48 protein-coding genes (2 of these 48 only partly in view) are annotated in these 57,671 nt (G+C 69.0%); 16 read left to right on the forward strand and 32 right to left on the reverse strand.

What is annotated here, in order from left to right:
- Both FIU83_RS08465 and FIU83_RS08470 read right to left on the reverse strand, forming a co-directional pair.
- A protein-coding gene (locus FIU83_RS08465) for an autotransporter assembly complex family protein (RefSeq protein WP_152483646.1) crosses the window boundary here: on the reverse strand, positions 1-1,566 show its 5' portion. 291 nt of this gene lie to the left of the window's left edge; the window shows 1,566 of its 1,857 coding nt (coding positions 1-1,566); the start codon lies at positions 1,564-1,566; its stop codon lies beyond the left edge, outside the window.
- 23 nt (positions 1,567-1,589) lie between these two features.
- Positions 1,590-2,435 (reverse strand): hypothetical protein, encoded by an 846-nt coding sequence (locus FIU83_RS08470; protein WP_152483647.1) that lies wholly within the window; start codon positions 2,433-2,435, stop codon positions 1,590-1,592.
- A gap of 242 nt (positions 2,436-2,677) precedes the next feature.
- On the opposite strand from FIU83_RS08470, the gene FIU83_RS08475 reads away from it, so the two are divergent.
- Complete coding sequence (locus tag FIU83_RS08475) at positions 2,678-3,256, forward strand: superoxide dismutase (protein ID WP_152483648.1); 579 nt, start codon at positions 2,678-2,680, stop codon at positions 3,254-3,256.
- Positions 3,257-3,336: 80 nt separating this feature from the next.
- Here the strand turns inward: FIU83_RS08475 and FIU83_RS08480 are convergent, their stop codons facing one another.
- Together FIU83_RS08480 and galU are read right to left on the reverse strand one after the other, a co-directional pair.
- Entirely contained in the window at positions 3,337-4,626 is a 1,290-nt protein-coding gene (locus FIU83_RS08480; RefSeq protein WP_152483649.1) for a nucleotide sugar dehydrogenase, read from the reverse strand.
- A 4-nt stretch (positions 4,627-4,630) separates the two neighbouring features.
- A complete protein-coding gene (gene galU / locus FIU83_RS08485; RefSeq protein ID WP_152483650.1) occupies positions 4,631-5,521 on the reverse strand; it encodes a UTP--glucose-1-phosphate uridylyltransferase GalU in 891 nt (296 codons plus the stop codon).
- Between the two features lie 138 nt (positions 5,522-5,659).
- Between galU and ubiG the strand changes: the two genes are divergently transcribed.
- Both ubiG and FIU83_RS08495 read left to right on the forward strand, forming a co-directional pair.
- Positions 5,660-6,385: a bifunctional 2-polyprenyl-6-hydroxyphenol methylase/3-demethylubiquinol 3-O-methyltransferase UbiG gene (gene ubiG / locus FIU83_RS08490; protein ID WP_152483651.1), complete on the forward strand. Its 726-nt coding sequence runs from the start codon at positions 5,660-5,662 to the stop codon at positions 6,383-6,385.
- Entirely contained in the window at positions 6,385-7,065 is a 681-nt protein-coding gene (locus tag FIU83_RS08495) for an HAD-IA family hydrolase (protein ID WP_152485303.1), read from the forward strand. The genes ubiG and FIU83_RS08495 overlap by 1 nt, the downstream gene beginning before the upstream one ends.
- Before the next feature lie 109 nt (positions 7,066-7,174).
- On the opposite strand, the gene FIU83_RS08500 is transcribed toward FIU83_RS08495, so the two are convergent.
- The 13 genes from FIU83_RS08500 to FIU83_RS08560 form a co-directional block, all read right to left on the reverse strand.
- Positions 7,175-7,939: a YciK family oxidoreductase gene (locus FIU83_RS08500; RefSeq protein ID WP_152483652.1), complete on the reverse strand. Its 765-nt coding sequence runs from the start codon at positions 7,937-7,939 to the stop codon at positions 7,175-7,177.
- Between the two features lie 9 nt (positions 7,940-7,948).
- The gene (gene ybgF / locus FIU83_RS08505; protein WP_152483653.1) at positions 7,949-8,716 is read right to left on the reverse strand and encodes a tol-pal system protein YbgF; all 768 of its coding nucleotides are present in this window, start codon (positions 8,714-8,716) and stop codon (positions 7,949-7,951) included.
- A 29-nt stretch (positions 8,717-8,745) separates the two neighbouring features.
- Positions 8,746-9,279, reverse strand: coding sequence for a peptidoglycan-associated lipoprotein Pal (pal, locus tag FIU83_RS08510; protein ID WP_152483654.1), 534 nt, complete (start codon positions 9,277-9,279; stop codon positions 8,746-8,748).
- A 23-nt stretch (positions 9,280-9,302) separates the two neighbouring features.
- The gene (gene tolB / locus FIU83_RS08515) at positions 9,303-10,592 is read right to left on the reverse strand and encodes a Tol-Pal system beta propeller repeat protein TolB (protein ID WP_152483655.1); all 1,290 of its coding nucleotides are present in this window, start codon (positions 10,590-10,592) and stop codon (positions 9,303-9,305) included.
- Entirely contained in the window at positions 10,592-11,728 is a 1,137-nt protein-coding gene (tolA, locus tag FIU83_RS08520; RefSeq protein WP_152483656.1) for a cell envelope integrity protein TolA, read from the reverse strand. Before tolA ends, tolB begins: the two co-directional genes overlap by 1 nt.
- A gap of 9 nt (positions 11,729-11,737) precedes the next feature.
- Complete coding sequence (gene tolR, locus FIU83_RS08525; protein WP_152483657.1) at positions 11,738-12,178, reverse strand: protein TolR; 441 nt, start codon at positions 12,176-12,178, stop codon at positions 11,738-11,740.
- Between the two features lie 13 nt (positions 12,179-12,191).
- Positions 12,192-12,881, reverse strand: a complete 690-nt coding sequence (gene tolQ, locus FIU83_RS08530) for a protein TolQ (protein ID WP_108445295.1) — start codon at positions 12,879-12,881, stop codon at positions 12,192-12,194.
- 47 nt (positions 12,882-12,928) lie between these two features.
- Complete coding sequence (ruvB, locus tag FIU83_RS08535) at positions 12,929-13,951, reverse strand: Holliday junction branch migration DNA helicase RuvB (protein ID WP_152483658.1); 1,023 nt, start codon at positions 13,949-13,951, stop codon at positions 12,929-12,931.
- Between the two features lie 44 nt (positions 13,952-13,995).
- Entirely contained in the window at positions 13,996-14,610 is a 615-nt protein-coding gene (gene ruvA / locus FIU83_RS08540) for a Holliday junction branch migration protein RuvA (RefSeq protein WP_152483659.1), read from the reverse strand.
- A 141-nt stretch (positions 14,611-14,751) separates the two neighbouring features.
- Entirely contained in the window at positions 14,752-15,291 is a 540-nt protein-coding gene (gene ruvC, locus FIU83_RS08545; protein WP_152483660.1) for a crossover junction endodeoxyribonuclease RuvC, read from the reverse strand.
- A gap of 245 nt (positions 15,292-15,536) precedes the next feature.
- A complete protein-coding gene (locus FIU83_RS08550) occupies positions 15,537-16,289 on the reverse strand; it encodes a YebC/PmpR family DNA-binding transcriptional regulator (RefSeq protein WP_152483661.1) in 753 nt (250 codons plus the stop codon).
- Positions 16,290-16,548: 259 nt separating this feature from the next.
- Entirely contained in the window at positions 16,549-18,330 is a 1,782-nt protein-coding gene (aspS, locus tag FIU83_RS08555) for an aspartate--tRNA ligase (protein WP_152483662.1), read from the reverse strand.
- Positions 18,331-18,380: 50 nt separating this feature from the next.
- Positions 18,381-18,641 carry an FmdB family zinc ribbon protein gene (locus tag FIU83_RS08560; protein ID WP_108444256.1) on the reverse strand — a complete coding sequence of 87 codons (261 nt, stop codon included), beginning with the start codon at positions 18,639-18,641 and terminating at the stop codon, positions 18,381-18,383.
- Positions 18,642-18,852: 211 nt separating this feature from the next.
- On the opposite strand from FIU83_RS08560, the gene FIU83_RS08565 reads away from it, so the two are divergent.
- From FIU83_RS08565 to FIU83_RS08575, 3 genes are read left to right on the forward strand one after another with little or no spacing between them, the layout of a single operon-like run.
- The gene (locus FIU83_RS08565) at positions 18,853-19,788 is read left to right on the forward strand and encodes a D-2-hydroxyacid dehydrogenase (RefSeq protein ID WP_152483663.1); all 936 of its coding nucleotides are present in this window, start codon (positions 18,853-18,855) and stop codon (positions 19,786-19,788) included.
- A 15-nt stretch (positions 19,789-19,803) separates the two neighbouring features.
- A complete protein-coding gene (locus FIU83_RS08570; protein WP_152483664.1) occupies positions 19,804-20,712 on the forward strand; it encodes a ribokinase in 909 nt (302 codons plus the stop codon).
- A 32-nt stretch (positions 20,713-20,744) separates the two neighbouring features.
- On the forward strand, positions 20,745-21,686 hold the full coding sequence (locus tag FIU83_RS08575) for a nucleoside hydrolase (RefSeq protein WP_152483665.1): 942 nt from the start codon (positions 20,745-20,747) through the stop codon (positions 21,684-21,686).
- Positions 21,687-21,770: 84 nt separating this feature from the next.
- Here FIU83_RS08575 and yccX read toward each other — a convergent pair whose 3' ends face one another.
- Positions 21,771-22,043, reverse strand: coding sequence for an acylphosphatase (yccX, locus tag FIU83_RS08580; protein WP_152483666.1), 273 nt, complete (start codon positions 22,041-22,043; stop codon positions 21,771-21,773).
- A gap of 224 nt (positions 22,044-22,267) precedes the next feature.
- Here yccX and FIU83_RS08585 point away from each other — a divergent pair, with 224 nt between their 5' ends.
- On the forward strand, positions 22,268-23,314 hold the full coding sequence (locus tag FIU83_RS08585; RefSeq protein WP_152483667.1) for a Glu/Leu/Phe/Val dehydrogenase: 1,047 nt from the start codon (positions 22,268-22,270) through the stop codon (positions 23,312-23,314).
- A 105-nt stretch (positions 23,315-23,419) separates the two neighbouring features.
- Here FIU83_RS08585 and FIU83_RS08590 read toward each other — a convergent pair whose 3' ends face one another.
- Positions 23,420-24,364, reverse strand: coding sequence for a YihY/virulence factor BrkB family protein (locus tag FIU83_RS08590; protein WP_152483668.1), 945 nt, complete (start codon positions 24,362-24,364; stop codon positions 23,420-23,422).
- Positions 24,365-24,506: 142 nt separating this feature from the next.
- Here FIU83_RS08590 and FIU83_RS08595 point away from each other — a divergent pair, with 142 nt between their 5' ends.
- Positions 24,507-25,595: a bifunctional nicotinamide-nucleotide adenylyltransferase/Nudix hydroxylase gene (locus tag FIU83_RS08595; RefSeq protein WP_152483669.1), complete on the forward strand. Its 1,089-nt coding sequence runs from the start codon at positions 24,507-24,509 to the stop codon at positions 25,593-25,595.
- A 13-nt stretch (positions 25,596-25,608) separates the two neighbouring features.
- Here the strand turns inward: FIU83_RS08595 and FIU83_RS08600 are convergent, their stop codons facing one another.
- The 7 genes from FIU83_RS08600 to FIU83_RS08630 form a co-directional block, all read right to left on the reverse strand.
- Entirely contained in the window at positions 25,609-26,526 is a 918-nt protein-coding gene (locus FIU83_RS08600; protein WP_152483670.1) for a LysR substrate-binding domain-containing protein, read from the reverse strand.
- A gap of 93 nt (positions 26,527-26,619) precedes the next feature.
- A complete protein-coding gene (cls, locus tag FIU83_RS08605; protein ID WP_152483671.1) occupies positions 26,620-28,062 on the reverse strand; it encodes a cardiolipin synthase in 1,443 nt (480 codons plus the stop codon).
- 345 nt (positions 28,063-28,407) lie between these two features.
- A complete protein-coding gene (locus tag FIU83_RS08610) occupies positions 28,408-29,913 on the reverse strand; it encodes a fumarate hydratase (protein WP_152483672.1) in 1,506 nt (501 codons plus the stop codon).
- A 169-nt stretch (positions 29,914-30,082) separates the two neighbouring features.
- Complete coding sequence (gene nei / locus FIU83_RS08615) at positions 30,083-30,910, reverse strand: endonuclease VIII (protein ID WP_152483673.1); 828 nt, start codon at positions 30,908-30,910, stop codon at positions 30,083-30,085.
- A 176-nt stretch (positions 30,911-31,086) separates the two neighbouring features.
- Complete coding sequence (uvrB, locus tag FIU83_RS08620) at positions 31,087-33,108, reverse strand: excinuclease ABC subunit UvrB (protein ID WP_152483674.1); 2,022 nt, start codon at positions 33,106-33,108, stop codon at positions 31,087-31,089.
- 66 nt (positions 33,109-33,174) lie between these two features.
- Entirely contained in the window at positions 33,175-33,600 is a 426-nt protein-coding gene (locus tag FIU83_RS08625; protein WP_152483675.1) for an OsmC family protein, read from the reverse strand.
- A gap of 44 nt (positions 33,601-33,644) precedes the next feature.
- Positions 33,645-33,842 (reverse strand): hypothetical protein, encoded by a 198-nt coding sequence (locus FIU83_RS08630; RefSeq protein WP_152483676.1) that lies wholly within the window; start codon positions 33,840-33,842, stop codon positions 33,645-33,647.
- Between the two features lie 147 nt (positions 33,843-33,989).
- On the opposite strand from FIU83_RS08630, the gene FIU83_RS08635 reads away from it, so the two are divergent.
- Positions 33,990-35,024, forward strand: a complete 1,035-nt coding sequence (locus tag FIU83_RS08635) for a folate-binding protein YgfZ (RefSeq protein WP_152483677.1) — start codon at positions 33,990-33,992, stop codon at positions 35,022-35,024.
- Here FIU83_RS08635 and FIU83_RS08640 read toward each other — a convergent pair.
- Complete coding sequence (locus FIU83_RS08640) at positions 35,017-35,781, reverse strand: TatD family hydrolase (protein ID WP_152483678.1); 765 nt, start codon at positions 35,779-35,781, stop codon at positions 35,017-35,019. The two genes, FIU83_RS08635 and FIU83_RS08640, sit on opposite strands and share 8 nt — an antisense overlap.
- A 209-nt stretch (positions 35,782-35,990) precedes the next feature.
- Positions 35,991-37,580 (reverse strand): peptide chain release factor 3, encoded by a 1,590-nt coding sequence (gene prfC, locus FIU83_RS08645; protein ID WP_152483679.1) that lies wholly within the window; start codon positions 37,578-37,580, stop codon positions 35,991-35,993.
- Between the two features lie 248 nt (positions 37,581-37,828).
- Between prfC and FIU83_RS08650 the strand changes: the two genes are divergently transcribed.
- The 7 genes from FIU83_RS08650 (at position 37,829) to FIU83_RS08680 (ending at position 53,319) form a co-directional block, all read left to right on the forward strand.
- Positions 37,829-39,874: a capsular polysaccharide biosynthesis protein gene (locus FIU83_RS08650; RefSeq protein ID WP_253939574.1), complete on the forward strand. Its 2,046-nt coding sequence runs from the start codon at positions 37,829-37,831 to the stop codon at positions 39,872-39,874.
- A gap of 1 nt (position 39,875) precedes the next feature.
- Positions 39,876-41,114, forward strand: coding sequence for a capsule biosynthesis protein (locus tag FIU83_RS08655; RefSeq protein ID WP_253939575.1), 1,239 nt, complete (start codon positions 39,876-39,878; stop codon positions 41,112-41,114).
- On the forward strand, positions 41,111-41,887 hold the full coding sequence (locus FIU83_RS08660; protein ID WP_152483682.1) for an SDR family oxidoreductase: 777 nt from the start codon (positions 41,111-41,113) through the stop codon (positions 41,885-41,887). The genes FIU83_RS08655 and FIU83_RS08660 overlap by 4 nt, the downstream gene beginning before the upstream one ends.
- Positions 41,884-43,467 carry an LTA synthase family protein gene (locus tag FIU83_RS08665; RefSeq protein ID WP_152483683.1) on the forward strand — a complete coding sequence of 528 codons (1,584 nt, stop codon included), beginning with the start codon at positions 41,884-41,886 and terminating at the stop codon, positions 43,465-43,467. Before FIU83_RS08660 ends, FIU83_RS08665 begins: the two co-directional genes overlap by 4 nt.
- A complete protein-coding gene (locus tag FIU83_RS08670) occupies positions 43,464-50,966 on the forward strand; it encodes a type I polyketide synthase (protein WP_152483684.1) in 7,503 nt (2,500 codons plus the stop codon). The genes FIU83_RS08665 and FIU83_RS08670 overlap by 4 nt, the downstream gene beginning before the upstream one ends.
- Entirely contained in the window at positions 50,966-52,309 is a 1,344-nt protein-coding gene (locus tag FIU83_RS08675; protein ID WP_152483685.1) for an aminotransferase class I/II-fold pyridoxal phosphate-dependent enzyme, read from the forward strand. Before FIU83_RS08670 ends, FIU83_RS08675 begins: the two co-directional genes overlap by 1 nt.
- Positions 52,310-52,623: 314 nt before the next feature.
- Positions 52,624-53,319 (forward strand): outer membrane beta-barrel protein, encoded by a 696-nt coding sequence (locus tag FIU83_RS08680; RefSeq protein WP_152483686.1) that lies wholly within the window; start codon positions 52,624-52,626, stop codon positions 53,317-53,319.
- A 99-nt stretch (positions 53,320-53,418) separates the two neighbouring features.
- Here the strand turns inward: FIU83_RS08680 and FIU83_RS08685 are convergent, their stop codons facing one another.
- The 4 genes from FIU83_RS08685 to FIU83_RS08700 all read right to left on the reverse strand — a co-directional run.
- Positions 53,419-53,634: a hypothetical protein gene (locus FIU83_RS08685; protein ID WP_152483687.1), complete on the reverse strand. Its 216-nt coding sequence runs from the start codon at positions 53,632-53,634 to the stop codon at positions 53,419-53,421.
- 153 nt (positions 53,635-53,787) lie between these two features.
- Positions 53,788-54,564, reverse strand: coding sequence for a 3'(2'),5'-bisphosphate nucleotidase CysQ (cysQ, locus tag FIU83_RS08690; protein WP_253939411.1), 777 nt, complete (start codon positions 54,562-54,564; stop codon positions 53,788-53,790).
- Positions 54,565-54,835: 271 nt separating this feature from the next.
- Complete coding sequence (locus tag FIU83_RS08695) at positions 54,836-55,870, reverse strand: glycosyltransferase (protein WP_152483688.1); 1,035 nt, start codon at positions 55,868-55,870, stop codon at positions 54,836-54,838.
- A 58-nt stretch (positions 55,871-55,928) separates the two neighbouring features.
- On the reverse strand, positions 55,929-57,671 hold the 3' portion of the coding sequence (locus FIU83_RS08700; RefSeq protein ID WP_152483689.1) for a glycosyltransferase. 543 nt of this gene lie beyond the right edge of the window; 1,743 of the gene's 2,286 nt are visible here — the last part of the coding sequence; the start codon falls outside the window, past its right edge — the gene reads right to left on this strand; it ends in the stop codon at positions 55,929-55,931.

The raw sequence follows: 57,671 nt of genomic DNA on the forward strand, positions 1-57,671 counted from the left end.
GTAGCCGCGCACGCTGGTGTCGCCGCCGGTGAAGAAGCGCAGCGACGGCGGGATGTTCTCGAAGTCGTCGGTGACGATGCTGCCCGCGCCGACGCGACCCACGAAGCGATAGTCGTCGCCGAGGCTGCGTATCCACTGGGAATCGGCGTTCAGGCGCAGGAACTCGGCGTCGGAGCCCCAGGCCTCGCTGGAGTACTGCACCGAGATCTGCTGGCGATCTCCCCAGCGCGGAAAGGTCGGATTGCGCGAGCGAGTGCGGGTCCAGCGCACGCCGGGATAGAGCAGCAGCACCTGGTTGTCGAGATCGGCCTGGGTGAAGTCCTCGTAGGTGGCGCGCAGGTAGACGATCTGCTCCCAGGCGTTATCGAACTGCCAGCGGCGGCCGAATTCCACGCTGGCCTCGAGGGTTTCGGTGTCCTCGTTGTCCTCGTTGCGCAGGCCGTACTGCAGGCGATAGCTGTCGCGCCTCGGATCGTCGAGCGGCATGTCGTAGACGCCGCTGAACTCCTGGGCGGGCCCGGAGAGGTAGAGGTCGTGCTCGAGGCTGTGGCCGTAGCGGTTGACCCAGGGCTGGTCCCAGGAGAAGCGCATCCGGGGGCCGACGTCGGTGGCAAAGCCGATACCGACCTCGAACTGGTGACGGTCGGCCGGCGTGACATTGACCTCGATGGGCACCTCGGGCACCGGCGGTGCCTGGAGCGACTCGGCCGCGGCGAGCGCCTCCGCGCTCAGGCGGGGCTCGGGCGGCGGCGCCTCTGGCAGGCCCTCCACGTCGAGGGCGTTGAGAAAGCCGATGGGCACCGGCGGCAGTGCCAGTTGGCCGATGCCGGCATCCAGCAGCGGACGCACGCTGACCGAGCCGAACCACTCGGTCTGGCCGAGGCGCTGGTTGAAGGTGGCGATATCGCTGGCGAGATAGGGCTTGCCCTCGTGGAAGGGCACCAGGGCCTGCAGGCGTTCGGTCTCGATATGCTGGCCCTGGAAGCGCACCGGGCCGAAGCGATAGCGCGGGCCGCTGTCCAGGGCCAGCGACAGCCGGGCGCTGTTGGCCCAGGGGCGGATCTCCATGCGTCGTTCGGTGAAGCGCCAGTCGAAGTAGCCGCGCTCGAGGGCCAGGCCGGAGAGCCGGCTGCGCAGCGCATCGAAGGGCGCATGGAGCAGCACATCCCCTTCTTCCTGGGGATAGGCGTCGATGGCGTCCTGGAAGGGTTCGTCGTCGGCGGCACCGCCGGCCAGCTCGAAGGCGAGGCGCTCGATTCGCACCGGCTCGCCGGGATCGATGACGAGGGTCACCTCCTCCGGCGCCTCGGGGTCGTCGAAGCGCGTGCGGATGCTGGGCGAGTAGTAGCCGAAGACCCGCAGGGCCTCGCTGCTGCGTCGCAGCACCTCGCTCTTGAGGCGTTCGGGGCTGTACTGGTCGGCCTCGAGCTCGTCGAGGTAGAGGCGCACGTTCTCGGCCAGTTCGTCATCGACGCCCTCGATCGTCGCGTCGAGGGCCTGGACGCCGGGCGCCAGGCCGAGACTCAGCGTGGCGGCCGCGAGGCGCCTCAATACGCGATGCTCCATGGGTATCGGTCCCTGTCGGGGGGTCACTGGCGAAGGGCCTCGAGCTGGGCGCTCAGGGCGAGCTGGGTCTGGCGCAGCTCGCGCAGCCCGGACCCCATCTCGGTCAGGCCGCCGTCCAGCGCTTCCATTCGTTGGCGGATATCATCGCGTGCTCCCGCCGCGGCTTCAACCTGGCCATCGAGCGTCGTCAGCCGATCCTCCAGGCGCTCCAGGCGTTCCCGGAGCGTCGCCATTCCCTCGGTCAACGCCCCGCGGCGCTCGGCCAGCCGCTCGCGGGCCTCTTCGAGGGTCGCCAGCCGCTCGCCTAGGGCCGCACGTCCCTCCCGGCCGGCCCGCTCCAGGGCGTCCAGGGACCTGCGGGTCGCCGCCAGGGTGGCGTCCCGGGTCTCGGCCTCCTCCATGAGCGACGCGAGGCGCTCCTGCTGTTGTGCCAGGCGCTCCTCGAGGGGGGCGAGCCCCTGAGCCCGGGCGGCCTCGAGGTCGTCGGCGCGCTGGGCGTCGAGTTCACTCCGGAAGGCCGCCAGGCGGCGGTCGAGCACCGCGTCGACCTCGGCCTCGAGGTTGGAAAGCTCGTCGAGTCGCGACCGCAGGGCCTCGAGGGCCTCTCCCCTGCCCTCCTCGGCATCGAAGCGCGCGTGGACGTTGGAGAGCTCGCCGCTGACCCGGGAGAGTTCGGCCTGCAGGCGGGTCCGCTCCTGCCAGCCGGCCCAGGCCAGCGCCCCGCCGGCAGCCACCAGCAGCAGGATGAGCCCCCACAGCGGCCAGACCCGCGGGGGGGCGGGATGACGGGGGCGCGGCGCCGAGAGGCTGGCATCCGGGTCCGGCACGATCGGTCGGTGGGGCCGGTGGTCATCCGGGTGCTCTGCCATGACGAACTCCTTACTCTCGGGGGATTGGCCGGGCCGCCGGCGCGGTGGCGCGCAATTGGCGACCCCCGGGCCGAGTGCTATGATGCCGCGGCAGCACCGACACATCGTCCTGATAGTGTAAGGTTTTTTGTGATCGGAACGCACGGCTTCCGGTCAACCCGAACGGGACGCCTTGAATCCCGACGCCCCGATCCCCACCATGGGGTGTGGTAACGACACCGCTGACGACAAGGAGAGACTCGATGGCATTTGAACTGCCCGCACTGCCGTACGACAAGAACGCCCTGGAACCGCACATCTCGGCCGAGACCCTCGAGTATCACTACGGCAAGCACCACCAGACCTACGTGAACAAGCTCAACGAGCTGACCGAAGGTACCGCCGAGGCGGACAAGTCCCTGGAAGAGATCATCCAGTCCTCCTCCGGCGGCCTGTTCAACCAGGCGGCGCAGGTCTGGAACCACACTTTCTACTGGCACTGCCTCTCCCCCAACGGCGGCGGCGAGCCGACTGGCGCGCTGGCCGAGGCCATCAACGCCAAGTTCGGCTCCTTCGAGAAGTTCAAGGAGACCTTCAACGCCCAGGCGGCCGCCAACTTCGGCTCCGGCTGGACCTGGCTGATCAAGACCGATGACGGCGGCGTCGACATCGTCAACACCAGCAACGCCGACACCCCCATCGCCCACGGCCAGACCCCGCTGCTGACCATCGACGTGTGGGAGCACGCCTACTACATCGACTACCGCAACGCGCGTCCGAAGTACCTCGAGAACGTCTGGAACGTGCTCAACTGGGACTTCGTCGCCCAGAACTTCGCCTGATCCCCTGCGGACTCGCGAACGACAACGGCCCCGCCATCTGGCGGGGCCGTTTTGTTTCTACTGCTTATGAGAAAGTCGACTCAAGGATCGGCGCGGCGCCCGATGCCCCGGTAGTGCAGCCCCATGTCGGCGACATGGGCCGGGTCGTAGATGTTGCGGCCATCGAGCAGCAGCTTCTCGCCCAGCAGCGCGCTGAGCCTCGGCCAGTCGGGGTTCCAGTAGGCCTTCCACTCGGTGACCAGCATCAGTGCATCGGCGCCCTCGCAGGCCGCCAGCGGGTCGGCGTCGAACACCTGGAGCAGCGGATGCTCGCCGACCTCGGCCAGCACCGCGGGGATGGCCGCGGGGTCGTGGAGGTGCACCGTCACGCCCTGGGCCCAGAGGGCGCGCAGCAGCGTCAGCACCGGCGCCTGGTCGATGCGCGCCGTGCCGGGCTTGAAGGCCGCGCCCCACACCGCCACCGTGCGTCCGCCCAGGCGGCCGTGGAAGTGGGACCAGAGCTTGCGGAACAGCGTCTCCTTCTTGTGCTCGTTGATGTCGAGCACTTGGTCGAGCAGCGCCGAGTGGCGACCGCTCGCCGACTGCACGTGGGCCAGGCGCATCAGGTCGCGGGAGAAGTTGGGACCGCCGAAGCCGCAGCCGGGATAGAGGTACTCGTAGCCGATGCGCGAATCGGCGCCCATGCCCTGGCGCACATGCTCCACGTCGACGCCGAGGCTGTCGGCGAGCCCGGCGATCTCGTTCATGTAGCTGATGCGGGTCGCCAGCATGCCGTTGATGGCGAGCTTGGTGAGCTCCGCGGCGCGGCGCGGCATGCGCTGGATCACCTCACGGCGACGGTTGAAGGCGCGCAGCAGTTCGCGCACCAGGCGTGCGGCGCGGTCGTCGTCGCAGCCGAGCAGCCAGCGCGAGGGCCGGGTGAAGGTCTCCCAGGCCCGCCCCTCCTCGAGCAGGTCGGCCAGCGCCACCGCCCGGCAGCCGTCCAGCCGCGCCTCCAGCTGCTCGGTCTCGCCGACCGGGAAGGTGGAGTTGTTGATGAGCACGGCCCCGGGGCAGAGGCTCGCCATGCGCGTCTCCACGCAGGCGGCGGCGTCCAGGCGCTGGTCGGGCGAGACGGCGAGCCACATCACGTCGAAGGGGTCATCGCCGAGGGCATCGTCGTCCTGGGACAGTATCCGCAGGCTGCCCTGGGCCAGTCCCTCCTCGAGCCGGCCCATCAGTTCCGGCTCGCTCAGAAGCCAGCGGCTCTGGGCGAGGGCCGGCCAGTCGGCCGAGGCGTGGGGCAGCCAGGCCACGCGGTGGCCCACCCAGGAGAGCGCGGCCGCGGCGGTGGCCGCGGCCAGCTCGCTGCCATGGATCAGTACCCGCATCGCCTCACTCCTCGTCCGCGTAGCGCGCGAGCAGCTCGCGGAAGCCCTGCCCGTAGCGGGCGTGGCGACGGCCGTAGGCGAGGATCGCCTCCAGGTAGCCGAGCTGGTGGCCGCAGTCGTAGGTCTTGCCCTGCATGCGGAAGGCATCGACGCCCTCCTCGCGGCGCAGGGTCTCGATGGCATCGGTGAGCTGGATCTCGTTGCCGGCCCCCGGCGGCGTCTCGGCGAGCAGCGGGAAGATGCGCCCGGGCAGCACGTAGCGGCCGATCACGGCGAGATCCGAAGGCGCCTCGTCCACCGGCGGCTTCTCGACCACGCCGGCGATGGGGCGGGACTCGCCCGGGCCCGGCAGCTCGCCGCCGGTATCGACGATGCCGTACTTGTGGACCATGGCGTGGGGCACCTCCTCCACCATCAGCTGGCTGTGGCCGGTCGACTCGAAGGAGGCGATCATGCCGGCCAGGTCATTACGCGCCAGGCCCGCATCATCGACCAGCACGTCCGGCAGCAGCACGGCGAAGGGCTCGTCGTCGCCGATCACCGGGCGGGCACAGAGCACGGCGTGGCCGAGGCCCAGCGGTTCGGGCTGGCGCACGCTGATGATGTTGACGTCGGCCGGCACGATGGAGCGCAGCTCCTCGAGCAGGTCGGTCTTGCCCTTGGCCTCGAGACTCGCCTCGAGCTCGAAGTGCTTGTCGAAGTGGTTCTCGATGGCGCTCTTGGTGCCGTGGGTCACCAGCACGATGTCGCGGATCCCCGCGGCCACGGCCTCCTGGACGACATACTGGATCACCGGTCGGTCGACGATGGTGATCATCTCCTTGGGGATGGCCTTAGAGGCCGGGAGACAGCGCGTGCCGAAGCCGGCAACGGGAAGAACGGCCTTGTGGATCATGGTGAGGTCCCTGTCACGGTGGAGGTGGCTCGCCGGAAAGCGTGGGAATGCCCTCCGGGGAGCGGGTACAATGGCCATGATACCGAACCCAGACCGGCCTGACAGCGTGTCGGGTAGGCGACATCAGGGAGAGAGCAGATGAGCGCAAGCCACGCGCAAGCAGGCAACGTCGACCAGGCGGAGATCGCCAAGTTCGAGGCCCTGGCCGACCGCTGGTGGGATCCGCACGGGGAGTTCAAGCCACTTCACGACATCAACCCCCTGCGGCTGGAATTCATCGATGCGCGCTCGGGCCTCGCCGGGCGGCGCGTGCTGGACGTCGGCTGTGGCGGCGGCATCCTCGCCGAGGCCATGGCACAGCGTGGCGCCGAGGTCACCGGCATCGACCTGGGCGAGGCGCCGCTGGCCGTGGCCCGACTGCATGCCCGGGAGCAGGATGTCGACGTCGACTATCGCCACATCGGCGCCGAGGCGATGGCCGAGGCGCATCCCGGCGAGTTCGACGTGGTCACCTGCCTGGAGATGCTCGAGCACGTGCCCGATCCCGCCTCGGTGGTGCGCGCCTGCGCGGCCCTGGTGAAGCCCGGCGGGCAGGTGTTCTTCTCGACCCTCAACCGCACGCCCAAGGCCTATGCGCTGGCGGTGGTCGGCGCCGAGTACGTCATGCGCCTGCTGCCCCGCGGCACCCACGACTATAGCCGCTTCATCCGGCCCTCGGAGCTGGCCGGCTGGTGTCGCGAGGCGGGCCTCGCCGTGCGCGAACAGAACGGCCTGGTGTATCACCCGATCACCCGCCAATTTTCGCTCTCGACGCGGGATGTCTCGGTCAACTACCTGATGCACTGTCGCCGGGAGACGACATGATGGTCACGCGGCGCCCCGAGGCCCTGCTCTTCGACCTGGACGGCACCCTGGTGGACACCGCACCGGACCTGGCCCGGGCGACCAACGCCCTGCGCGAGCACCACGGCCTGCCCGCCCTGCCCTATGCGCCGATTCGCGCCCAGGTCTCCAACGGCGGCAGCGCCCTGGTGACCCTGGCGCTGGGCCTCGAGAAGCAGGCCCCGGGCCACGATGCGGCACGCACCTTCCTGCTCGAGGCCTACGGCCAGTCGGTGGCCGAGGAGAGCCGCGTCTTCCCCCCGCTGGACCGCCTGCTGGACGCCTGGGAGGCCCGCCAGGGTCCCTGGGGCATCGTCACCAACAAGCCCCGCGCCTACGCCGAGCCCCTGGTCGAGGCGCTGGGGCTGACCCCCGGGGTGTTGCTCTGCGCCGACGACCTGCCGGTCAAGAAACCCGACCCCGCCCCGCTTGTCGAGGCGGCCCGTCGCCTGGCGGCCATGCCCGGGCGCTGCTGGTACATCGGCGATCACCTGCGCGACATGCAGGCGGCCCGGGCGGCCGGCATGGCCGCCGTGGCGGTGGGCTATGGCTATATCGGGGCGGAGGACGACTACCGGCGCTGGCCGGCCGATCTCTGGTTCGAGACCGCCGAGGCGCTGACCGCGGCCCTGCTGGAGGAGGCGGGCGCGTGCCCCGCCTGAGCCCTGACGGGCTCCCGCCCCGATACGACGAAGCCCTCGCGCCTTGCCGGCACGAGGGCTTCTTGCTCATGGCCTCGCCGTGTCGTTCGGCCCTTGAGTGCGCGGTGCGTCAGGTCCCCTTGGGCGGCTGGGCGTCGAACTGCTCGCCGTTGTGGCCCTGGCTCTCCGGACCCATCAGCCACAGGTAGGTCGGCATGATCGCCTCGGGGGAGCGCAGGGCCTGGGCGTCCTCGCCCGGGTAGGCGGTCTTGCGCATGGCGGTGCGCGTCGCCCCTGGGTTGAGGCTGTTGACGCGCAGCGTACCCAGGTGGTCGACCTCGTCGGCCAGCACCTGGACGAAGCCCTCGGTGGCGAACTTGGAGACCGAGTAGGCGCCCCAGTAGGCGCGGCCGCGGCGCCCCACGCTCGACGAGGTGAACACCACCGAGGCATCCGGGGAGCTCTTGAGCAGCGGCAGCAGCGCCTGGGTCATCCAGATCGGGCCGTTGATATTGACCTGCATCACCTGCTCCCAGAGCTCGGGATTGTACTGCTCGAAGGGCGTGAGGCGGCCCAGCATGCCGGCGTTGTGCAGGATGCCGTCGAGGCGGCCGAACTCCTTGTCGAGGGTCTCGGCCATGTCGTGGTAGTCCTTGAGCGCGGCGCCCTCGAGGTTGAGCGGGAAGATCGCCGGCTGGGGGCCGCCGGCGGCCTCTATCTCGTCGTAGACCTTCTCCAGCTTGGCGATGGTCCGCCCGAGCAGGATCACGGTGGCGCCATGCCGGGCGAAGCTGAGCGCCGCGGCCCGACCGATGCCGTCGCCGGCACCGGTGACCAGGATGATGCGGCCGTCGAGCAGGTCGGCCGCGGGTTGATAGTCGATCTTGCAGGTCATCTCGCGTCCTCAGTTGCCCGTCTGGCGAAGGAAGTCGTCGGCCAGTCCGGCGGCGCTGCTGTCGGGGTGCTCCTCGCGCACCCGCTCGAGCAGGGCGCGGCTCTCTTCCGGGCGCCCGCGGCGCGCCTCGAGCAGGCCCAGCTTGTAGAGGGCGTCCGGCACCTTGCTGCTCTCGGGGAAGTCCTCGAGCACCCGGCGGAAGGCCGCCTCGGCCGGCTCCAGGTTGGACTCGGCCGAGTGCAGCTCGCCCAGCCAGTAGTAGGCGTTGGCGGTGAGCCGGGTGTCCGGGTACTGGTCGACGAAGGCCTCGAAGGCGCGGATCGCCTCGCCGAACTCGCGGGCCTGGACGTGAGCGAAGGCGGCCTGGTAGGCCTGCTGGGTGCCGGCCGCGTCGCCGCTCGGCGAAGGCGTCTCGGCCACCTCGCGGGCGCTCTGCTCGTCCACGGGCGGGGTGGCCTGATCGACGCCGCCGCCCGCCGCCATCAGGCGATCCTCGATGTCCAGGTACTGCTGTCGGGTCTGGCGACGCAGCTGCTCGAGCTGGTGGCGAAGCTCCTCCACCTGCCCGCGCAGCTGGCGGATCTCCTCCTGGTGCTGCTGCACCTGGTTGAAGATCACCAGGCTGCCGCCGGCCTCCTCGCGGGTCGCCGTCTGGCTGTAGAAGCCCCCGCCCCGCTGGCTCTCGGTGAGGTCCTCGATCACTGGCTGCTGTGCCGCAACGGTCAGCGGGAGCACCAGGGCTCCCGCGCCGCACAGTCTCTTCAGACCGTGTCTCATGACGTTCTCCCTCGTCGTGTGGGCCCGGCTCAGTAGGCGAAGACCACCCGACGGTTCTGGGCGTAGGCCTGCTCGTTCGCGCCGCGCGCCGCGGGCCGCTCCTCGCCGTAGCTCACCACCTCGACCTGGGAGGGGGAGACGCCCTGGACGTTGAGATAGCGCTCCACGGAGCCGGCACGACGCTCGCCCAGCGCCAGGTTGTACTCGCGGGTGCCACGCTCGTCGGTGTGGCCCTGCAGGATCACCGTGGCACTGGGGTTGGCGCGCAGGAACCGGGCATGCGCGGTGAGCACCGGCTCGAACTCGCTGCGGATGGCGTCGCTGTCGTATTCGAAGTAGATGGTGCGGGTCGCCGGGATACGACCGTCGGCGTCGGCCATCTGGCCGGCGCGGTCGCCGCTGACGCCGCTGCCACCGGCGGTACCGGTGGAGACGCCACCATTCGCGCCGCCGAGGCCACCCTCCAGGTCGCCCTCCTGGCTGCCACCCGTGCTGGAACAACCGGCCACGACGGCCAGGGAAAGGGCGATGGCCAGGGTTCTGGCGTGGGACTTGAGCTGCATCGTGTAACTCCTTTTGGGGGACATCAGTTCAGAAACGGGGACCACGCGGGTTCGCGAACATCACCCTGTGCCGCCGGTAGCCGGAAGGAGGCGCGCCCGTCGGCGGACACGCCACCCAGCACGCCGTTGCCGCCCTGCTGGGTGGCGAAGATTACCATGGTGCCGTTGGGGGCGACACTGGGGGATTCGTCCTGACGCGAGTCGGTCAGGGCCACCAGGCGGCCGCTCTCCAGATCCTGGCGAGCGACCTGGTAGCCGCCGTTCCCGCGGTGGATCAAGAAGATTGACTCGCCGTCCGGCGCGAAGCGGGCCCGGGCGTTGTAGTTGCCGGTGAAGGTGATGCGCTCGGCCTGGCCGCTGCCGAGATCGACGCGGTAGATCTGGGGACCGCCGCTGCGGTCGGAGGTGAACACCAGGCTCCGGCCATCCGGCGCCCAGGCGGGCTCCGTCTCGATGCTGGACCCCGTGGTGACGCGCTCGATATTGCGCGAGCCGATGTCCATCACGTAGATGTCCGGCTGGCCGTCCTTGGAGAGCGACATCGCCAGGCGACGGCCGTCCGGCGACCAGGTGGGGGCGCTGTTCAGGCCCTCGAAGGAGGTGGCGCGCACGCGACGGCCCGAGGCGATCTCCTGGATGTAGATCGCCGGACGCCCCGTCTCGAAGGAGACGTAGGCCAGCTTGCCGCCGTCCGGCGACCAGGAGGGCGACATGATCGGCTCGTCAGAGGCCAGGACCTGTTGGCTGTTGCGCCCGTCGGCGTCGGCGACGTGCAGCGCGTACTGGGTCTGATCGCCCAGGCCCGTGGAGGTCACGTAGGCGATGCGGGTCGAGAAGGCGCCGCGGATGTCGGTGATCTCCTCGAAGATCTGGTCGCTCATGTAGTGGGCGGCGTCGCGCAGCCCCTGGCGTCCGGCGGTCACGCTCTCGGCGAGCATCCGGCTACCGCCGCTGACGTCCATCAGCTCGTAGTCGATCCGGAACCTTTCGCCCTCGCGGCTGACCCGGCCTACCACCAGGTAGCGCACGTCCAGGGCGCGCCACTCGCCGTAGCTCACCTCGTCGCTCGAGGCGGGACGCGCGAACATCGCCTCGCGCCCGAGGGGCTCGAAGTAGCCGCTGCGCTCCAGGTCGTCGGCGACGATCTGGGCGATGTCCTGGGGCAGGTTGTCGCCCTCGGCCAGGGGCACCACGGCGATGGGCGTCGCCCGGTCGCTGCCCCGGGTGATCTCGATGGTCAGGTCGGCCTGGGCCAGGCCGGTGACCAGCATCAGCATGGCGGCCAGCCAGGTACTCTTCAGTATCTTCGTCATCAGCGAATATCCCCCGGTCTGAATCGCAGATTGAATTGACGGTAGTCGCGTTGCACCGCTCCCGGCAACTGGCGAAGCTCGGCGAAGGGCGCGGCGGCCTCCACGGCCTGCACCGCGGAGCGATCGAAGGCCGCGTTGCCACTGCTCTGACCGATGGAGGCGGCAAACAGCTCCCCGGACGGGCCCAGTCGCACCGAGACCTGGGCCGCGGCGCCGTCCGGCACGTTGGGCGGAATCACCCAGGCCTGCTCCACCGCGCGGCGCACCAGGTTGATGAAGCCGTTGGCGGCCTCGTTCGCCTGGCGGGCATTGGCAACGCTCTCGCTCTCGCCCTCGATGGCGCGATCCAGCCCCTGGCTCGCCGCCTCGGCGGCGCGACGCGCGGCCTCCTCGGCCTGACGCTGTCGTTCGGCTTCCGCCTCGGCCTGGCGCTTGCGCTCGGCTTCCGCCTCGGCCTGGCGCTGTCGTTCGGCTTCCGCCTCGGCCTGGCGCTGTCGCTCGGCTTCTGCCTCGGCCTGGCGCTGGCGTTCTGCCTCCGCCTCGGCCTGGCGCTGTCGTTCTGCCTCCGCCTCGGCCTGGCGCTGGCGTTCTGCCTCCGCCTCGGCCTGGCGCTGGCGTTCTGCCTCCGCCTCGGCCTGGCGCTTCCGTTCGGCTTCCGCCTCGGCCTGGCGCTTCCGTTCGGCTTCCGCCTCGCGGCGGCGCTCCGCCTGGGCCTCGGCCTCGGCGGCGCGGCGGGCGGCCTCCTCTTCCGCCTCCTGGCGGGCGGCCTCGCGGGCCGCTTCCTCGGCCTGGCGTTGCGCTTCGGCTTCGGCCTGCTGCTCTGCCTCTGCCTCTGCTTGGCGGGCGGCCTCCTCCTGCTCGGCCTGGCGCTGTGCCTCGGCTTCCGCCTCGGCCTGGCGCGCCGCTTCCTCTTCGGCCTGGCGCGCGGCCGCTCGAGCCCGCGCCTCTTCGGCGCGCTGGGCCTGGTCGGTGGTGGTCTCGGTGCTCACCAGGGTCGCCTGGACGATGTTGGAGCTCGGCGGCGTGACCTCCTCCTCGGGAAAGCGCAGCACGCTGGCCACGAGGATCGCCAGGTGCAGCCCGATGGCAAGCAGCAGCGGCAGGCCGTAGCCCACGCGTCGGTCATGTCTGGCCATGGACGCTCCTCAACGCTCCCCGGGGGGCGGTTCCGAGATCAGCCCGACGTTGCTCACCCCGGCGGTCTGCAGGGTGCTCATCAGGGTGACCACCTGGCCGTAGGCGACATGGCGATCGCCGCGCACCATCACCGGGGTGCCCGGCTGGCGATCGAGCAGGATGATCACCCGCTCGCTGATCTCGTCCAGGCTGACCGCCGAGGTGTCGCCGCCCAGGGTGATGTGGTACTGGCCGTCCTTGTCCACCGAGACGACGATGGGGTCGCGATCCTCGGTCTCCTCGATGGGCTCGGAGGTGACCTGGGGCAGGTCGACCTGCACGCCCTGGGTGAGCATGGGCGCGGTGATCATGAAGATCACCAGCAGCACCAGCATCACGTCGATGAACGGCACGACGTTGATCTCGCCCATGGGCCGGCGGCGACCGGCGCGATTGAAGGGTCCCAGCATGATGGCCTCTCCCTCAGTCGGCGCCGGCGTCGGTCCGGCCCTGCAGGTTGCGGTGCAGGATGGAGTGGAACTCCTCGGCGAAGTCCTCGTACTTGCCCAGCAGGCGGCCGGATTCGGCCGAGAGCCGGTTGTAGAAGATCACCGCGGGAATGGCGGCGAACAGGCCCATGGCGGTAGCGATCAGCGCCTCGGCGATCCAGGGCGCCACGGTGGCGAGCGTCGCCTGCTGGGCCAGGGAGAGCGACTGGAAGGAGCCCATGATGCCCCAGACGGTGCCGAACAGCCCGATGTAGGGGCTCGCCGAGGCGACGGTGGCCAGGAACACCAGGTGCAGGTTGAGGCGGTCTTCCTCCCGGGACCAGGCCACGCGCATGCTGCGCTGGACGCCCTCGAGGATAGCCTGGGGGCTGCGGGTCTTGGCCAGCAGCCGGTTGAACTCGCGAAAGCCCGAGCGGAACACGTGCTCGGCGCCCTGGGTCTCCTGCTCGGCCGGGGTCTCCCGGTAGAGCTCGTTCAGGTCGACGCCGGACCAGAAGCGGTCCTCGAAGCGGCGGTGCGCCTTGCGGGCGCGGCGCATCACGAAGGTGCGCTGGAAGATCACCACCCAGGAGAGCAGCGAGCCGATCATCAGGATCAGCATCACCGCCTGCACCACGCCGCTGGCGTTCATGATCAGGTGGGGAATGGACAGGGAGTCGTTCACGGGCATCCTCGTCGGTCTTGGTCGGTCATGAGTGGGGAAAGCGTGGACTACTCGGGCGCCCGCTCGTGGGGCGCCATCTCGAAATGGGCCCAGGCCTGGCGCGTCACCACCCGCCCCCGGGCGGTGCGCATCATCAGACCCTGCTGGATCAGGTAGGGTTCGATCACGTCCTCGATGGTATCGCGCTCCTCGCCGATGGCCGCGGCCAGGGAGTCGATGCCCACCGGGCCGCCGTCGAACTTCTCGATCATCGCCAGCAGCAGGCGGCGGTCCATGTGGTCCAGGCCGTGGTGGTCGACATGCAGCATGTTGAGCGCCAGGTCGGCGATCTCGGCATCGACCCGCCCCTCGGCGCGTACCTGGGCGAAGTCGCGCACCCGGCGCAGCAGCCGGTTGGCGATGCGCGGCGTGCCCCGGGAGCGTCGCGCGATCTCCCGGGCGCCCTCGCGGTCGCTCGCGACGCCCAGCAGGCCCGCCGATCGGGCGACGATCTCGGTCAGCTCATCGATGCCGTAGAACTCCAGGCGCTGCACGATGCCGAAGCGGTCGCGCAGCGGCGAGGTCAGCAGGCCCGCCCGGGTGGTCGCCCCCACCAGGGTGAAGGGCGGCAGGTCGAGCTTGATCGAGCGCGCCGCCGGCCCCTCGCCGATGACGATGTCGAGCTGGAAGTCCTCCATGGCGGGATAGAGGATCTCCTCGACCACCGGCGACAGGCGATGGATCTCGTCGATGAAGAGCACGTCGCCGGGCTGCAGGTTGGTGAGCATGGCGGCGAGGTCACCGGCTCGCTCGAGCACCGGCCCCGAGGTGGACTTGAGGCCGACCCCCATCTCGGCGGCGATGATGTTGGCCAGCGTGGTCTTGCCGAGCCCCGGCGGGCCGAAGACCAGGGTGTGGTCGAGGCACTCGTCGCGGCCGCGGGCGGCGCTGATGAAGATCTCGAGCTGCTCGCGCACTCGGGGCTGGCCGATGTAGTCGGCCAGGCGCTTGGGGCGGATGGCGTGGTCGACGCCGCCCTCGCCTTCGCCCTCCCGGGCGTCGGCGGCGATCAGGCGGTCATTCTCGAGCATGGCGGCGATCCGGGGTCGGGTGGAGGAAGGGCGTCGTCATCGGCTCACCCCGCCAGGCGGCGGCTCAGCGCCGCCTTGATCATGGCCTCGGTGGAGTCGGCCTCCTCGAGGCCAACCAGCATGCGCGCGGCCTCGGCGGGCTTGTAGCCCAGGCTGACCAGCGCGGCCTCGGCATCGGCGACGGGATCCGCCGCGGCAACCGGCGCCGCACCGGCGCTGCCCTCCATGCCCACGGCCAGCTCGCCGGGCTGCTGCCAGTGGGGGAAGCGGTCGCGCATCTCGATGATCAGCCGCTCGGCGGTCTTCTTGCCGACGCCGGGCAGGCGGGTCAGCGCCTTGGCGTCGTCATCCATCACGCAGCGGATGAAGGCCTCTTCGTCCATGCCGGAGAGGATGCCGAGGGCGAGCTTGGGGCCGATGCCGTTCACCTTGATCAGGGCGCGGAACAGGGCGCGCTCCTGCTCGCGGGCGAAACCGTAGAGCAGGTGGGCATCGTCGCGGATGGTCAGGTGGGTATAGAGCGATACCGGCTCGCCGGTGCCGGGCATGGCCACCAGGGTGGTCATGGAGGCTTCCAGTTCGTAGCCGACGCCGGCCACGTCCACCACCATCCAGGGGGGCTGTTTCTCGAGCAGGGTGCCTCGCAGGCGTCCGATCATGGAAATGGTCTGTCCCTTGGGGTTGGAGTCCTGGACGGCCCGGGAGCCGTCACCGGGCCACTATACTGTTCGCCCGGGTGGCTTGCCAGTCCGCGAGAACAGCGTTCGACAAGCCTCTGGCGTCGCTGGGTGGCGACGCTTTCAGGGGCGAAAATCCCGCCAGCCGCCGCCCTTGCGGCGACTGCGATGGCCGCCGAAGCTGCCCGTGCTGAGCAGCCCCAGCCGCGCGTGGGCATGGGTCAGCGCGATGGCCAGGGCGTCGGCGGCATCGGCCTGGGGCGTCGCCGAGAGCCCCAGGATCGCCGTTACCATGTGCTGCACCTGGGCCTTGTCGGCGGCGCCACCGCCGGTCACCGCCTGCTTGATCTGACGCGGACCATACTCGCTGACCGGCAGGCCATGGTTGGCGGCGCAGACGATCGCCGAGCCCCGGGCCTGGCCGAGCTTGAGGGCGGAGTCGGCATTCTTCGACATGAACACCTGCTCGATGGCGAACTCGCCCGGGGCGTGCACGGCGATCAGTTCGCTGATCCCGGCGTAGACCTGGGCCAGTCGCTGGGCCAGGTCATCGGCCTGGATGCGGATGCAGCCGCTGGCCACGTAGCGTGGCGTGGTCGTGGCGACGTCGAGCACGCCGTAGCCGGTGATCCGCGAGCCGGGATCGATGCCGAGGATCAGCATGACGCGCCCGCTGCACGAGCTCGGTGCGCCATAGCTGTGAGGGCGAGCGTCGGGGGCAAGGCGAAGCGAGGGTCTTTTGCCCATGGATGGCAAAAGTAGCGCCCATGGATGGGTTCACAGCGCCCTCGCGAAGGCTTGTCGCCGAAAAAGCTCATCATTTTCCTCGATCTCTCAATAGCGTGCCGCTCGTCTGTGATGGCCTCGTCGCCGGAGTTGCCGGATCAAGAGCGCGCTGGTGCCCTTCCCTACTCCTGCAGCTCGTCCATGATGGCATCACTGAAGTCCGCGTTGGTGTAAACATTCTGCACATCGTCCAGGTCCTCGAGCCGGTCGACCAGCGCGAGGATGCGTCGCCCGAGATCGACATCGTCGATGCGGGTGTAGGTGTCGGGAAAGAGCCCGACGTCGCTGGCCTCGGGGGCGATATCCGCCTCGAGCAGGGCATCCTTGACCGCGCCGAAGCGCTCCGGGGTGGTCACCACCTCGAGCCGGCCGTCCTCGAGAGTCTCGATCTCCTCGGGCTCGGCGGCGAGGGTGGCCTCCATGGCGGCCTCCTCCTCGACCCCTTCCGGCAGCGTCAGGCGTCCCTGCTTGTGGAACAGGAAGGCCACCGAGCCGGAGGTGCCGAGGTTGCCGCCGTGCTTGTTGAAGGCGTGTCGCACCTCGGAGACAGTCCGGTTGCGATTATCGGTCATCGCCTCGACCAGCACCGCGACGCCCTCGGGGCCGTAGCCCTCGTAGACGACCTCCTCCATGGCGTCGCCGTCGGTGTTGCCGGCGCCGCGATCCACCGCCCGCTGGACGGTATCCTTGGGCATGTTGCTGGCCAGCGCCTTGTCGATGGCGGCGCGCAGGCGCGGGTTGTCCTCGGGCTCGCCTCCGCCCTGGCGGGCGGCGACCGTGAGCTCGCGGATCAGCTTGTTGAAGATCTTGCCCCGCTTGGCGTCCTGTGCCGCCTTGCGGTGCTTGATGTTGGACCATTTGCTATGGCCGGCCATGTTACCTCCAGTTTATCCAGAAAGCGCTGACAGGCATGGTTGCCACCGTGGCGCGGGGCGCCGGGGCAGGCCAAAGAGGAGGTCCTACGCCAGGGATGGCGTCGGTAGCGCCCAGGGATGGGTTCACAGCGCCTCCTCGCCGGCCTGCCGCAGGTCAGCCCCGCGGGAAGAGCCACAACACCAGCGCTTAAGTGACAACAGGATACGCCACCGGCGCCCTGGGGCGCCGGTGGGAGGATGCTGGATGTGGCGATGCGGCTTACTCGCCGGCGCCCTCGGCCTTGGCCTTCTGGCGCAGGCGGATGTTGAGCTCCTTGAGCTGCTCGCCGCTCACCTCGCCCGGCGCCTCGGTCAGCAGGCAGGACGCGCTCTGGGTCTTCGGGAAGGCGATCACCTCGCGGATGGTCCTGGCGCCGCTCATCAGCATCACCAGGCGGTCGAGGCCGAAGGCCAGGCCGCCGTGGGGCGGTGCGCCGTACTGCAGGGCGTCGAGCAGGAAGCCGAACTTCTCGCGGGCCTCCTCCTGGTCGATGCCGAGCACCTCGAGCACGGTCTGCTGCATCGCCTGGTCGTGGATACGGATCGAGCCGCCACCGAGCTCGGTACCGTTGAGCACCATGTCGTAGGCACGCGAGAGCGCCCCGGCCGGGTGAGACTTCAGGGTCTCGACGTCGCAGGACGGCGCGGTGAACGGGTGGTGCAGCGCCTGCAGGCGCGCATTGCCGTCCTCCTCGAACATCGGGAAGTCGACCACCCACAGCGGTGACCACTCGGCGGTGTAGAGGTCCAGGTCCTCGCCGAGGCGAACGCGCAGCGCACCCAGGGCCTCGTTGACGATGCGCGCCTTGTCCGCGCCGAAGAAGATGATGTCGCCATCCTCGGCGCCGACACGATCGAGCAGCGTCTCGACCACGCCTTCCATGAACTTGACGATCGGCGACTGCAGGCCCTCGATGCCCTTGGCGCGCTCGTTGACCTTGATCCAGGCCAGGCCGCGGGCGCCGTAGATGCCGACGAACTTGGTGTACTCGTCGATCTCCTTGCGCGACAGCTTGGCGCCGCCGGTCACCTTGAGGGCGGCGACGCGGCCGTCATCGGCGTTGGCCGGGCCGGAGAAGACCTTGAAGTCCACGTCCTTCATCAGGTCGTCGACGTCGGTGAGCTCCAGCGGGATGCGCAGGTCCGGCTTGTCGGAACCGAAGCGGCTCATCGCCTCGGCGTAGGGCATGCGCGGGAACGCGGGCAGCTCGACGTCCAGCACCTCCTGGAACAGGTTGCGCACCATGTTCTCGGTGATCCCCATGATGTCCTCCTCCTCGACGAAGGAGGCCTCGATGTCGATCTGGGTGAACTCCGGCTGACGGTCGGCGCGCAGGTCCTCGTCGCGGAAGCACTTGGCGATCTGGTAGTAGCGATCGAAGCCGGACACCATCAGCAGCTGCTTGAAGAGCTGCGGCGACTGCGGCAGGGCGAAGAAGCTGCCCGGGTGGGTGCGGCTCGGGACCAGGTAGTCGCGGGCGCCCTCGGGGGTGGCGCGGGTCAGGATCGGGGTCTCGATGTCGAGGAAGCCCTGCTCCTCGAGGAAGGCGCGCACGCTGTGAGAGATCCGCGAGCGCAGGCGCAGTTTGTCGATCATCTCCGGACGGCGCAGGTCGATGTAGCGGTGCTTGAGGCGTACCTCCTCGCCGACCTTGCCGTGCTCGTCGAGCTGGAACGGCGGCGTGGCGGCGGTGTTGAGGACCTCGACCTCCTTGGCCAGCACCTCGATCAGCCCGGTGGGCATGTTCGGGTTCTGGGTCCCTTCCGGGCGCAGCCGGATCCGGCCCTGGATGCGCAGCACGTACTCGCTGCGGGCGCGGTCGGCATTGGCGAAGGCCTCGGCGGTATCGGGGTCGACCACGACCTGAGCGATGCCGTCGCGATCGCGCATGTCGAGGAAGATGACGCCCCCGTGGTCACGGCGGCGATGGACCCAGCCGCACAGGGTGACCGTCTGGTCCACCAGGGTCTCGTTCAGCTGGCCGCAATAATGGCTGCGCATGTCGTATCCTGTTCCGTTGCGTGAAGTGGTGAAAAGGCAGCGCGGGCGGGTCAGGCGACCGCTCCGTCCTTGCCGGTTGCCGCGGCGGTCTGTCCGCCCTCGCTGCCGCCGGCCAGGTTCTTCTTGCTGCCGGTCTTGAAATCGGTCTCGTACCAGCCGCCGCCGGCCAGGCGGAAGCCCGCCGCGGAGATCAGGCGGTTGAGCTCGGCTGCCTCGCAGGCCGGGCAGTCCGTCAGCGGCGCGGCGCTGATCTTCTGCAGCTTCTCCAGGCGGTGGCCGCAGGCCTTGCACTCGTATTCGTAGATGGGCATGGTTTGCTCACTCCCGATATCTGTCATGTCCCATGGGGCAAGCGCTTGCCGGGCATTCGCCGAGCCGCGCTGGCGCGGTACGATATAGGGCCGGCCCGCGAATATTCCAAGCCTGCCTCGAAAGCCAGGTATTATAGCCTGCCGCGCCCTGCCAGGCCCAGCCCCGGCGGGACGCCACCACACAAGCGGCCGACTCGACAAGGAACCTGCCATGAAAGCCGTGATTCTCGACGCCGCGAGCCTCGGGCCAGGCATCGACCTGGCCCCGATCCGCGAGCAGCTCGACGCCCTGGACGTCCACCAGCACACCTCCCACGAGCAGATCGCCTCGCGTCTCGCCGACGCCGAGGTCGCCATCGTCAACAAGGTGGTGCTCGACGCCGAGACCCTGGCCGCGCTGCCGGGACTGAAGCTCATCTGCGTGCTGGCCACCGGCACCAACAACATCGACACGGCCGCCGCCGAGCGCCTGGACATCGCCGTGCGCAACGTCACCGCCTACGGCACCGCCAGCGTGGCCCAGCACACCCTGATGCTGATGCTTGCCCTGGCCACCCGCCTGCCCCGCTACCAGCGCGACGTGGCCGAGGGGCGCTGGGGCGAGAGCCCCTTCTTCTGCCTCATGGACCACACCACCCTGCAACTCGAGGGCAAGCGCCTGGTGATCGTCGGCCAGGGGGAGCTGGGCTCCAAGGTGGCCCGCCTCGCCCAGGCCTTCGGCATGCACGTCGACTTCGCGGCCCGGCCCGGCAACGAGGCCCACGACCGCCGCCCGGGGCTTCGCGAGCTCGCCCCCGCGGCGGACGTGATCAGCCTGCACTGCCCGCTCAACGAGGCCACCCGCCACCTGGTCGACGCCGACCTGCTGGCGAGCCTCAAGCCCGGGGCGCTGCTGATCAACTGCGCCCGGGGCGGCATCATCGACGAGGAGGCCGCCCTCGCGGCCCTGCGCGAGGCGCGACTCGGCGGACTGGCGGTCGACGTGCTGCCCGCCGAGCCGCCCCGCGACGGCCACCCGCTGCTCGACGCCCTGGATGAGCCGCTCAACCTGATCGTGACCCCCCACAATGCCTGGATCACCCCCGAGGCTCGCCAGCGCATCGTGACCCTGACCGCCGATAACCTGCGCCACTGGCAGGCCGATTGATAGCAAGAGGACGACATGCTGCACAACTTCGGGTCCATCAACCTGGATCACTTCTATCGCGTCACCCACCTGGTGAGACCCGGCGAAACCCTGGCCAGCCGCGACTACCGCGTCGGCCTCGGCGGCAAGGGGGCCAACCAGTCCCTGGCCATGGCCCGCGCCGGCGGTCGGGTCAGCCACTGGGGGCGCCTGAACCACCGCGATGCCTGGGCCCGCGAACGGCTCGGCGAGTCCGGCGTGGAGGTCGCCGGCATCGCGCTGGTCGACGCCCCGAGCGGCCATGCCGTCATCCAGGTGGATGACCGGGGCGAGAACGCCATCCTCCTCTTCCCCGGCGCCAACCACGGCTTCGACCCCGCCGACCTCGAGCGCCGCCTTGGCGCCGCGCAGCCCGGTGACTGGCTGCTGGCCCAGAACGAGACCAACGCCCTGCCCCAGGTGCTCGAGCAGGCCGCCGAGCGTGGCCTGCGGGTCGCCTTCAACCCCGCGCCCATGGCCGCCGAGGTGCTGTCGCTGCCGCTTGAGCGCTGCGCCCTGCTGTTCGTCAACCGCGGTGAGGCCGCCTGGCTCGCCGGGGTCGACGAGGACGCCGCCCCCGAGGCGCTACTCGATGGCCTGGCGCGCCGCCTGCCGGAGACCGACACCGTGCTGACCCTGGGCGGCGACGGCGCCTGGTTCCAGAGCGGCAGCGAGCGCCACTTCCAGCCGGCGCTGCCGGTGTCCCCGCGCGACACCACCGCGGCCGGCGACACCTTCATCGGCTACTACATGACGGCGCTGCAGGAGGGCCAGGCCGTCACCGACTGCCTGCGGCTCGCCGCCACCGCTGCCGCCCTGGGCGTGCAGGTCGAGGGCGCCGCCGAGAGCATTCCCGCCCGTGACGCGGTCGAGCGCGCCCTGCGCGACGGTCCCGCGGCCCGCTGATCCGCCCCAATGCGAAGGAAAGGAACCCACCCGTGACGCACCCGATCATCTTCGACACCGACCCGGGCATCGACGACGCCCAGGCCATCGCCCTCGCCCTGCGCCATCCCGAGATCGAGCTGCTGGGCATGACCACCACCTACGGCAACGTCGACGTGGAAACGGCCACCCACAACGCCCTGCTGCTGGCCGAGCTGGCCGGACGCGAGATCCCCGTGGCCCAGGGGGCGGCGCAGCCGATGGTCAAGGAGCGCCATCCGCCGCCTGCGCATATCCACGGAGCCAACGGCCTGGGCGACATCGCCCTGCCGTCGGTCCGGGGCCAGGCCGAGGAGGTGAGCGCCGCGCAGTTCATCGTCGACACCGTGAACGCCCGCCCCGGGGAGGTCACCCTGGTGGCCGTCGGGCCGCTGGGCAACCTGGCCGCGGCCCTGCAGCTCGACCCGGGCCTCATCGATCGGGTCAAGCGCGTGGTCATCATGGGCGGCTCGATTCGCGAGGGTGGCAACGTCAGCCCCGTGGCGGAGGCCAACATGTTCAACGACCCGGACGCCGCCGCCCGGGTACTGACGGCCGGCTGGCCGCTGACGCTGGTCGGCCTGGACGTCACCCATCGCTGCGTGCTGACCGATGCTCACATGGCGCGCATCGAGGCGGGCCAGGGGGCGCTCGGCCGAGTGCTGGCGGGCAGCTTCGCCTTCTATCGCGACTTCTACCGCGAGGCACTGGGCATCGACGGCTGCTGCCCCCACGACAGCTGCGCCCTGGCCTGGCTGCTGCGCCCGGAGCTCTTCACCACGGCGCGCGGCCACCTGACCGTGGCGACCGAGGGCGTCGCCGAGGGCCAGACCCTCTTCGCCCCCGAGGGGCGCGCCTTCATCGAGGAGCGCTGGTCGCGCACATCCCTGGCGGAGGTCTGCCTGGGCGTCGACGGCGCCGCCGTCAGCGACTGGATCGCCGACACCCTGGCCTGAGCATCGCGCCCCGGTCATCGCCGGGGCGCCTGCCGGGCCCGCCCCTACACGGCACCGACGCGTGTGTCGCGGGAGCGGGTCGGCCTAGCCGGTGTGGAAATCGTCCGGGGCATGGGCCTCGATCACCTCGAACTCCACGTGAGTGACTCGAGCCGCGCCCGGCCCCGTCCGGAGCCATTCGGCGAGGCGCTTGACCGCCGTGCGTTCCCCGCACATCAGCACCTCGACCCGGCCGTCCGCCAGGTTGATGGCATGGCCGGTGATGCCGGCCTTGAGGGCCTGTTCCTGGGCCGCCCGGCGAAACCCCACTCCCTGCACCTTGCCGGTCACCAGCGCCTTCGCGCAGCACGTATCCATGGTCGTCTCCTGATGATCGCGATGGGATCGTCTTCTTTCTACCAGCCCGGCCACCGTCGCGGCCAGTCCTCGGTGGGCGCGATGGCCACTTCCCGTCGCGAGGGCGATGCCCTAGGCTTAGCGGTATCCCCGGACGCCTTTCGGCCACAAGCCGACCGCGGCCGAGGATCGCCCTACCCGGGTCGACATCACCACAACAATCATCCTCACGAGGGAGACACGTCATGCCGGTCTTCGACCATCCCGAGTTCGATCACCATCAGCAGATCGTCTTCGGCAGCGACGAGGCGAGCGGCCTGCGCGCCATCATCGCCATCCACGACACCACCCGCGGCCCCGCCCTGGGCGGCCTGCGCATCTTTCCCTATGAAAGCGACGCCGAGGCCCTCACCGACGTGCTGCGCCTCTCCCGCGGCATGACCTACAAGTCGGCGCTGGCCGACCTGCCGCTGGGCGGCGGCAAGGCGGTGATCATCGCCGACCCCCGCCGCGACAAGACCCCCGAGCTGCTGCGCGCCATGGGGCGCCTGGTCGACTCCCTGGGCGGCGCCTATATCACCGCCGAGGACTCGGGGTCCGGCGAGGACGACATGCGCCGGATCGCCGAGGCCACCGAGCACGTGGGCGGCCTGCCCCGCCACGGTCAGGCCTCCGGCGACCCCTCGCCCTTCACGGCCTGGGGCGTGTTCTGCGCGCTGAAGAGCGCCGTGCGCCATCGCCTGGGGCGTGACGACCTCAGCGGCCTGCGCGTCGCCGTGCAGGGGGTCGGCCACGTCGGCGCCCACCTGGCGCGCCATCTGCACGCCGCGGGCGCGCGGCTGGTATTGACTGACGTCGACCGCGAGGCGCTGAGTCACCTCGCCGAGGAGCTCGGCGCCGAGGCGGTGGCGCCGGAGGCGATCGTCGATGCCGAGGTCGATGTCTTCGCCCCCTGCGCCCTGGGCGCCGCCCTGTCGGCCGAGGTGGTCGAGCGTCTGACGGCCAGGGTGGTCTGCGGCGCCGCCAACAACCAGCTCGCCACCCCCGAGATGGCCGAGCGCCTGCGGGCGCGCGGCATCCTCTACACCCCGGACTACGTGGCCAACGCCGGCGGGGTGATCGAGATCGCCTGGCAGCGACGCGACGACTATGCCCGCGAGGCCGTCATGGCGCATATCGAGGGCATCGGGGCGACCCTGGACGAGATCTTCGCGCGGGCCGAGCGCGAGGGGCAGAGCCCGGCCATCGTCGCCGACGACCTGGCCCGGGAGCGTTTTCGCCCCGCCGGCTGAGGGACCAAGAGGGTCAGCGGTCCTTGGCGGCCAGAACGCAGAAGGCCGGCCAGGGGCCGGCCTTCTGCGTTCGCTACGGCGCGCCGATGGGGATGCCGACCGCCCTCAGGAGTTCGCGATCTCGTGGCGGTCGAGCAGCTCATGGCGCACCAGCACCGCGGAATTGCGCGGCACCACCGCCCGCCCCCGGGCCAGCAGGTGGCACTTGGTGAAGGCGGCCCCGAACAGCAGGATCAGCGAGCTGTAGTAGACCCACAGCAGGATCATCACCACCGAGCCCGCGGCGCCGTAGGTCGAGGCGGTGGCCGTGTAGGCCAGGTAGACGGCGATGCCCGAGCGACCGAGGGCGAACAGCACCGCGGTGACCGCAGCGCCGACCACCACGTCCTGCCAGCGCAGCACCACGTCGGGCAAGACCTTGAAGATGGTGGCGAAGAGCGCGGCGATCACCGCCAGTGAGACCAGGAACTCGACGGCGGTGGTCAACAGGCCGACGAACGGCAGCAGTCCGTCCCCTGCCTGGAGCGCGGCGCGCACCGCGACCCCGACCACCAGCGAGACCAGCAGGATGAAGCCGATGGCCAGCACCACGGCCAGCGACAGCAGGCGGTTCTGGAGGAACTTGAGGGCGCTGTTGCCGCTGGGGCGTGCCGTGACCCCCCAGAGGGTGTTCAGCGAGAACTGCATCTGGGCGAAGACGGTGGTCGCACCGACCAGCAGCGCCCCGACCCCGAGCAGCGTCGGCCAGAGCCCCGACTCCTGGATGCGCGACTGAGCGACCGCCTGCTCGATGGCGGCGGCGGCGTCATGGCCCATGGTCGCCTGCAGCTGGGCGACGATCTGGCCCTGGGCAGCCTCCTCGCCGAGCACCACCCCGATCACCGTGACCGCGATGATCATGGTCGGCGCCAGGGAAAAGAGCGTGTAGAAGGCCAGTGACCCGGCGTAGCTGAAGGCATTGCGCTCCAGCCAGAGCCTGACGGCGTCCTGCACCACGTTCCACCAGAACCCCACCGCCTGGCGGAACTTCATTACCTTTGACTTGATCATGCGCTCCCCGTGCTGGTCGCTTTTGTTTCAGCATACCCGAATGGACACCGCCGCGCCGAGGGCTGGGGCGATTGCAGGGGCAGGCGGGGCTGACCATAATGGCCCCGGCCCAGACCATCCGCCTCGCTCGCCAGGAGCCTCCATGACCGCACGACCGGACGACAGCGCCCCCGACTTCGACTGCCTGGTGTTCATCGGCCGCTTCCAGCCGCCGCACCTGGGCCACCTGGCGGTGATTCGCGAGGCGCTGCGCCAGGCGCGCCAGGTCATCGTGCTGGTGGGGTCCGCCTGGCAGGCGCGCTCGCTGCGCAATCCCTGGCGCTACGAGGAGCGGCTTCGCATGCTGAGAAGCGCCTTCGAGGAGGAGGAGAACGCGCGACTCAAGGTCGTGCCGCTGCTCGACGCCCTCTACAACAACGATGTCTGGGTGCGCGACGTGCAGCGCAAGGTGCGCGATATCGCGAGCCCCGCCGATGCGCGACTGCCGCGCATCGGCCTGATCGGGGCCAGTCGCGGCCAGTCCAGCTACTACCTGGCGCTGTTCCCCCAGTGGGAGTCGGTCAGCGTGCCGCTGGTGGAGGGCATCTCGGCGAGCCGGATCCGCGAGCGGCTCTTTCGCTCGGCCGGCTCGGCGGAGGACTACCTGAGCACCCATGCCGCCCACGACCTGCCCCCCGGCGTGGTGGCGCGGATCCGCACCTTCCTCGAGGAGGCGACCTACGACCAGCTTACCGAGGAGCAGCACCTGCTCGATCAGTATCGACAGGCCTGGGCCCAGGCGCCCTACCCGCCCATCTTCGTCACCGTCAATGCCGTGGTGGTACAGTCCGGTCATGTGCTGCTGGTCAAGCGGACCGCCGCGCCGGGCAAGGGGCTCTATGCCCTGCCCGGCGGCTTCATCAGCCCCCATGAACGGCTGATGGATGCCTGCCTGCGGGAGCTGCGCGAGCGGGTACGCCTCAAGGTGCCCGAGGCGGTGCTCAAGGGCTCGCTGCGCGGCCAGCGCCTCTTCGACGAACCCCATCGCAGCTGGCGCGGCCGCACCCTGGCCGAGGCCTTTTACTTCGCCCTGCGCCCCGAGCAGCAGCTGCCTCAGCTCAAGCCGGTCAAGGGCGGCGACCACGCCCGCTGGGTACCGCTCGCCGACCTCGACCCCGAGAGCCTGTTCGAGGATCACTTCTTCATCATCCAGGACTTCCTCGGCCTACCCGCCGACTTCGGCGGACGCTAGGGCAAGCCCTCGATTACGCCTGCAGGAAGTCCCTGGGCAACTTCATCATCTGCCGCCACAGCTTCTCGACGCCGGGCTTGTGCACCAGCGAGCAACGGTAGAGGCGAATCTCCAGCGGCACGTCCCACTGCGCATCGCCGGCCCGCACCAGGCGCCCGTCCTTGAGCTCCTGACGGATGCAGAAGTCGGGAATCCAGGCCATGCCCATGCCCTGCATCACCATCCCCTTGAGCCCCTCGGCCATGGCGGTCTCGTAGACGGTGCGCAGGCGCATGCGCACCGGGTCATTCTTGAGCAGCATGCGCACGCTGCGGCCCAGGAAGGCGCCCTGGGTATAGGCGAGGTAGGGAATCGAGGCCTGGCCCGCCAGGGGGAAACGAGGCTGGCCCTGGTCGTCGGGCAGGCAGACGGGCAGCATCTGCACCTGACCGATGGAAAACGAGGGGAAGACCTCGGCATCCAGCTGCATGCTGGCGTAGGGATCGTAGTAGGCGAGCATCAGGTCGCAGTTGCCCTCGCGCAGCACGTGGATGGCGTCGCCGACGTTCATGGCCACCAGCCGCGTGGGCAGCTCGCCGAGGCCCTGCTGCAGGCGGGAGATCCACTGCGGGTAGAAGCTCAGGGCCAGGGAGTGGGCGGCGACGATGTCCAGCGCCTCGTTGGCCATGGCCAGGCCGCGCAGGTGACCGAGGCTCTCGTTGAGCTGCTCGACGATATTGCGCGCGGTGACCAGGAACAGCTGCCCCTGCGGGGTGAGGTCCACCGGCGTGGTGGAGCGGTCGACCAGGGTCACGCCGACCGCCTGCTCCAGGGAGCGAATGCGCCGGCTGAAGGCCGGCTGGGTGACATGGCGCTGGCGGGCGGAGGCCGAGAAGCTGCGCGTGCTGGCCAGGGCGACGAAGTCTTCCAGCCATTTGGTCTCGAGGTTCACCAGGATTCCCCAGGATAGCGTGATGACGGCCCCCCGGCGGGGAGCGGGTAAAGCTCGCTAATGTACCCCAGCGGGCAGCCCGACCCAAGCCGGCTACTGGATCGGCGAGAGCAGATAGGCCGCCCGGGAGAGCAGCTTGCGCCACAGCGGGCGACGAGTGAGCTCTTCCAGGCTGACGCGGCGGCAGTCGGCGAAATCGCGCTCCAGCATCTGGTGCACCTCGGCGGCGAAGCGCCGGTCGGGCACCACGGCGGTGATCTCGAAGTTGAGCCGGAAGGAGCGGTTGTCGAGGTTGACCGTGCCGACGCTGGCGGCGACGTCGTCGATCAGCATCACCTTCTGGTGCAGGAAGCCTGGCTGGTAGCGGTAGACCTTGACCCCGGCGCGCAGCATGTCCGGCAGGAAGGAGAACGCCGAGAGGAAGACCAGCAGGTGGTCGGGGCGCTCCGGCATCATGATCCGCACGTCGACCCCGCGCATCGCCGCCAGGCGCAGGGCGTCCTGCACGCCCTGGTCGGGCACGAAGTAGGGACTGGTCACCCAGAGCCGCTCGTGGGCGCTGTGGATGGCGTGCTGCACCAGCAGGCTCGCCGTCTCCATATGATCCGCTGGCCCCGAGGGCACGATCACCACGCTCTGACTCTCGGCGCCGTTCGCGTCCCGGGCGCCGTCCTCATGGGGCACGGGCGTCCAGGTGAGCGAGATCATCTCGCCGGTGGCCCAGTGCCAGTCCTCCCAGAAGGCCTCCTGCAGGCCCAGCACGCTGGGGCCGCTGAGCTTCAGGTGGGTGTCGCGCCAGTGGCCGAGGCGCGGGTTCTCGCCCAGGTACTCCGTGCCGACGTTGAAGCCGCCGATCCAGCCCTCGCGCCCGTCCACCACCAGCACCTTGCGGTGGTTGCGGAAGTTGAGCTGGAAGCGGTGCTTCAGCCCCCGGGAGGAGCGGAAGGCGCTCACCTCGACCCCGGCCAGGCGCAGGTCGCGCAGGTAGCGTTCGGGGAGGCCGTGGGAGCCGATCTCGTCGAAGAGGAAGCAGACCCGCACGCCCCGCTCGGCGGCGCGCTGCAGGCGCTGCTTGAGGTCCACGCCCAGGGCGTCATCGCGGACGATGAAGAACTGGATGAGGATGTACTCCTCGGCGGCGTCGATGCCGGCGAACAGGCTCGCGAAGGTGGCCTCGCCGTCGATCAGCAGCTCGGCGCGGTTGCCGCGGGTGAGCGGCATCAGGGCCAGCTGCTCCACCGCGCGGATGTCGGCATTGCTGGCGGAAGAGAGATAGGGTTCGAAGCGATCCCGGTAGCGATGCAGCTGGCGGCGCAGCACGCTGTCCCGCTCGCCCCGGGCCAGCACGTAGCCGTAGAAGCGCGGCCGGCCGAAGATCCAGTAGGCCGGCACGGCCAGGTAGGGCATGGTCAGGAGCGAGATGATCCAGGCGATGGCGCCCTGAGAGGTTCGCGACGACATCAGGGCCAGCACGGCCGAGACGATGCCCAGCACGTACACCAGAAAGATCGCCAGGCCGATCAGCCAAGAGGTCATGGTGGACTCCCCGTTCCGTGGGACGACGGCGCGGCCGTCCGAAAACACCGTGTCGTGTTGCCCTGCCCTCCCAGCATACCGTCAACGACGACGGCCCCACCAGATGGCGGGGCCGCAGCAAGGGTGCCGGCGACAGGTCGTAGCGGGGGTCCTACGCCAGGGGTGAGGAGCAATGCTCAGAACGGGCGGGCCATGGATGACCCGCACCGGCCCTGCAAGCGGCGCAGGATGCGAGAGCGCCGCAGGGCGTCGGTAGCGCCCAGGGAAGGGTCTACAGCGCCCCCGCGCAGACCTGTGGCCGGCATTTCGCCATTCGAGATGCTTGCCTCGAACGTCGCTAGCGCATCAGGCGCGCTCGGCGATGATCTCCTTCCACTTCGCCGGGCCGGTCTGGTGCACCGAGGTGCCGGCGCTGTCGACCGCCACGGTCACCGGCATGTCCTCGACCTCGAACTCATAGATCGCCTCCATGCCGAGGTCCTCGAAGCCGACCACGCGAGCCTGCTTGATCGCCTGGGCGACCAGGTAGGCGGAGCCGCCCACGGCCATCAGGTAGACGGCCTCGTTGTCGCGGATCGCCTCGATGGCCGCCTCGCCCCGCTCGGCCTTGCCGACCATGCCCAGCAGGCCGGTCTCCTCGAGCATGGTGCGAGTGAACTTATCCATGCGCGTGGCGGTGGTGGGACCGGCCGGACCGACCACCTCGTCGCGTACCGGATCCACCGGGCCCACGTAGTAGATGAAGCGGCCACGCATGTCCACGGGCAGCGGCTCGCCCTTGGCGATCATGTCGACCATGCGCTTGTGGGCGGCGTCGCGGCCGGTGAGCAACTTGCCGTTGAGCAGCAGGGTGTCGCCGGGCTGCCAGGTCTTGACCTCATCCGGCGTCACGCTGTCGAGGTCGACGCGCTTGACGTTGTCCCCCGCCTCGCGGGTGATCTCCGGCCAGTCCTCGAGCTTGGGTGCCGGCAGCGCCGCGGGGCCGGAGCCGTCGAGGGTGAAGTGGGCGTGGCGGGTGGCGGCGCAGTTGGGAATGATCGCCACTGGCTTGTTGGCGGCGTGGGTCGGGTAGTCCTTGACCTTGATATCGAGCACCGTTGTCAGCCCGCCCAGCCCCTGGGCACCGATGCCGCTCTGGTTGACCTTGTCGAACAGCTCCAGGCGGAGTTCCTCGGCGCGATTGGCCGGCCCGCGGGCCTGCAGGTCCTGGATGTCGATGGGATCGAGCAGCGCCTCCTTGGCGATCTCCATGGCCTTCTCGGCGGTGCCGCCGATGCCGATGCCGAGCATGCCCGGCGGGCACCAGCCGGCGCCCATCTTGGGCAGCTGCTCCATGACCCAGTCGACCACGCTGTCCGAGGGATTGAGCATGGCGAACTTGGACTTGGCCTCGCTGCCGCCGCCCTTGGCCGCCACGTGCACCTCGACGGTGTCGCCGGGCACCAGCTTGTGGTGGATCACCGCCGGGGTGTTGTCCTTGGTATTGGCGCGCCTGCCGTCCGGGTCGGCCAGCACCGAGGCGCGCAGCACGTTGTCCGGCAGCTGGTAGGCGCGGCGCACGCCCTCGTTGATCATGTCATCGAGGCTCATGTCGGCCTCGAAACGCACGTTCATGCCGACGTGAACGAACACCGTGACGATGCCGGTGTCCTGGCAGATCGGGCGCTTGCCGAAGGCACACATCCGCGAGTTGATCAGGATCTGGGCGATCGCGTCCTTGGCCGCCGGGTTCTCCTCCCGCTCGTAGGCCGCGGCCATGGCGTCGATGAAGTCCTTCGGGTGGTAGTAGGAGATGTATTGCAGGGCATCGGCGACGCTCTGGATCAGATCGTCCTGGCGAATCACGGTCATGGTCAAGCAGCTCCTTGGCGTTGTCGGCGTGCCCGTCCGCGCCGGGAAGCGGTGTCACGGCGGGCCTGAACGGCGGGCATTATACCCCACCCTCGACCCTGTCGACATTCTCACCAAAGGTCTGAACTGTCAGAAGTCGCGAAACTAGATAACGGTATAAACCCGATATCTAAGAGGGAGCCGACTGACACACCGGGCAGTAATAGAGCCGTCGCGAGGCCACCGCGGTGCGCACGATCGAGGCCCCGCAAGCGTGGCATGGCAGGCCGTCGCGCTCGAAGACGGCGAAGCGCCAGCGCCGCCGAGCGGCGCCCCGTGCCCGATCGGCCGCCGCCCAGTCGGGACGATTGGTGACCCCGGCCTCCTCGTAGGCCTGGCGCGTCACCGCGAGGATGGACTCGGCCAGGCGCGACAGCCCCTCCTCGTCCAGGGACTGAGGCCGGCGGCGATGATGAAGCCCGGCGAAGAAGAGGATCTCGGAGCGCAGGTAGTTGCCGATGCCAGCGAACAGCGACTGGTCGAGCAGCAGCCCGCCCAGGCCACGGCGGCGAAAGCGCGGCTCGCGCAGCCGCGCCGCGGCCTGCTCCACCGTCACCCCGTGGGTCAGCAGGTCCGGGCCGAGGCGCGAGAGAAAGGGATGCTCGTCGAGCCGCTCGGCGTCCCACAGCGAGACGTCCGAGGCGCTGTAGAGGCTCGCCGCCCTCCCCTCCGCCACCAGGCGCACCCGCAGCGAGCGGCCTGTATCGGGCTCGCGCTCGGCGTCGTGGAGCCTCCAGACGCCGTATAGCTGGTTGTGGGAGTAGAGCACCCGGCCGTCGTCGAAGCGTGTCAGCAGCGCCTTGCCCCAGCTATCCACGGCGCTCACTTCGCGTCCGATCAGCGAGGCGGCCTGCCCGGCGAGCTCGGGAAAGGCGAACCAGGCGTCCTCCAGCCGCCGTCCGGCGAGCTGGCGATGCACGCGGTCGGCGGCGCGACGGATCTCGGGGCCTTCAGGCATGCGGAAACCTCAATCAGGCTCGGCGATAGTTGCCGGGGAAACGTGGGCTGATTCGGAGGCAAACCTGCGGAGAGGCGCAGTCCCCCCTCCCTGGACGCTACCGATGCCATTCCTGGCATAGGACCTCGCCTTCGGCTTGCCTCCGGCACGCCCCGTGTTTGCGGAGCCGCCCGGAGCTACCCCAGCGCCAGCTGGCGCTCCTTGAGGGCGTGCAGGCGGTCGCGCAGGCGCGCGGCCTCCTCGAACTCCAGGTTCTGCGCCGCCTCGTGCATGCCGTCCTCGACCTTGCTGATCTCCTTGAGCAGCGCCTGGGGCGACAGCTCGGCGGGGTCGTAGACCGCCTCCGGCTCGGCGACCTTGCGCTCGCCGCGGCGCCCCTTGCCCTTCTTGCCGGGGGCCTGGGCCGCCTCCATGATGTCGGCCACCGAGCGGGTCACGGTGGTCGGCGTGATGCCGTGGGCCTCGTTGTGGGCGATCTGCTTGGTGCGACGCCGCTCGGTCTCGTCCATGGCGCGGCGCATGGAGTCGGTGATCCGGTCACCGTAGAGGATCGCCTTGCCGTGGGCGTTGCGGGCCGCGCGGCCGATGGTCTGGATCAGCGAGCGCTCGTTGCGCAGGAAGCCCTCCTTGTCGGCGTCGAGGATCGCCACCAGCGAGACCTCGGGGATATCGAGGCCCTCGCGCAGCAGGTTGATCCCCACCAGGACGTCGAACTTGCCGAGGCGCAGGTCGCGGATGATCTCCACACGCTCCACGGTGTCGATGTCGGAGTGCAGGTAGCGCACCCGGACGTCGTGCTCGTCCAGGTACTCGGTGAGGTCCTCGGCCATGCGCTTGGTCAAGGTGGTGACCAGTGCCCGCTCGCCCACCTCGGTGCGCGCACGGATCTCCGAGAGCAGGTCGTCGACCTGGGTGGTGGCCGGGCGCACCTCGATCTCCGGGTCGAGCAGGCCGGTGGGGCGCACCACCTGCTCGACCACCTGGCCGGCGTGGTCGGCTTCGTAGGGGCCGGGCGTGGCGGAGACGAAGATCGTCTGCGGGCAGATGCGCTCCCACTCCTCGAACTTCATCGGCCGGTTGTCCAGCGCCGAGGGCAGTCGGAAGCCGTACTCGACCAGGGTCTCCTTGCGCGAGCGGTCGCCCTTGTACATGCCCCCCACCTGGGGAACGCTGACGTGGGACTCATCGATGAACAGCAGCGCATCGGCCGGCAGGTAGTCGAAGAAGGTGGGCGGCGGCGCGCCCGGGTCGCGCCCGGAGAGGTAGCGCGAGTAGTTCTCGATGCCGTTGCAGTAGCCGAGCTCCAGCATCATCTCGATGTCGTAGAGGGTGCGCTGCTCCAGGCGCTGGGCCTCGACCAGCTTCTCCTGCTTGCGCAGCTGGTCGAGGCGCGTGGAGAGCTCCGCCTTGATCTCCTCGATGGCGCCGAGGATCGTCTCCCGGGGCGTCACGTAGTGGGACTTGGGGTAGATGGTCATGCGCGGCACCTTGCCCCGAACCTCGCCGGTGAGCGGGTCGAACAGGCTGATGGTGTCGATCTCGTCGTCGAAGAGCTCGACGCGCACCGCCTCGTCCTCGGCATCCGCCGGGAAGATGTCGATCACGTCGCCACGCACCCGGTAGGTGCCGCGCTTGAAGTCCAGGTCGTTGCGGGTGTACTGCAGCTCGGCCAGGCGACGCAGGAAGCCGCGCTGGTCGATCAGCTCCCCGCGGGTGAAGTGCAGGCGCATCTTCAGGTACTGGTCGGGATCGCCCAGGCCGTAGATCGCCGAGACCGAGACCACGATGATGGCGTCGCGTCGTTCCAGCAGCGCCTTGGTGGCGGAGAGGCGCATCTGCTCGATGTGGTCGTTGATCGAGGCATCCTTCTCGATGAAGGTGTCCGACGACGGCACGTAGGCCTCGGGCTGGTAGTAGTCGTAGTAGGAGACGAAGTACTCGACGGCGTTGTCGGGGAAGAACGCCTTGAACTCGCCGTAGAGCTGCGCTGCCAGGGTCTTGTTGGGCGCCATCACGATGGTCGGGCGCTGCAGGCGCTCGACGACGTTGGCCATGGTGAAGGTCTTGCCCGAGCCGGTCACGCCGAGCAGCGTCTGGTGGGCCAATCCCGACTCGAGCCCGCCGATCAGGCCCTGGATGGCCGTGGGCTGGTCGCCGGCCGGCTGGAACTTGGAGTGCAGACGAAAGGGCTTGCTCATGGCGGCTCCGGTGACGAACCGGGCGCCGTCGAGGCGCCCGGGAGGAAAACGACGCCGGGCGTGGCCTCAGGCGTCGGCGGTGATATCGATGGCGCGGGTGGCGACCTCCACGGTGGCGGAGGTCATCAACCGATGAATCGGGCACTTGTGGCTGATCTCCTCGAGCCGCGCCCGCTGCTCGGCGTCCTCGATGCCGTAGAAGGCCATCGCCACGTCGAGACGATAGGTCCCGTGGCGCTCCTGGCTATCGTCACGGTTGACCGTGACGCTCACCCCCTCGAGCGGCCACTGCTTGCGCCGCGCGTACATCATGGCGGTGATCGCCTTGCAGGCGCCCAGGGAAAGATCGAAGTAGTCGTGGGGATCCGGGGCACTGCCCTCGCCGCCGTAGGCCTCCGGCACGTCGACGAAGAGATCCTCGAACCCGTCCAGTTCGACCCGCTGGCGATAGATATGGTTGCGCTCGCTGACGACTTCAATGCTCTTTCTCACACCGACCCTCCTGTCACGTTGCGCGATCCCGCGTCACCGCGGGATCATTTCACCTCGATGCCGAGCTTGAGGGCCTTGACCGCCTGGATCAACGCCTCGCGACGGGCCCTGCCTTCGACTTCCGCGCCGTGGCGGCCGACCTCGACACTGTCGACGCCGTCCAGCATCATCAGGGCGGTGGTGATGCGGTTGACCTGGTCGGCGTTCTCGACGCCCTGAAAACTCAAGGAGTGCTGGGCCATGCTCGGCTCCTGAAAGCGATGGGTGTAGGGGAGCAGGCCACGAGTCTAGCACGCCTCCCGAGCGGCGGGCAGCGCTTGCAATGTCGCCCTATCGCCCGCATCTCATGGGGCATCTTGCTCGACACCGAACCACGAGGAGCCTCGCAGATGAAGGATTGGATCGCAGCCACCGGCGGCCGGCAGGAGGCCGGTGACCGGGTGACGTTCGAGACGCCCGAGGCGCCTCGGCTCGCCCTGGAGAGCACGGTGATGACGCCCCTGGCCCACCTGGGGGTGCTCGACGTCGAGGGTCCCGATGCCGAACGCTTCCTGCAGGGCCAGACCAGCGCCCAGGTGTCCCTGGCCGACGGCACCTTCGCCCCGCTGACCTGCTTCTGCACCCCCAAGGGCCGCATGCTGGCGAACGCGCAGCTGATGCGCGTCGCCCCGGCGCACTACCGCCTGGTCATGCACGCGAGCCTGGTGGCGTCGCTCGCCGAGCACCTGGCGAAGTTCGCCGCCTTCTACAAGGCCGAACTGCGGACGCGCGACGACCTCGCCCTGCTCGGCCTGATCGGCCGCGAGGCCCCGGCGCTCGCCGAGGTGCGCTTCGACGCCGCGGCTCCCCGCCCCTGGCACCAGGCCGGCGACGAGAAGGTCCAGCTGCTGGCTCACCCCGGTCCTCGCCCTCGCCTGCTGGTCTGCCTGTCGGCCGAGCGGGTCGAGGCGGAGTGGGCGCGACTCGCGGAGCATGCCACGCCGGTCGACAACGCCGTGTGGCGACTCCACGACATCCAGGCCGGGCTCGCCTGGCTCGACGCCGACCAGCGCGATGCCTACCTGCCGCAGATGATCAACTGGGAGGCGCTGGGCGGCATCAGCTTCAAGAAGGGCTGTTACACCGGCCAGGAGGTGGTCGCCCGCGCCCACTTCCGCGGCCAGGTCAAGAAGCGCCTGATGCGCGCCCAGCTCGATGGCGGCCTGCTGCCGGAGCCCGGCAGCGCCATCGAGGACGCCAACGACAAGCGCCTCGGCGAGGTGCTGTGCGCCGAGCTCGATGCCTATGGCGAGGCCGAGGTGCTGGCGGTGATGAGCACCAAGGAGCCCACCCTGCCGCTGCGCTGCGCCGGCCAGAAGCTGAAGCTGCTGAAGCTGCCCTACGCGGTGGAGCGGCTGGACCCGGAGACGATGGCGGTCAAGTAGCCCGCTCGAACAGCCGCCGTGCGGTGGCGGTGCTCGCCGCCGCCACTTGTTGCTCCGACCGGCCGCGAAGCTCGGCCACCCGGCGGCATACCTCGGCCACTCGCGCCGGCTCATTGCGCTCCCCCTGGTGGCCGGCCAGGGGCATGTCGGGGCTGTCGGTCTCCAGCACGTAGCCGTCGTCCGGGAGCGCCGCCACGGCACGGTGCAGGCGCCTGGCGCGATCAAAGGTCGTCGCACCGCCGAGTCCCAGGGTGAAGCCGAGATCGAGGAACTGTTTCGCCTGCTCGGGCGAGCCGGCGAAGGCGTGGATCAGCCCGCCCGCGGGAAGCGCCAGCTGTCGCAGTCGCTTGGCGACCCGATCGTTGGCCTGCACGCAGTGGATCACTACCGGAAGCCGCCGCGCCTTGGCCAGGCGCAGCTGGGCGTCAAACAGGCGCCACTGGGCGTCGAGGCTGTCGGCGAAGCGCGCATCGATGCCGCACTCCCCGATCGCCACGAGCTCCGGATGATCGTCCACCCACCGTGCCAGCGCCTCGACGTCCTCCGGGGCGTGCTCGTCCATGAAATAGGGATGCAGCCCCAGGCAGACGTCGACCTCCTCGCGGTGGCCCAGCGCCAGCACCCTCTCCCAGTGTCGGCGGGTCGTGGCGGGCACCACGAAACGCGTGACGCCCGCCGCCCTGGCCCGTTCGATGACCGCCTCGCGGTCGGCATCGAAGTCGGGGAAGTCCAGGTGACAGTGGGCATCGATGAGCATGGGTAGCGTTTCCGCAAGGAGGGTGGCTTAGAGTCGCGGCTGTTCCGGCGACAGGCCTGTTCGGGGGCGCTGTGAATACCTCCCTGTACGCTACTTTTTCCTTCCCTGGAAAAAGACCCCCTCCAGACCTGTCCCCGGCGCCGCTCGCCTGGGAACCATCCAGCTCGGCGCTCGGCGCTTGTAGCTTGTAGCTCCGGGCGAAGCCCGGTTCAGTGCTCCCGCGTCGGCTGGAAGCGGATGTCCGGCCAGCGCTCCTGGGTCATCTGCAGGTTGACCCGGGTCGGCGCGATGTAGGTCAGGTAGCCGCCGCCGTCGATGGCGAGGTTAGTGCTGGCCTTGCGCTTGAACTCCTCGAGCTTCTTGGCGTCGTCGCAGTAGATCCAGCGCGCGGTGTTGACGTTCACGCCCTCGTACACGGCCTCGACCTTGTACTCTTCCTTCAGGCGATGGGCGACCACGTCGAACTGCAGGGTGCCCACGGCGCCGAGGATCAGGTCGTTGTTGTCCATCGGCATGAACACCTGGGTCGCGCCCTCCTCGGAGAGCTGCTGGAGGCCCTTCTGCAGCGCCTTCATCTTCAGCGGGTCCTTGAGGCGCACGCGCTTGAAGAGCTCCGGCGCGAAGTGCGGGATGCCGGTGAAGCGCATGTCCTCGCCCTGGGTGAAGGTGTCGCCGATCTGGATGGTGCCGTGGTTGTGCAGGCCGATGATGTCGCCGGGCCACGCCTCCTCCACCTGGGAGCGATCCGAGGCCATGAAGGTCAAGGCATCGGCGATCTTGACGTCCTTGCCGATCCGCACGTGACGCATCTTCATGTTCTTCTCGTACTTGCCCGAGCAAACCCGCAGGAAGGCGATACGATCGCGGTGGTTCGGATCCATGTTGGCCTGGATCTTGAAGACGAAGCCGGTGAAGCGGCCGTCATCGGATTCGACCATGCGGGTGTCGGTCTCCCGCGGCTGGGGCGGCGGCGCATACTCGACGAAGCCGTCGAGCATCTCGCGCACCCCGAAGTTGCCCATGGCGGTACCGAAGTAGACCGGCGTCAGCTCGCCGCGGCGATAGGCCTCCAGGTCGAACTCATGTGAGGCCCCGCGCACCAGCTCGACCTCCATGCGCAGCTCCTCGGCCTGCTCCTCGCCGAGCACCTCGTCCACCTCGGGATTGTCGAGCCCCTCGATGCGCCTGTCCTCGGGGATGCGGTTGCCCTGCCCCTGGGTGTAGAGGTGAATGACGTCGTTGTAGAGGTGGTAGACGCCCCGGAAGTGCCGCCCCATGCCGATCGGCCAGGTCATGGGCGCGCACTGGATGTTAAGCACCTCCTCGACCTCGTCCATCACCTCGACGGGGTCGCGGATGTCGCGGTCCATCTTGTTGACGAAGGTGAGGATCGGCGTGGTGCGCAGGCGACACACCTCCATCAGCTTGATGGTGCGGTCCTCGACGCCCTTGGCGCCGTCGATCACCATCAGCGCCGAGTCCACCGCGGTCAGGGTGCGGTAGGTGTCCTCGGAGAAATCCTCGTGGCCCGGCGTATCGAGCAGGTTGACGATGCGCCCGCCGTAGGGGAACTGCATCACCGAGGTGGTCACGGAGATGCCCCGCTCCTGCTCCATCTTCATCCAGTCGGAGGTGGCGTGGCGGTCGTCGCGCTTGCTCTTGACGGAGCCGGCCATCTGGATGGCGTTTCCGAACAGCAGCATCTTCTCGGTGATGGTTGTCTTGCCGGCGTCGGGGTGCGAGATGATCGCGAAGGTGCGGCGCAGCGCGGCTTCATGGGCGAGGGTCGAGTTGGACATTGCGTCTCGTCACTGATGGATGCACATCCGGCCGGGTGCAGACGCCGGCCGGCGCGTGTCGGTGTCTATCGATACGTGTGGGGCGCGATTGTACCGTCAGCCGCGGGGTCTGTCGCCGGTCATGGGCGATAGGCGAATACCAAGCCGTAACAGTGGCTAATTCGCACAATGAAAGATCACGCAAACTGTTAAGATACATGGCATTGATTTCCATACACGCCATCGATGCAAGGGACCGCACCTTGGCCTTGACCGCTACCTCCCTGAACGGCGGCACCGTCGCCGTGACCACGCGCAGCCTGCTGCACCTGCCGACGCTGCGGGCCTGTCTGCCCGACGTCGCGCAGTTTCGTCTGTTTCGTTCGGGCCTCGATGTCCGGCGACCAGCCGCCATCCTGGGCTGGGGACACAAGCCCTCGTCTCGCCAGGCCCGTGATTATGCCCGACGCCAGGGCCTGCCCTACGTGGCCGTCGAGGACGGTTTCCTGCGCTCCTGGGGGCTCGGCGCACAGGGGTTCGCTCCTCACGGCCTGATTGTCGACCCTCAGGGCATCTACTACGACGCCTCTCGACCCTCGCACCTCGAGAGCCTGATCGAAACGGCCGACTTCACTCAGAAGGAGCTTGAACGCGCCCGCCAGGCCATGGCGCGGCTGCGAGACCTGCGCCTTTCCAAGTACAACCACGCACCGGATACCCCCCTGCCCCCAAGCGGCCGGCCTCGCGTGCTGGTCGTGGACCAGACCGCCGGTGACGCCTCCATCACTGGCGGGCTCGCCGGCGCGGAGGACTTCTCGCGTATGCTCGAGCGAGCCCTGGCCGAGCACCCGGAAGCCGAGATCCTCATCAAGGTGCACCCGGACGTCGTGGCCGGCAAAAAGCACGGACACCTGGATCGCGCCAGGGAACAGCAGCGCTGTCGGATCATCGGCGAGGACCTCAATCCCTGGGCGCTGTTCGATGCCGTAGACTGCGTTCACGTCGTCACCAGCCAGCTGGGCTTCGAAGCGCTGATCGCCGGCAAGCGCGTCGTCTGCCACGGCGCGCCCTTCTACGCCGGCTGGGGGCTGACCGACGATCGCCGCCCCGTGCCTCGCCGCGGCCAGCAGAGAAGCCTCGTACAGCTCTTCGCCGCCGCCTACCTGCGCTATACCCGCTACGCCAACCCCCACACGGGCGAGGCCACCACCCTCGAGGCCACCATCGATCTGATCGCCGACCAGGTGCGCCAGCAGCGACGCCTGGCCGGCGAGTGGACGACCTTTGGGCTGTCACGCTGGAAGCGCGGCTTCGTCGGCGACTTCCTCGGCGCACAGGCCAGGGTGCGTCACGCCGACCTGCCGCGGTCCCGACGAGTCTCCTCCGAAGGTCAGACGACCGTCGAGGCTCCGCAGGGGCGCAGCCTCTGCTGGGCGAGCCACGATACCGCGGTGTTACACGACCGTGGCCTCGCACCCTGGCACATGGAGGACGGCTTCGTTCGCTCGGTCGGGCTCGGGGTCGACCTGGCCCGTCCGCTCTCTCTGGTCGTTGATCGGCGCGGCATCTACTACGACGCCGAACGACCCAGCGATCTCGAACATCTGCTGGAACACGGCAAGATCGATGACGTCTTGCGTCGCCGCGCCGCCGACCTGCGCCGGCGCCTGGTGCGTCTGCGGATGTCGAAGTACAACCTCTCCGGCGGTGCCCTGCCGGCGCTGCCCAGCGATCGACGCCTACTGCTGGTGCCGGGGCAGGTGGAATCGGATGCCTCTATCGCCAGGGGCTCGCCCGATATCACTACTAACGCGGCACTGCTGTCAGCAGTACGTGCCGCCAATCCCTCGGCGTTCATCATTTACAAGCCGCATCCGGATGTCGTCAGCGGCGCGCGGGTCGGCCGACTCGAGGACGCCGCCAGGTCCCTCTACGACCTGGACGCCAGTCATGCCGATCTTACCGGCCTGCTGGACAGCGTCGACGAGGTGCACACCATGAGCTCGCTGACCGGCTTCGAGGCACTGCTCAGGGGCCGTGAGGTCGTCACCTACGGCACGCCCTTCTATGCGGGCTGGGGCCTCACCCGGGATCATCGCGCCTGTCCGCGTCGCCAGCGCCGCCTGACGCTGGACGAGCTGGTAGCCGGGGCGCTGATCCTCTACCCCCTCTATGTCGATCCAGTAAGCCGGCAGCTGTGCAATGCCGAAACGGTCGTCTCGCTACTGGAACAGGCTCGCCGTGGCGGCGGGCAGCTCGGCTGGAAGCATCGTCTCTATCGCTGGTACCGCAACGTCTTCATCGGCAGGCACTGATTTGAGTTCCCCCAAGCGCTCCTTCCTGTTTCTGCAGGGCGTCTGCTCGCCCTTCTTCCAGCGTCTGGCTCGCCGACTGGTGGCCGATGGCCACCGCGTTGCCAAGGTGCATTTCGCGGGGGGCGACATCGCCTACTGGTCCCGGCAGAGCGGACGCGCCTATCGATTCCGTGAGTCGCTGGCGGCGCTGCCGGCGTTTCTCGAGGAGATACGCCAGCGCCACGGAGTGACCGACCAGGTGCTCTTTGGCGACCAGCGCCCCATACACCGGGCCGCCATCGCCTCGGCACGCGCCGATGGCGTGCGTAGCCATGTGCTCGAGGAGGGCTATTTCCGCCCCTTCTGGATCACCCTCGAGCAAGAGGGGGTGAACGGCCATTCGCTGCTGCCCCAGAATGCCACCTGGTTTCGCGAGGTCGCACCAAGCCTGCCGGCGCTCCCGCGGCCGACGCGGTTCCGCTCGCCGTTTCGCGTGCGCGCCACCCATGATGTGCTTTATCACCTGGCGGGACTCGGCAACCCCGTCCTCTTTCCCCGCTATCGCAACCATGCGCCGGTCACGGCGCCGGTCGAGTACGCCGGCTATCTCAAGCGCTTCACCCAGCTGCGCTTCTGGAAGCCCCGGGACGCCCGGCGCATCGCGTCCCTCATCGACGAGCCACGGCCCTACTTCGTGCTGCCCCTGCAGCTCAACAGCGACGCCCAGATTCGCGATCACTCCGACTTCTCCGGCATGCCCGAGGTCATTGAGCACGTCATGGCCTCCTTCGCCCGAGGGGCGTCGAGCGACAGCCGGCTTTGCATCAAGAATCACCCGCTGGACATGGGACTGATCGACTACGCCGGCCTGATCGCCAGGCTCGAGCGCCGTTACGGGCTGGAGGGGCGGATCGTCTATCTCGAGTCGGGCGACCTCAATGCACTGTTGAAACATGCGACGGGTACGATCACCGTCAACAGCACCTCGGGCATCGTCGCCCTGGAACACGGCTGCCCGACCATCGCCCTCAGCCGCCCCATCTACCGCCTGGACGGCCTGGCCTTCAAGGGTACGCTGGACGAATTCTGGCGCCAGCCGACGCCGCCCGACCACGACCTCTTTCGCTGCTTTCACAAGACCGTCATGCACACCGTACAGCTCAACGGGGGCTTCTACTGCCGCCCCGGCATCGATCTCGCCCTGGATCACGTGACCCGCCGCCTCGAGGCCGAAGTCTCCCCCCTCGAGGCCCTGCTGTGAGGCGCGTCGCACGACCACCGGCCCGCATCCTGATCACCGGCGCCAGCGGAGCGATCGGCGCCGCCCTCGCGCAAGCCTATGCCGCCAAGGGCGTTCATCTGGTACTCCACGGGCGTAGGTTCGAGGCCCTCGAGGCGCTCGCCGAGGCGTGCCGGACCCACGGCGCCACGGTCGAGCTCTCGAGCATCGAGCTGACTGACGATGAGGCGCTGCATGCCTGGCTCGACGACCTCACGCTGCCCGACCTGGTCATCGCCAATGCGGGCCAGAACCACCATGCCGCCCAGGGCGAACTGATGGAAGAGTGGGACGCCACCCAACGGCTGCTCGCGATCAATCTGCACGTGCCGATGGCGATGGCCCAGCGGCTCGCACCGAGGATGGCCGCGCGGGGGCACGGCCAGCTCGTCTTCGTCAGCTCGCTCGCCGCGTGGCATGGCTTGCCGCTGACACCCAGCTACAGCGCCAGCAAGGCCGGCATCAAGGCCTATGCGGAGGCCCTGCGCGGCCGGTTGGCGCCTCAGGGCGTGGGCGTCAGCGTGGTCATGCCCGGTTACGTCAGCTCGCCCATGTGCACGGCCATGCCTGGCCCCAAGCCCTGGGAGCTCTCACCCGAGCTTGCCGCCCGCCGCATCGTCCGCGGCATCGCCCGCAATCGAGCCCGCATCAGCTTCCCCTTCCCGCTCAACGTCGGCTGCTGGTGGCTGGCGGTGCTACCCGCTGGCGTCTCCCAGCGCCTTCTGGCCTGGATGGGCTATGGAGGAGAGTCATGACGTCAGATCTCTGGTGGCCCTGGCTGTGCGGCCTCGGGCTCACGCTCGGGCTGGAGGCGCTGCTCCGGCCGGCCGTGGCGCGGTTCTGGCGGCGCCCCCTCGCCACTCACCTGGTGCATCTCGGCACCTGGAGCCTGGTCTACGCGCTCTTCGTGCTGGTCCTGCAGCGTCCCTGGTTTGCGATGGCGTTCATCGCCGCCCTGCTGCTCGTGGTGGTGCAGTCCAGCAACACCAAGTGGCAGACCCTGCGCGAGCCGTTCATCTACCAGGACTTCGAGTATTTCCTCGACGCCATCCGTCACCCGCGGCTCTACGTGCCCTTCTTCGGCATCGGCCTGGCGCTCGGGGCGATCACCGCCGGCGCCTTGGCCATTGGCGGCTTCCTGCTTCTGGAACCCTCCCTGCTGACTGGCGATCGTCCCGTCCACGCCTTCATCGCCCTGCTGGTCAGCCTGCCGCTCGCCGCGCTGCTGATCATGCTCGGTCTACGCCGGCTGCCTTCGTGTATCCTGGTGCCGCAGCAGGACCTGCACCGGCTAGGCCTGTTCAGCGCCCTCTGGGCCTACGGCCGGCTGGCGAGCCAGCCCCTGGCCGCTCCCACCGGCGACGCCTTTCCTCCCGCCCAACCGACGCGCCGCGCTCAGCAGGACCTGCCCCACGTCGTGGCCGTGCAGAGCGAGTCGTTCTTTGACCCGCGCGATTGGTGCCCGGCGCTCGAACACGGCGTGCTGGCAGAGTATGACGAGATGGTGTTGGAAGCCGTGGCCCACGGCCCGCTCCGGGTACCGGCCTGGGGTGCCAATACGGTGCGCACCGAGGCGGCCTTCCTGACCGGCCTCGACCAGGTAGCCCTGGGGATTCATCGCTTCAATCCCTATCACCCGCTGACCAGGCAGGGAGTGCCTTCCCTGGCCAGCCGCCTGCGCGGGCTTGGATATCGTACCGTCTGCGTGCACCCCTACCCGGCCGGCTTCTACGCTCGAGACCGGGTGATGCCGCGGCTGGGTTTCGACGACTTCATCGATATTCGCGCCTTCGATGAGACGGAACGCTGCGGCCAGTACGTCGGCGATGTCGCCGTGGCCGACAAGGTTGGCAAGCTGCTGACCGATCAGGACAATAGGCCACTTTTCGTCTTCGCGATCACCATGGAGAATCACGGTCCGCTGGATCTGGACCCGCTCGATCCAGGGCCGCCAGAGGCCTGGTTCACACCCGGAGTGACGATACCGTCGGGAGAGTGCGGGGAGCTCTTGAACTACCTCGCCCACCTGCGCAACGCGGATCGAATGACCCGCCGGCTGCGGCAGGCCCTTCGCGATGCCCCTCGCGAGGGGCTGCTCTGCTGGTATGGCGATCATGTGCCGATCATGCCCAGGGCCTACCATCGGTTCGGCCTGCCCGACGGCAGCACGACCTACACGCTGTGGTCGACGTGGCAGCGACAAGGCGCCGCTTCAGACCACGCGCCTCTCTACGCCAACCAGCTGGGACAGCGCCTGTGGCAAGCGGTGCTGGAAGGCAGGCCCGGCGCCCAAGACCAGGAAGTCACAACATCGCATCATCAGGAGCAAGCATGACCAGACGCGTGGCCCTTATCGGCGTTGCCCACCGCATGCCGGGCACCACTCCCGAGACCTTCTGGGATGACCTGCAGGCCGAGAAGGACCTGGTGACCCAGGTGGCCAGCGACCGCTGGAGCCACGAGGCCTTCCAGCACCCGGACCGTCGCCATCCCGGCACCAGCGTGACCTTCGCCGCCGGCAGCCTGGGCGACATCAGCGGCTTCGACGCGGAGTTCTTCGGCATCTCCCCCCGGGAGGCGGCGCACATGGACCCGCAGCAGCGCATGCTGCTGGAGCTGACCTGGGAGGCCATGGAGAACGCCGGCATCGCGCCGAGCCGGCTGCGCGGCAGCCGCTGCGGTGTCTATCTGGGCATTGCCAGCATGGACTATGCGTATCGCATAGCCGATGACATGGCGGTTATCGATGCGCCCACCGCTACGGGCAACACCTCGAGCATCGCCTCCAATCGCCTCTCCTACCTGTTCGATCTGCAGGGGCCGAGCATGTCGGTGGACACCGCCTGTTCCTCGGCGCTGGTGGCCTTCCACCAGGCCTGCCAGGCAATTCGCTCGGGCGAGACCCCCATGGCCCTGGCAGGCGGCATCAGCCTGCACCTGCACCCCTACGGCTTCATCATCTTCTCCAAGGCCAGCATGCTCTCATCGTCGGGGCGCTGCCGCGCCTTCGATGCCGACGGCGACGGCTACGTGCGCTCTGAGGGCGCCGGCATGTTCCTGCTCAAGGACTACGACCAGGCGGTGGCCGACGGCGACCCTATCCTGGCCGTGGTGGCCGGCTCCGCCGTCAACACCGACGGTCACAAGCAGGGCCTGACCGTGCCCAACGCCGATGCTCAGGTGGCCCTGATGCGCCAGGCCTATGCCCAAGCCGGTATCACCCCGGACGAGATCGACTACCTCGAGACCCACGGTACGGGCACCGCCGTCGGCGATCCCATCGAGACCCGCGCCATCGGCGAAGCCCTGGCACAAGGGCGCCAGCAGCCCCTGCCCATCGGCTCGGTGAAGAGCAACCTCGGCCACCTCGAGACGGCCTCCGGCGTGGCCGGCCTTGCCAAGGCGCTCTACAGCCTGCGCCATCGCGAAGTGCCGGCCACCATCGGCATTCGCCGGCTCAATCCGAAGATTCGAACAGACGAGTGGAATCTCGAGGTGGTCCGCCGGCCGCTGCCCCTCAAGGCCGAGGGGCGCCTGGTCATCGGCGTCAACTCCTTCGGCTTCGGCGGCGCCAACGCCCACGTGATCCTCGAGAGCCCCCCGACCCCACAGACTCCGGTTCAAACCGTATCCGACGCCGACCGCCCACTGCCGCTACGCGTCACTGCGCGTGGCTCAGAGGCCCTGGCCGCCTCGGCGTCGGCGCTGGCCGAGCATCTGGAGAATGCGGAGGACAGCCTCTACGGCATCGCCCATACCCTGTATCGCCACCGCGAGCACCATCGCGATGGGCTGCTGCTGTTCGCCACCCGTCGCGAGGAGGCGGCACGGCGCCTGGCCGCCTGGAGCGCGCAGGACGAGCAGAACGATGCAGGACTCGGCATCGTGCGTGGCACCCGACTCGAACAGGCCCAGGGGCCGGCCTTCGTCTATGACGGCAACGGCTGCCAGTGGGAGACCATGGGGCGCGACCTGCTGGCCAGCTCCCAGGTCTTCGCCTCGGCGGTGGACGAGGTCGATGCGCTGTTCGAGCCTCGCGCGGGTTTCTCGCTGCGCGCCGAGCTCGAGGGCCGCCATCGCGAGGACCACGACAGCGAGGATCGCTTTGCCCGTACCGAAATCGCCCAGCCGGCACTGTTCGCCGTCCAGGTAGGCATCACCCGCCTGCTGGCCGCCTACGGCATCCACCCGACGGTGGTGACCGGACATAGCGTAGGGGAAGTCGCGGCGGCCTGGGCCAGCGGCGCCCTGTCGCTGGCCGACGCGGTGCGCGTCATCCACCTGCGCAGCCACTACCAGGGGCTGACCCGCGGTCAGGGCGAGATGAGCGCCGTGGGCCTCGGGGAAGATGACGTGCTCGCTCTTCTCGAGGGTCCGGAATACGCTGAACTCTCGCTGGCCGGCACCAACAGCGCCAAGGGCACCACCGTCGCCGGACCCGCCGAGGCGCTGACACGTCTCGAGCAAGCGCTCGACGCACAGCGCATCTTCGCCAAGCGCCTCCCCCTGGACTACGCCTTCCACAGCCCGGCGATGAACCCCATCGAGAAGGATCTGGTCGCCGAGCTGGCCGGGCTCTCCCCGAAGCCGTCTCGAGTGCCCTACGTCTCCACCGTGACCGGTGCCCGTCTCGAGGGCGAGGCGCTCGGCCCCAACTACTGGTGGGACAACATTCGCCAGCCGGTTCGCTTCGAGGCGGCGATGGCCAGCGTGGTCGAGGCAGGAACCAACGTCCTGATCGAGATCGGCTCGCATCCCATCCTACGCCGCTATCTCACGGAGGCCTTGACGCAGGCGGATCAGCCGGGCCTGGTGATCGGCACCCTCGAGCGCTCGCGGAACGGGGCCGCCTGCCTGGAGCGTACCGTGGGAGAGGCGCTGCTCAGCGGCATTGCCCACGACGACACTCCGTGGTTCCCGGTGGATTCACCGCGGGTCGAGCTGCCTCGCTACCCCTGGCAGCACCGGCGTCACTGGATCCCCGGCACGGCCAGCGCCGGCGGCCTGCTCGCGCGCCACTACGAGCATCCGCTGCTCGGCTATCGCCTGGCCCAGCAGACCCTTACCTGGGAGAGCGAGCTCGATACGGGCCGCCATCCGTGGCTCGGCGATCATGTGGTCGGCGATGCCGCGATTTTCCCCGGCGCCGGCTTCGTGGAGCTTGCCCTGGCAGTCGCCACCCAGTGGCGTGCCCCGGCCCTGCTCGATATCGAAGAGCTCGAGATCCAGGCGCCGCTGATGCTTGACGGCCCGCACGGGCGCACCCTGCGCCTCGCGGTCGAGCCGACCGATGGCCGCCTCGCCGTGCGCTCGCGTGAGACCGGCAGCGACGGTGATTGGCAACTGCATGCCACCGCGCGGATCATGGAGCAAAGCCGCGGCCTGATGCTGACGCGCCGCGCCCCAACTTGCCCACGCCGGGCGCCGGACGTGACCCTACCCGACCATTTGACGGCGGCCGCGCGCCTGGGGCTCGCCTACGGGCCGGCCTTCCAGGCCATCGACCGCGCCTGGGTCGAGGGCGACGAGGTGATCGGCACCGTCTACCCGACCGAAGCCATCGAGGCGCAGCGCGACACCCTGTGGCTACATCCCGGCATCCTCGACAGCGCCTTCCAGTTGTTCCTTCCTCTCCTCGACCACCTGGAGGCCGCCCAAGACGGCCTGGCCTTCGTGCCGGTGCGGGTCGGTCGTGTGCAGTTCGATCCCGCCGCCGGTGCCCCGACCCTGGCCAGAGCAAAGCTGATCAAGCGCGCGCCCTACTCCTTCACCGCCGACTTCGAGCTCTTCGACGCCGAGGGGCGGGCCGTGGCGGTGCTCACCGAGACCCGCTTCAAGGCCCTGCGCCTGACGAAGGGCGATGAGAACGCGCTCAGCTACCTGGACGTCGCCCTGACGCCGGCCCCCCGTCGCGAAGGACGCCTCCCGGCCAGCCTGGCAGCGCTGCAGGCCGCTCTTCCCAAGCTGATAGACGGCTATGCCGACGCCACCCAACGGCGCTACGCCCAGGAGGTGGCCCCCCTGCTCGACCGCCTGGTCGAGGCCTTCGCCGAACAGGCCCTTGCCCCCGAGCTCGACGAGGGCTGGCTCAGCCAGGCTCGCTACCAGGCCCTGGCCGGACGCCACCTGCAGGCGCGGCCGCTGCTGGATCAGCTGCTGCGCCTGCTCGAGGATGCCGGTCGGCTCGAGGCCGACGACGGCGGCTGGCGACTGGCGGACACCGATACGGTCGCCCCCGAGGCCATCTGGCAACTGCTGATCCAGGACTATCCCGGCCAGGGGGCGGCCATTGCGCGCGTTGGCCGCTTCGGCTTGCACCTGCACGAGCTGCTCGCCGGCGACGCCGACGCCGAGACCATCAACCTCTCCCGCGAGGGCCTGGCGCGGTTCAACCGCGATCTGATCGGCCATGACGGCTGGCAGGCCATTGCCGCCCCGCTGGCCGCGGCGCTGATGGAAACACGCGCGGCGCTGCCCACCGGACAGCGCTTAGGCCTGCTGGAGGCCGGCGTCGGCGCCCCGATACTGGGCGAGCGCCTCGCCGAAACCCTCGACCCTGACCGCTGCGACTATCGCATCCTCGCCGTCGGCGATCAGGCCTGGCAGCAGGCCGCGGCGCTGCGCGACCGCCAGCCGCGGATCGAGCTCGAAACCCTGGAAGCCCCGTCCACGGCCGGCGCCCCGGCCGAGCTCGCCCTGGTCAGCCTGGACATCACCGATCGCGAGGGGAGCCGTCGCCTGCTCGAGGCGCTGCCCGAGCGGCTGGCGCCCGACGCCTCGCTGCTGCTGGTCGGCCTAACGCCGTCCGCCTGGCTCGATGCCCTGCTGGCCACGCCGGGCCTCGGCGACGAGGGGGAGCCTGCGGCCGGTGCCTGCGAGCGCGAGGACGTTATCGCCTGGCTCGAACGGCTCGGTGCCGAAGAAGTGTACCCGCTGCCGCTGGAGGGCGAGACCGGCGCCTACCTGGTGCATGCCCGCCTGCCCGGCGAGCCCCGAGTCGAGCCTTATGCGCTCCGTCATCGCCTGCTGGTCGCCGACGAAACGCAGCGGTCCCTGGCCCTCTCTCTGCAGGAGGCGCTGATCGCTCAGGGCGACAACGTCACCCTGCTCGATGCCCCGCCCATGGCCGAGCATTGGCAGGCGCTGCAGCACGCAGCAAGTCAAGAGGGCGCCGCGCTCGACATCCTCGATCTCGCCGCGCCCGACACCGCGCGCTGCCGCCGGGCGGCCCACTGGGCACGGCGGCTGGAGACGCCGGCCACCGAGACCACGCTCTGGCTGGTGACCCGAGGCGTGGCCGCCATGTGGACCGCGACCGACGCCGTCGCGTCCGACGACGCCGCGCTGTGGGGCTTCGGCCGCAGCCTCGCCAACGAGGCCGATGCCTTCGAGATCAAGCTGGTCGACTTGCCCGACGATGCCGACCTGCCCGAAGCCGCCGACGAGGCGATACGCCAGGCGCTCTTGCTCGAACTGGGCGCACCGGACGCCGAGAACGAGATGGTGATCGATGCCGAGGGCCGACGCTTCGCCACCCGCCTGCGCGAGTTGCCGGCGCCTGAGCAGCGCCTCGCCGAGGAAGATGGAAACGGGCCCGGGGCCATGACCCTCGGCTTCCCGCTCCCCGGCCAACTGCGTCACCTGAGTTGGATGCCCCGCCCGCTGCCTTCTCCAGCGGCGGGCGAGCTCGAGGTGCGGGTCGAGGCCACCGGCCTCAACTTCCGCGACGTCATGTACACTCTCGGCCTGCTCTCCGACGAGGCCATCGAGAACGGCTTCGCCGGCCCGACCCTGGGGCTGGAGTTCGCCGGCGTGGTGGAGCGCGTCGGGTCCGGCGTCGACGACCTCTCCCCGGGGGATGCGGTGGTCGGCTTCGGCCCGGCCAGCTTCAGCGACCGGCTGATCGCCGATCGTCAGGCCATCGCTCCGCTGCCAACGGGACTCGACTTCGCCGCGGCGGCCACCATCCCCACCACCTTCTTCACGGTCTACTACGCGCTCAAGCACCTGGCGCGCCTGGCGCCCGGCGAGCACGTGCTGATCCACGGCGCGGCCGGCGGCGTCGGCCTCGCCGCCATCCAGGTCGCCCGCTGGCTGGGCGCTGAGATCCACGCCACCGTGGGCTCCGACGAGAAGCGCGACTTCCTGCGCCTGCTCGGCGTCGAGCGCCTGCACGATTCTCGGGCCCTGACCTTCGCCGAGGAGATTCTCGCCGAGACCGACGGCCGCGGCGTCGACGTGGTGCTGAATTCGCTCGCCGGCGAGGCCATCAATCAGAACCTGAGGGTGCTGCGTCCCTTCGGCCGCTTCCTGGAGCTCGGCAAGCGCGACTTCTACGAGAACACCCATATCGGATTACGCCCCTTCCGCAACAACCTCAGCTACTTCGGCATCGATTCCGACCAGCTGATGAAGGCCTGCCCGGAGCTGACTCGCACGCTGTTCACCGAGATGATGGCGCTCTTCGAGGACGGCACCTTCACACCGCTGCCCTACACCGCCTTCGGCCATCACCAGGTCGTCGAGGCCTTCCGCTATATGCAGCAGGCCCGCCAGATCGGCAAGGTGGTGGTGACCCAGGAACACGCACTGGCAGGCTCGGCCCAGCCGGCAGCCACCACGACGCCCTCGCTGAGTCTGCGCGACGACGCCAGCTACCTGGTCACCGGCGGCCTGGGCGGCTTCGGCCTGCGCACCGCCGAGTGGCTCGCCGATCGAGGCGCCCGGCACCTGATCCTGATCGGCCGACGTGGCCTGGATGGCCCGGAGGCACGCGAGGGCGTCGCGCGCCTGCAGGCACAGGGCGTCACGGTCACGGCCGCGGCCTGCGACGTCAACGATCGCGAAGCGCTGGCGGCCCTGCTGGCTCGCTGCCGCGACGAGCTGCCGCCGCTGCGCGGCGTGGTGCATGCCGCCGCCGTCATCGAGGACGCGCTGATCCGCAACCTCGAGGACGAGCGACTCGAGCGCGTGCTGGCCCCCAAGGTGGCGGGCGCCCGCCATCTGGATGAGCTGACCCGCGACGACCCGCTGGAGCTCTTCGTGCTCTACTCCTCGGCGACCACGCTGTTCGGCAACCCCGGCCAGGCCGCCTACGTGGCCGCCAATCACTGGCTCGAGGCACTCGCGGCCGAGCGCCGCGCCCGGGGCCGGCCGGTCACCTGCGTCCGCTGGGGCGCCATCGAGGACGCCGGCTTCCTGGCACGCCACACCCGCACGCGGGAGGCGCTTCAGGAACGCCTCGGCGGCTCGGCCCTGCGCGCCGAGGCCGCCCTGGACGTGCTCGAGGCGATGCTCGAAGCATCACGCGAAGGGCAGACTCCTAGCCTCGGCGTGCTCGAGCTGGAGTGGTCCGCCCTGGCCCGCTTCCTGCCCACGGCAGCGGCGCCGCGATTCAGCGAGATCGCCGGCGCCGCGAGCGGCGACGACCACCAGGACGAGGCCGGACAGGACATCGCCCGGCTGATCGCCGAGCTCACGCCGGAAGAACTCCACGCCACGGTGACCGAGCTGCTCAAGGCGGAGCTGGCCAGCATCCTGATGATCGAGGAGGAGAAGATCGACGTGCACCGCTCGGTCTACGACATGGGCTTCGACTCGCTGATGGGGGTGGAGCTGATGACGGCCATCGAGGCCCGCCTGGGCGTGCGTGTCCCGGTGATGGTGCTCAGCGAGGCCTCGACCCTCGATCGGCTCGCCGCCGTGCTGATCGAGCGCCTGAGCCGAGACGACGCCCCGGACGATGACGACGAGCTGGCAGCCCTGGCCGCTCGGCATGGCGCCGAGACACCCAGCGATCACGATACGCCCACGAGCCAGGAGGCGATTTCCTGATGAGCCGCACACGCCACACATCGGATCTCAAGCAGCAGCTCCTCGGGGAGGCTCGGGGTCGACGGCGCACGCGTCCCGCCGCCCCTCCGTCCAGGGACGAAGCCCCCGGCGCGCCACCGAGCACCACCGGCGTCCCTGAGCACCTGACCCGCTTCGACCAGCACCCCGGCTACCAGCAGCTGAGCATGATGCGCGAGGGTGCTCGGCGGCTCGGCCTGACCGATCCGTTCTTCAAACGCCACGACGGCAACGCCGGAGCAACCACGACGATCCAGGGGCGTGAGTACCTGAACTTCGCCAGCTATAACTACCTCGGCTTCTCCGGCGATCCCCGCGTCAACCGCGCCGCCCAGGACGCCCTGGAGCGCTACGGCAGCTCGGTCTCCGCCAGTCGGATCGTCTCCGGAGAAAGGCCGATTCATGGCGAACTCGAGGCGGCTCTCGCCGAGGCCTACGGCGTGGATGACGCCGTGGCCTTCGTCAGCGGTCACGCCACCAACGTCTCGACCCTCGGCTACCTGCTCGGCCCGCGCGACCTGGTCCTTCACGACGCCTACGTGCACAACAGCGCCCTGGTCGGGGCGCAGCTCTCCGGCGCCCAGCGCATGGCCTTCGCCCACAACGATCCGGCGGCGCTGGAGGACCTGCTGAGCCGTCACCGTCACCGGTTCGAGCGGGTGATGATCGTCATCGAAGGGCTCTACAGCATGGACGGCGACCTGCCAGACTTGCCGCGCTTCGTCGAGATCAAGCGTCGCCACCAGGCCTGGCTGATGGTGGACGAAGCGCACTCCTTCGGCGTGCTGGGCGAACGTGGCCTGGGCCTGCGCGAACACTTCGACGTGCCTGCCAGCGACGTGGATATCTGGATGGGCACCCTGAGCAAGACGCTCGCGGGATGCGGCGGCTTCATTGCCGGCTGCCAGGCGCTGGTAGACACCCTCCGCTACCTGGCGCCAGGGTTTCTCTACAGCGTGGGCATGCCCGCCCAGGTGGCCGCGCCCTCGCTTGCGGCCCTGGCGTTGATGCGCGAGGAGCCCGAGCGCGCCAGGCGGCTGCGCGAGATCTCGCGGTACTTCCTCGACCGGGCGCGGGACAGGGGACTCGACACCGGCGAGAGCATCGGCGCCGCGGTGGTGCCGGTCATCCTCGGCAGCTCACCGCTCGCCGCAAGCGTCTCCCATGCGCTGTTCGAGCGGGGCATCAACGTGCAGCCGATCCTGCATCCCGCCGTGCCGGAGAAGAGCGCGCGGCTGCGTTTCTTCCTCTCCTGCGATCATACCGAGGCCGATATCGACTGCACCCTCGACGAGTTGACAGCCATCCTGGCCGCCCACCCCTGACAGCAAGCTCGGCGCCGGAGCATCGCAAACGTACGCTGCTCCGGCACCGGACACCCGCTTGGTCACTTAAGTACTATATATCTCATAACAATTAATGAGATAACGGAACAGAAACTGCGGCGTTTCCGGCTGGTCTTTCCCCCTAAAAAGACGGTTCTTCCGCGGAAAAACGCCAAAATGTAACTTCTTGAAACTGAGTGTTGCTAGCTTGAGGCAAACAGCAGCAGCACTCAGGCCTTGGAGTGAGAACACGGACGAACAAGGCCGCCTGACAGGGACGATTCCCTACACCTGTTCGCCTTCGGGAGGTGTCGATGAACCGGCACACCGTTCTCGCCCTGGCCTGGCTTTTGATCCCCCCGTCCGTCGCGTTCGATGCTGAGGCGGCGGAGTTTTACCTCTTCGCGGACGGCGGCATCGCCGAACCCGACCTGGGCACCTTGGACCGCCGACAGCAGCGCCATGTCGCGCGGATGACCGGCAACGACGAGGGTGCCCCGGTCAGCGTCGACGATCGCAGCGCCGCGGGCGTCATCGGCGTGGGCCTCCTCCCCTTCCGCCATCTGGCCCTGGAGCTCAGCTACCACTACCTGGGCGACTACCGGCTCGAGAGCCGGGCGCGGATCGACACGGCCTCGCACCAGCTCGACGCGCGAACCACGACGGACGTCGAGGTGCGCGGCTGGGGGCTCAGCGGCAAGCTCCTGCTGCCCATCGGCGAGGCCCTGAGTGCCACCGCCACGCTGGGTGTCGCACGGCTAGAGACCGATATCACAGCCGTGACCACGAGCCGGGGCACCGTCCTCGGCGAATCGATCTCGCGTCGCGAGCGCGACACCTACAGCGTCGAGGACACCGTCGGCATCCTCGGGATCGGCGCCTGGTACCAATACGGCCCGCACGTCGGCCTGCGACTCGACTACCGCTACCTCGGCGGCTTCGGCCAGGGGGACGATGGCGGCGACAGCGACCTGGACCTGGTCACCGCCGGGCTGGTCTACGTCTTCTAGCCGTGTAAACCCATAAGTTTATTCACGGAAAGCCCTAGCTGTAGGGTTCCGGATGAACAACCTACCGAGAGATCACAGCTAGCGGCATGAGCCTGACCATCAGCTGGATGTCGGGGATGGCTCCTGCTCGGCGCCGAGGCGAGCCAATCGCGTCTGTTGATCGCAGTGGCCGCAGGTGACCATGGTCAGGTTGTTGTCGACCGGCTCAAGCGTGAACTCTTTCCAGTCATTGTTCTGGGCGATTTCGATAGTGCCGCAGTGGCAGGAAAGGATGCGCCGACCCTGGGGGTCGATAGCGAGTGTGATGGGTCTCATGGGCAATCCCTCCTTGGGCCTGCCTTGAAGATACGCTATCGCGCTGCAGGACTGCGTAAGAGATCGCGACCGCTGTATGTAAGAGATCACGCAGATTATCCCCCCCGGGGTCAGACCCTAACGTTTTCTGAGGGGTCTGACCCCTCAGGGAAATTAGGCGCTGCCCCAGACGATGAAATGGGGGTTCAGGTGCTGCGCGGGTGTGGCGTAGGAGAGCGGCTGCCCCTCCAGGGTATCGACGCGGCCCCCCGCCTGCTCGACCACCGCCTGGGCGGCACCAGTGTCCCACAGGCAGGTGGGCCCGAGACGCGGATAGACATCCGCCGCGCCCTCGGCCACCAGGCAGAGCTTCAGCGAGCTGCCCATGGGCACCATCTCATGCTCACCCAGCTCTTCGAGCCATTCGGCGAGGTCCGGGCTCGGATGGGAGCGGCTGCCCACCACGCGCCAGATGGCGTTTTCGGCAGGCCGGCCGGCGACATGGATCGACCGGCGCCCGCCATCGCCCTCCACCTTGAAGGCGCCCACGCCCTCGGCGGCGAGGTAAGACACCTCCAGCGCCGGCGCGACGACCACGCCGAGCACGGGCTTGCCGTATTCGATCAGCGCGATGTTGACGGTGAACTCGCCGTTGCGCTTGATGAACTCCTTGGTACCGTCCAGCGGGTCGACCAGCCAGTAGCGGCCGTCGGCGTCCGCACCGGCAAAGCCCTCGGTGTGCTCCTCGGAGAGCACGGGAATCTCGCCCGGCAGTGCCTCGAGACCCGCCACGATGACCTCATGGGCGGCCTGGTCGGCCTCGGTCAGCGGGCTCTTGTCCGCCTTTTCCTCGATGGAGAAGTCCCGGGCGTAAATCGCCATGATGGCGTCGCCGGCGTCCTTGGCGATGGTGTGGGCCTGATCGAGCAGGTCAGGCATATCTAGCGGCATGTGATGGTCCCTATCGTGACAACCCGACACAGCCGGCCGGGGTTTGATGTTCTTGGGCCCCTTGTTTCGACTAACGATGTCAGCATCGGAGGCTTACCCTTGTGGGAGCCGTGCTCGCACGGCGAAAAAGCAGCGGGCACATAATCGCCGTGCAAGCACGGCTCCCACGGATGGCACAGAGCCATCAATGAGTTACGCAAGCCAACGGAGCGACCTGTCCGGCAATTCGTAGCTAGCAGGCTTCGCCATGCAAGCCGGAGCATCGCTCGGCTCAGCTTTCGCCATTCATCCAGTCTGGCATCGTGTGCAATACATGGTGCTGTGCTGCTTGCGCGGCTGCGACCGCCATCCTGTGAGTCGTCCCGGGGTTGGCCAACAGCCACTCCAGGCCGCGCCGCCACTCGTCTGGATCATCGCCGGCCAGCAGCCCGTTCACGCCATCCTCGACGATTTCGGTATAGGGGGAGCGCCGCGAGTAGATCCCCACGCCGCCCATGGCCGCAATATCCAGGAACTTGATGAAGGACTTGCCGCGATTGAACGGGGTATCGAGCAGCGGCGCCAGGCCGATATGCACGCGCCGCCGCGCCTGGTAGGCGCGAAACTTCTGCCAGGAGAGCGGCGCCGGGCAGCAGGTACGCGGCAGGTCGGCCAGCAAACCCGGCATGTGCTCCCCCAGCATCATCTCGAGTTCGGTATCGCAGCGCTGGCGCTGGATTGCCTGCAGGGCCGGGGCAATATGGGCCAGATCCGCCCGGTGGGCACGAGTGCCGTGAAACCCGATACGCCAAGGTTGTTCACCGGTCGGTCCGTTCACGAAGTGCGCCAGTTCCGGAAGCGGCGAAATCAGCGGCGGTGTCATCACCCGCACGTTGCCGTGACGCGGCCTCAGCCGAGCCGCCAGCTGCACGCTGCAGGCCACCACCTCATCAGCCAACGCCAGCAGGCGCGCTTGCTGGGCGGCGGCCGACACCATGCGGGCTCGATAGCCCGACGGCAGCGTCTCATTCTCGGCCGCCGCCCCCAGGTCATCATCGATCAGGTAGACGATGCGCCCGAAGCGGGCTCGCTCTCGCTCGAGCCACTGGAGCGCCACGGCTGGCAGGGTGCGGGAAAGCACCAGATTGGCCCCCGGCTGGCGGCTCAACACCCAGCGCGCCAACCGCCAGCGCCAGCCGCGTGCATCCAACCGCCCCACGTCGTGGCCCGCGGAACGCAAACGGGGCGCAACCGACTCGAGAAAGTAGATATCCTCGGTCGGTCGCGCCCCGTCGCTTAGTACCAGCCAGCGCTCACTATTCACCACTCAGCACTCACCTCTAACCATCCACCTCTCACCAACAAAGCGCTCACTATGCACTAGATTAACGCAACGAGAAATCCTCATGCACCAGGGTCAGGTTCGGGTTATAGGCCGGGTCATGATCGAGGTGAGGTCCCCAGGTGCGGCGCATATAGTCGCACTCCGCTAGCCAGCGGGCGCGCTTCTTCGGCGTGTCGTCGGCGCCACGGGAGACGGACTCGTGATGATAGAGCTCGGCATGCGGCGTCCAGAGATTGCGGTAGCCCGCTTCGCGGACCTTCAGGCAGAGGTCGACGTCGTTGTAGGCCACCGCCAGATCGGACTCGTTGAGCCCGCCCACTTCCTCGAAGACGCTCCGCCGCAACAGCAGACAGGCCGCCGTGACCGCCGAGAGGTTCTGCGTCACCTTGAGCCGCCCCTGGAACCCAGCTTCGTCGCGCTGGAAGAAGCGATGGCCGTGGCCGGCGATGCTGCCAAGGCCGAGGATCACGCCGCCATGCTGCACGGTGTCGTTGGGGTAGTAGAGCTTGGCCCCCACGCAGCCGATCTCCGGGCGACAGGCCTGCGCCACCATCTCGGTCAGCCAATGCGCGTCGATCGGTTCGATGTCGTTGTTCACCAGCCCGATGATCTCACCGCGCGCATGACGCGCGCCGAAGTTGTTGATGGCCGAGTAGTTGAAGGGATGATTCCAGCGCAGCACACGCACCCTGGTGTCTCGCTGCTCCACCTCGTCCATGTAGCCCAGCGTCTCCGGGCAGGTACTCCCGTTATCGAGGATCAGCAGCTCGAAGTGACCATAGTCGGTGCGCTCCAGAATAGCGTCGACGCAGGGACGCAGAATCGCCACTCCGTCGCGGGTCGGCACCAGCAGGCTGACCAGCGGTGCCGGCTCGGGAATCGGCCAGCGCACCCTCACGCTGCCGGGCAGCAGACCCGGTACGGCCTGGGCGCCAGGCCGGACCGTCTGGCGCGCGATCTCATCCAGGTAGTGCTGGGTGAGTGCCACGGCCCCGGCATCCTCACCGGGGGCACCCTCGGGCGCGGCGCCCTCCCAATCGCCACGGTGCAACAGCACCCGAGGCAGATGCCTCACCCGACTAGCGGCGTCATGGGCATTGATCGCCAGGAAGCGCAGGGCCGTCGCCTGCAGCGTGGCCTGCCAGGTCTCTCCCCCCTGGCCCGCGGCATAGCCGCCCATGGCCTCCAGGGCGTGCCGCGAGAAGCCGACCATATTGCCCAGATAGGGCTGCGAGAGCAGCAGGTCGGGGTTCCAGCCGGGCTTGAAGTTCGGCGCGTGGCGCTGCCCGTCGGCATCAAGGCGATCCTCGTCGGCATAGAGCAGCCAGGGGGCCGGCCGCTGCTCGAAGGCTTCGGCCAGATCCACCAGCGCATCGTCCGCGAGGCGGCACCCCGGCGCCAGCAGCAGGATCAGCTCACCGCTAGCGTTCTCCAGCGCCGCGTTGAGCCGCGCCGCGCCTTCGTCTTCCGGCGCTTCGAGCTGCCGAACTCCGGATAGTGACTCGACGTTCTGCGTTACCGCTTCGCGCAGCGCCTTACCGGATCCAGTCGGCAGCAGGACCCATGTTTCCCAATCGTCATACGCCTGACGGTTCAGGCAGGCCAAGCGCGCCTCGAGGTCGGCGATCGCCTCGGGCGTCTCGGCGTCGAGGGGCAGCAGAAGGGTCACCCGGGACCTCGCCTCGCCCACCACAATAGGCTCGCGCCGCTGGCCGCTCTCGACCTGGTCGATCCACTGGCGGTAGTTGTGCTTGGAGCAGAGACTGATGAAGGTCATCTCGTA

Origin of the sequence: Halomonas sp. THAF5a (genome assembly GCF_009363755.1) — a bacterium.
In the GTDB taxonomy this organism is placed as follows: domain Bacteria; phylum Pseudomonadota; class Gammaproteobacteria; order Pseudomonadales; family Halomonadaceae; genus Halomonas.

Coding starts and splice junctions, on each gene's coding strand:
- FIU83_RS08470 (WP_152483647.1), bottom strand. CDS start 2,435: ATGGCAGAGCACCCGGATGACCACCGGCCCCACCGACCGATCGTGCCG.
- FIU83_RS08475 (WP_152483648.1), top strand. CDS start 2,678: ATGGCATTTGAACTGCCCGCACTGCCGTACGACAAGAACGCCCTGGAA.
- FIU83_RS08480 (WP_152483649.1), bottom strand. CDS start 4,626: ATGCGGGTACTGATCCATGGCAGCGAGCTGGCCGCGGCCACCGCCGCG.
- galU (WP_152483650.1), bottom strand. CDS start 5,521: ATGATCCACAAGGCCGTTCTTCCCGTTGCCGGCTTCGGCACGCGCTGT.
- ubiG (WP_152483651.1), top strand. CDS start 5,660: ATGAGCGCAAGCCACGCGCAAGCAGGCAACGTCGACCAGGCGGAGATC.
- FIU83_RS08495 (WP_152485303.1), top strand. CDS start 6,385: ATGGTCACGCGGCGCCCCGAGGCCCTGCTCTTCGACCTGGACGGCACC.
- FIU83_RS08500 (WP_152483652.1), bottom strand. CDS start 7,939: ATGACCTGCAAGATCGACTATCAACCCGCGGCCGACCTGCTCGACGGC.
- ybgF (WP_152483653.1), bottom strand. CDS start 8,716: ATGAGACACGGTCTGAAGAGACTGTGCGGCGCGGGAGCCCTGGTGCTC.
- pal (WP_152483654.1), bottom strand. CDS start 9,279: ATGCAGCTCAAGTCCCACGCCAGAACCCTGGCCATCGCCCTTTCCCTG.
- tolB (WP_152483655.1), bottom strand. CDS start 10,592: ATGACGAAGATACTGAAGAGTACCTGGCTGGCCGCCATGCTGATGCTG.
- tolA (WP_152483656.1), bottom strand. CDS start 11,728: ATGGCCAGACATGACCGACGCGTGGGCTACGGCCTGCCGCTGCTGCTT.
- tolR (WP_152483657.1), bottom strand. CDS start 12,178: ATGCTGGGACCCTTCAATCGCGCCGGTCGCCGCCGGCCCATGGGCGAG.
- ruvB (WP_152483658.1), bottom strand. CDS start 13,951: ATGCTCGAGAATGACCGCCTGATCGCCGCCGACGCCCGGGAGGGCGAA.
- ruvA (WP_152483659.1), bottom strand. CDS start 14,610: ATGATCGGACGCCTGCGAGGCACCCTGCTCGAGAAACAGCCCCCCTGG.
- ruvC (WP_152483660.1), bottom strand. CDS start 15,291: ATGCTGATCCTCGGCATCGATCCCGGCTCGCGGATCACCGGCTACGGC.
- FIU83_RS08550 (WP_152483661.1), bottom strand. CDS start 16,289: ATGGCCGGCCATAGCAAATGGTCCAACATCAAGCACCGCAAGGCGGCA.
- aspS (WP_152483662.1), bottom strand. CDS start 18,330: ATGCGCAGCCATTATTGCGGCCAGCTGAACGAGACCCTGGTGGACCAG.
- FIU83_RS08560 (WP_108444256.1), bottom strand. CDS start 18,641: ATGCCCATCTACGAATACGAGTGCAAGGCCTGCGGCCACCGCCTGGAG.
- FIU83_RS08565 (WP_152483663.1), top strand. CDS start 18,853: ATGAAAGCCGTGATTCTCGACGCCGCGAGCCTCGGGCCAGGCATCGAC.
- FIU83_RS08570 (WP_152483664.1), top strand. CDS start 19,804: ATGCTGCACAACTTCGGGTCCATCAACCTGGATCACTTCTATCGCGTC.
- yccX (WP_152483666.1), bottom strand. CDS start 22,043: ATGGATACGTGCTGCGCGAAGGCGCTGGTGACCGGCAAGGTGCAGGGA.
- FIU83_RS08585 (WP_152483667.1), top strand. CDS start 22,268: ATGCCGGTCTTCGACCATCCCGAGTTCGATCACCATCAGCAGATCGTC.
- FIU83_RS08590 (WP_152483668.1), bottom strand. CDS start 24,364: ATGATCAAGTCAAAGGTAATGAAGTTCCGCCAGGCGGTGGGGTTCTGG.
- FIU83_RS08595 (WP_152483669.1), top strand. CDS start 24,507: ATGACCGCACGACCGGACGACAGCGCCCCCGACTTCGACTGCCTGGTG.
- cls (WP_152483671.1), bottom strand. CDS start 28,062: ATGACCTCTTGGCTGATCGGCCTGGCGATCTTTCTGGTGTACGTGCTG.
- FIU83_RS08610 (WP_152483672.1), bottom strand. CDS start 29,913: ATGACCGTGATTCGCCAGGACGATCTGATCCAGAGCGTCGCCGATGCC.
- nei (WP_152483673.1), bottom strand. CDS start 30,910: ATGCCTGAAGGCCCCGAGATCCGTCGCGCCGCCGACCGCGTGCATCGC.
- uvrB (WP_152483674.1), bottom strand. CDS start 33,108: ATGAGCAAGCCCTTTCGTCTGCACTCCAAGTTCCAGCCGGCCGGCGAC.
- FIU83_RS08630 (WP_152483676.1), bottom strand. CDS start 33,842: ATGGCCCAGCACTCCTTGAGTTTTCAGGGCGTCGAGAACGCCGACCAG.
- FIU83_RS08635 (WP_152483677.1), top strand. CDS start 33,990: ATGAAGGATTGGATCGCAGCCACCGGCGGCCGGCAGGAGGCCGGTGAC.
- FIU83_RS08640 (WP_152483678.1), bottom strand. CDS start 35,781: ATGCTCATCGATGCCCACTGTCACCTGGACTTCCCCGACTTCGATGCC.
- prfC (WP_152483679.1), bottom strand. CDS start 37,580: ATGTCCAACTCGACCCTCGCCCATGAAGCCGCGCTGCGCCGCACCTTC.
- FIU83_RS08665 (WP_152483683.1), top strand. CDS start 41,884: ATGACGTCAGATCTCTGGTGGCCCTGGCTGTGCGGCCTCGGGCTCACG.
- FIU83_RS08670 (WP_152483684.1), top strand. CDS start 43,464: ATGACCAGACGCGTGGCCCTTATCGGCGTTGCCCACCGCATGCCGGGC.
- FIU83_RS08675 (WP_152483685.1), top strand. CDS start 50,966: ATGAGCCGCACACGCCACACATCGGATCTCAAGCAGCAGCTCCTCGGG.
- FIU83_RS08680 (WP_152483686.1), top strand. CDS start 52,624: ATGAACCGGCACACCGTTCTCGCCCTGGCCTGGCTTTTGATCCCCCCG.
- FIU83_RS08685 (WP_152483687.1), bottom strand. CDS start 53,634: ATGAGACCCATCACACTCGCTATCGACCCCCAGGGTCGGCGCATCCTT.
- cysQ (WP_253939411.1), bottom strand. CDS start 54,564: ATGCCGCTAGATATGCCTGACCTGCTCGATCAGGCCCACACCATCGCC.